This is a genomic window from Bradyrhizobium sp. WSM1253, from assembly GCF_000244935.1.
Lineage (GTDB): Bacteria > Pseudomonadota > Alphaproteobacteria > Rhizobiales > Xanthobacteraceae > Bradyrhizobium > Bradyrhizobium canariense.
The window spans coordinates 7,646,184-7,703,145 of the sequence record NZ_JH600073.1 but is presented as its reverse complement, the minus strand read 5'-3'; the positions used below and the strand labels follow the sequence as shown (position 1 = coordinate 7,703,145).

48 protein-coding genes and 2 pseudogenes (1 of these 50 running past the window's edge) are annotated in these 56,962 nt (G+C 64.9%); 24 read left to right on the top strand and 26 right to left on the bottom strand.

Features of this window, described 5'->3' with window-relative positions:
- Together BRA1253DRAFT_RS37215 and BRA1253DRAFT_RS37210 are read right to left on the bottom strand one after the other, a co-directional pair.
- Positions 1 to 696, bottom strand: partial view of a hypothetical protein gene (locus BRA1253DRAFT_RS37215; protein ID WP_007602869.1) — the 5' portion only. Its footprint begins 90 nt before the window's first position; the window shows 696 of its 786 coding nt (coding positions 1-696); it begins with the start codon at positions 694 to 696; its stop codon lies beyond the left edge, outside the window.
- A gap of 76 nt (positions 697 to 772) precedes the next feature.
- Positions 773 to 1,105 (bottom strand): hypothetical protein, encoded by a 333-nt coding sequence (locus BRA1253DRAFT_RS37210; RefSeq protein ID WP_007602867.1) that lies wholly within the window; start codon positions 1,103 to 1,105, stop codon positions 773 to 775.
- Positions 1,106 to 1,255: 150 nt separating this feature from the next.
- On the opposite strand from BRA1253DRAFT_RS37210, the gene BRA1253DRAFT_RS37205 reads away from it, so the two are divergent.
- A complete protein-coding gene (locus BRA1253DRAFT_RS37205) occupies positions 1,256 to 1,546 on the top strand; it encodes a hypothetical protein (RefSeq protein ID WP_007602865.1) in 291 nt (96 codons plus the stop codon).
- Here the strand turns inward: BRA1253DRAFT_RS37205 and BRA1253DRAFT_RS40645 are convergent.
- Positions 1,492 to 2,037 (bottom strand): hypothetical protein, encoded by a 546-nt coding sequence (locus BRA1253DRAFT_RS40645; RefSeq protein WP_007602863.1) that lies wholly within the window; start codon positions 2,035 to 2,037, stop codon positions 1,492 to 1,494. The two genes, BRA1253DRAFT_RS37205 and BRA1253DRAFT_RS40645, sit on opposite strands and share 55 nt — an antisense overlap.
- A gap of 143 nt (positions 2,038 to 2,180) precedes the next feature.
- On the opposite strand from BRA1253DRAFT_RS40645, the gene BRA1253DRAFT_RS37195 reads away from it, so the two are divergent.
- The 6 genes from BRA1253DRAFT_RS37195 to BRA1253DRAFT_RS37165 all read left to right on the top strand — a co-directional run bounded on the left by BRA1253DRAFT_RS37195 (position 2,181) and on the right by BRA1253DRAFT_RS37165 (position 4,751).
- Positions 2,181 to 2,471: a hypothetical protein gene (locus BRA1253DRAFT_RS37195; protein ID WP_007602861.1), complete on the top strand. Its 291-nt coding sequence runs from the start codon at positions 2,181 to 2,183 to the stop codon at positions 2,469 to 2,471.
- Complete coding sequence (locus BRA1253DRAFT_RS37190; RefSeq protein ID WP_007602859.1) at positions 2,461 to 2,808, top strand: hypothetical protein; 348 nt, start codon at positions 2,461 to 2,463, stop codon at positions 2,806 to 2,808. Before BRA1253DRAFT_RS37195 ends, BRA1253DRAFT_RS37190 begins: the two co-directional genes overlap by 11 nt.
- Entirely contained in the window at positions 2,805 to 3,116 is a 312-nt protein-coding gene (locus BRA1253DRAFT_RS37185) for a hypothetical protein (protein WP_007602857.1), read from the top strand. The genes BRA1253DRAFT_RS37190 and BRA1253DRAFT_RS37185 overlap by 4 nt, the downstream gene beginning before the upstream one ends.
- Entirely contained in the window at positions 3,113 to 3,460 is a 348-nt protein-coding gene (locus BRA1253DRAFT_RS37180; RefSeq protein ID WP_007602855.1) for a hypothetical protein, read from the top strand. The genes BRA1253DRAFT_RS37185 and BRA1253DRAFT_RS37180 overlap by 4 nt, the downstream gene beginning before the upstream one ends.
- 350 nt (positions 3,461 to 3,810) lie before the next feature.
- Positions 3,811 to 4,455, top strand: a complete 645-nt coding sequence (locus tag BRA1253DRAFT_RS43110) for a hypothetical protein (protein WP_007602848.1) — start codon at positions 3,811 to 3,813, stop codon at positions 4,453 to 4,455.
- Positions 4,452 to 4,751 carry a hypothetical protein gene (locus tag BRA1253DRAFT_RS37165; protein ID WP_007602847.1) on the top strand — a complete coding sequence of 100 codons (300 nt, stop codon included), beginning with the start codon at positions 4,452 to 4,454 and terminating at the stop codon, positions 4,749 to 4,751. Before BRA1253DRAFT_RS43110 ends, BRA1253DRAFT_RS37165 begins: the two co-directional genes overlap by 4 nt.
- Positions 4,752 to 5,534: 783 nt before the next feature.
- Here BRA1253DRAFT_RS37165 and BRA1253DRAFT_RS37160 read toward each other — a convergent pair.
- Positions 5,535 to 6,110 carry a DUF2235 domain-containing protein gene (locus BRA1253DRAFT_RS37160; RefSeq protein ID WP_007602846.1) on the bottom strand — a complete coding sequence of 192 codons (576 nt, stop codon included), beginning with the start codon at positions 6,108 to 6,110 and terminating at the stop codon, positions 5,535 to 5,537.
- Between the two features lie 254 nt (positions 6,111 to 6,364).
- Between BRA1253DRAFT_RS37160 and BRA1253DRAFT_RS37155 the strand changes: the two genes are divergently transcribed.
- The 5 genes from BRA1253DRAFT_RS37155 (at position 6,365) to BRA1253DRAFT_RS42475 (ending at position 12,651) form a co-directional block, all read left to right on the top strand.
- Positions 6,365 to 7,510, top strand: coding sequence for a patatin-like phospholipase family protein (locus tag BRA1253DRAFT_RS37155; RefSeq protein ID WP_007602835.1), 1,146 nt, complete (start codon positions 6,365 to 6,367; stop codon positions 7,508 to 7,510).
- A gap of 2 nt (positions 7,511 to 7,512) precedes the next feature.
- On the top strand, positions 7,513 to 8,568 hold the full coding sequence (locus tag BRA1253DRAFT_RS37150; protein WP_007602833.1) for a cyclic GMP-AMP synthase DncV-like nucleotidyltransferase: 1,056 nt from the start codon (positions 7,513 to 7,515) through the stop codon (positions 8,566 to 8,568).
- A gap of 40 nt (positions 8,569 to 8,608) precedes the next feature.
- Positions 8,609 to 10,348, top strand: a complete 1,740-nt coding sequence (locus tag BRA1253DRAFT_RS40640; protein WP_007602831.1) for a ThiF family adenylyltransferase — start codon at positions 8,609 to 8,611, stop codon at positions 10,346 to 10,348.
- On the top strand, positions 10,345 to 10,824 hold the full coding sequence (locus BRA1253DRAFT_RS37140) for a Mov34/MPN/PAD-1 family protein (RefSeq protein WP_007602830.1): 480 nt from the start codon (positions 10,345 to 10,347) through the stop codon (positions 10,822 to 10,824). Before BRA1253DRAFT_RS40640 ends, BRA1253DRAFT_RS37140 begins: the two co-directional genes overlap by 4 nt.
- Before the next feature lie 1,308 nt (positions 10,825 to 12,132).
- The gene (locus BRA1253DRAFT_RS42475) at positions 12,133 to 12,651 is read left to right on the top strand and encodes a very short patch repair endonuclease (protein WP_007602826.1); all 519 of its coding nucleotides are present in this window, start codon (positions 12,133 to 12,135) and stop codon (positions 12,649 to 12,651) included.
- Here the strand turns inward: BRA1253DRAFT_RS42475 and BRA1253DRAFT_RS37130 are convergent.
- The 11 genes and pseudogenes from BRA1253DRAFT_RS37130 to BRA1253DRAFT_RS37080 form a co-directional block, all read right to left on the bottom strand.
- A complete protein-coding gene (locus BRA1253DRAFT_RS37130) occupies positions 12,629 to 18,490 on the bottom strand; it encodes a DEAD/DEAH box helicase (protein ID WP_007602824.1) in 5,862 nt (1,953 codons plus the stop codon). The genes BRA1253DRAFT_RS42475 and BRA1253DRAFT_RS37130 overlap by 23 nt on opposite strands.
- Positions 18,483 to 20,573, bottom strand: coding sequence for a hypothetical protein (locus BRA1253DRAFT_RS37125; protein ID WP_007602822.1), 2,091 nt, complete (start codon positions 20,571 to 20,573; stop codon positions 18,483 to 18,485). Before BRA1253DRAFT_RS37125 ends, BRA1253DRAFT_RS37130 begins: the two co-directional genes overlap by 8 nt.
- Positions 20,570 to 23,128: a hypothetical protein gene (locus tag BRA1253DRAFT_RS37120; RefSeq protein WP_007602819.1), complete on the bottom strand. Its 2,559-nt coding sequence runs from the start codon at positions 23,126 to 23,128 to the stop codon at positions 20,570 to 20,572. Before BRA1253DRAFT_RS37120 ends, BRA1253DRAFT_RS37125 begins: the two co-directional genes overlap by 4 nt.
- A gap of 1 nt (position 23,129) precedes the next feature.
- Complete coding sequence (locus tag BRA1253DRAFT_RS37115; RefSeq protein WP_007602817.1) at positions 23,130 to 24,359, bottom strand: DNA cytosine methyltransferase; 1,230 nt, start codon at positions 24,357 to 24,359, stop codon at positions 23,130 to 23,132.
- 506 nt (positions 24,360 to 24,865) lie between these two features.
- Positions 24,866 to 25,720 carry a DUF3883 domain-containing protein gene (locus BRA1253DRAFT_RS37110; RefSeq protein WP_007602816.1) on the bottom strand — a complete coding sequence of 285 codons (855 nt, stop codon included), beginning with the start codon at positions 25,718 to 25,720 and terminating at the stop codon, positions 24,866 to 24,868.
- Between the two features lie 916 nt (positions 25,721 to 26,636).
- A pseudogene (locus tag BRA1253DRAFT_RS37105) lies at positions 26,637 to 27,821 on the bottom strand (MFS transporter).
- 87 nt (positions 27,822 to 27,908) lie between these two features.
- Positions 27,909 to 28,646 carry an arsenical resistance protein ArsH gene (arsH, locus tag BRA1253DRAFT_RS37100; protein WP_007602814.1) on the bottom strand — a complete coding sequence of 246 codons (738 nt, stop codon included), beginning with the start codon at positions 28,644 to 28,646 and terminating at the stop codon, positions 27,909 to 27,911.
- On the bottom strand, positions 28,636 to 28,989 hold the full coding sequence (locus BRA1253DRAFT_RS37095; RefSeq protein ID WP_007602812.1) for a helix-turn-helix transcriptional regulator: 354 nt from the start codon (positions 28,987 to 28,989) through the stop codon (positions 28,636 to 28,638). Before BRA1253DRAFT_RS37095 ends, arsH begins: the two co-directional genes overlap by 11 nt.
- 51 nt (positions 28,990 to 29,040) lie before the next feature.
- Positions 29,041 to 30,225 carry an MFS transporter gene (locus BRA1253DRAFT_RS37090; protein ID WP_007602810.1) on the bottom strand — a complete coding sequence of 395 codons (1,185 nt, stop codon included), beginning with the start codon at positions 30,223 to 30,225 and terminating at the stop codon, positions 29,041 to 29,043.
- A 1-nt stretch (position 30,226) separates the two neighbouring features.
- Positions 30,227 to 31,597 (bottom strand): NAD(P)-binding domain-containing protein, encoded by a 1,371-nt coding sequence (locus tag BRA1253DRAFT_RS37085; protein ID WP_007602809.1) that lies wholly within the window; start codon positions 31,595 to 31,597, stop codon positions 30,227 to 30,229.
- A gap of 50 nt (positions 31,598 to 31,647) precedes the next feature.
- Positions 31,648 to 31,959 (bottom strand): helix-turn-helix transcriptional regulator, encoded by a 312-nt coding sequence (locus BRA1253DRAFT_RS37080; protein ID WP_007602806.1) that lies wholly within the window; start codon positions 31,957 to 31,959, stop codon positions 31,648 to 31,650.
- A gap of 269 nt (positions 31,960 to 32,228) precedes the next feature.
- On the opposite strand from BRA1253DRAFT_RS37080, the gene BRA1253DRAFT_RS37075 reads away from it, so the two are divergent.
- The 11 genes from BRA1253DRAFT_RS37075 to arsC all read left to right on the top strand — a co-directional run bounded on the left by BRA1253DRAFT_RS37075 (position 32,229) and on the right by arsC (position 40,355).
- Entirely contained in the window at positions 32,229 to 32,453 is a 225-nt protein-coding gene (locus BRA1253DRAFT_RS37075) for a heavy-metal-associated domain-containing protein (RefSeq protein ID WP_007602805.1), read from the top strand.
- A 54-nt stretch (positions 32,454 to 32,507) separates the two neighbouring features.
- A complete protein-coding gene (locus BRA1253DRAFT_RS37070; protein ID WP_007602804.1) occupies positions 32,508 to 34,961 on the top strand; it encodes a cation-translocating P-type ATPase in 2,454 nt (817 codons plus the stop codon).
- Positions 34,962 to 35,024: 63 nt separating this feature from the next.
- Complete coding sequence (locus tag BRA1253DRAFT_RS37065) at positions 35,025 to 36,188, top strand: MFS transporter (RefSeq protein ID WP_083870073.1); 1,164 nt, start codon at positions 35,025 to 35,027, stop codon at positions 36,186 to 36,188.
- A 115-nt stretch (positions 36,189 to 36,303) separates the two neighbouring features.
- Positions 36,304 to 36,729 carry a heavy metal-responsive transcriptional regulator gene (locus tag BRA1253DRAFT_RS37060; RefSeq protein ID WP_007602802.1) on the top strand — a complete coding sequence of 142 codons (426 nt, stop codon included), beginning with the start codon at positions 36,304 to 36,306 and terminating at the stop codon, positions 36,727 to 36,729.
- Entirely contained in the window at positions 36,726 to 36,986 is a 261-nt protein-coding gene (locus BRA1253DRAFT_RS37055; RefSeq protein WP_007602801.1) for a thioredoxin family protein, read from the top strand. The genes BRA1253DRAFT_RS37060 and BRA1253DRAFT_RS37055 overlap by 4 nt, the downstream gene beginning before the upstream one ends.
- A complete protein-coding gene (locus BRA1253DRAFT_RS37050) occupies positions 36,986 to 37,681 on the top strand; it encodes a cytochrome c biogenesis CcdA family protein (RefSeq protein ID WP_007602800.1) in 696 nt (231 codons plus the stop codon). The genes BRA1253DRAFT_RS37055 and BRA1253DRAFT_RS37050 overlap by 1 nt, the downstream gene beginning before the upstream one ends.
- Before the next feature lie 8 nt (positions 37,682 to 37,689).
- A complete protein-coding gene (locus tag BRA1253DRAFT_RS37045; protein ID WP_035994658.1) occupies positions 37,690 to 38,070 on the top strand; it encodes a mercuric transporter MerT family protein in 381 nt (126 codons plus the stop codon).
- Positions 37,959 to 38,366, top strand: coding sequence for a cation transporter (locus BRA1253DRAFT_RS45960; RefSeq protein ID WP_371261380.1), 408 nt, complete (start codon positions 37,959 to 37,961; stop codon positions 38,364 to 38,366). The genes BRA1253DRAFT_RS37045 and BRA1253DRAFT_RS45960 overlap by 112 nt, the downstream gene beginning before the upstream one ends.
- A gap of 347 nt (positions 38,367 to 38,713) precedes the next feature.
- The gene (locus BRA1253DRAFT_RS37035; RefSeq protein WP_007602795.1) at positions 38,714 to 39,241 is read left to right on the top strand and encodes an arsenate reductase ArsC; all 528 of its coding nucleotides are present in this window, start codon (positions 38,714 to 38,716) and stop codon (positions 39,239 to 39,241) included.
- Positions 39,241 to 39,942 (top strand): MIP/aquaporin family protein, encoded by a 702-nt coding sequence (locus BRA1253DRAFT_RS37030; RefSeq protein ID WP_007602794.1) that lies wholly within the window; start codon positions 39,241 to 39,243, stop codon positions 39,940 to 39,942. Before BRA1253DRAFT_RS37035 ends, BRA1253DRAFT_RS37030 begins: the two co-directional genes overlap by 1 nt.
- Positions 39,939 to 40,355, top strand: a complete 417-nt coding sequence (arsC, locus tag BRA1253DRAFT_RS37025; RefSeq protein WP_007602793.1) for an arsenate reductase (glutaredoxin) — start codon at positions 39,939 to 39,941, stop codon at positions 40,353 to 40,355. The genes BRA1253DRAFT_RS37030 and arsC overlap by 4 nt, the downstream gene beginning before the upstream one ends.
- Here the strand turns inward: arsC and glp are convergent.
- The 3 genes from glp to BRA1253DRAFT_RS37010 are packed head-to-tail and all read right to left on the bottom strand — an operon-like array spanning position 40,345 to position 44,798.
- Entirely contained in the window at positions 40,345 to 41,604 is a 1,260-nt protein-coding gene (gene glp / locus BRA1253DRAFT_RS37020) for a gephyrin-like molybdotransferase Glp (protein WP_007602792.1), read from the bottom strand. The two genes, arsC and glp, sit on opposite strands and share 11 nt — an antisense overlap.
- A 42-nt stretch (positions 41,605 to 41,646) precedes the next feature.
- Positions 41,647 to 44,256 (bottom strand): arsenate reductase (azurin) large subunit, encoded by a 2,610-nt coding sequence (locus BRA1253DRAFT_RS37015; RefSeq protein WP_007602791.1) that lies wholly within the window; start codon positions 44,254 to 44,256, stop codon positions 41,647 to 41,649.
- A 14-nt stretch (positions 44,257 to 44,270) separates the two neighbouring features.
- A complete protein-coding gene (locus tag BRA1253DRAFT_RS37010; RefSeq protein ID WP_007602790.1) occupies positions 44,271 to 44,798 on the bottom strand; it encodes an arsenate reductase (azurin) small subunit in 528 nt (175 codons plus the stop codon).
- A gap of 233 nt (positions 44,799 to 45,031) precedes the next feature.
- On the opposite strand from BRA1253DRAFT_RS37010, the gene BRA1253DRAFT_RS37005 reads away from it, so the two are divergent.
- Positions 45,032 to 45,466: a helix-turn-helix transcriptional regulator gene (locus BRA1253DRAFT_RS37005; RefSeq protein WP_007602789.1), complete on the top strand. Its 435-nt coding sequence runs from the start codon at positions 45,032 to 45,034 to the stop codon at positions 45,464 to 45,466.
- 727 nt (positions 45,467 to 46,193) lie between these two features.
- Here BRA1253DRAFT_RS37005 and BRA1253DRAFT_RS37000 read toward each other — a convergent pair.
- From BRA1253DRAFT_RS37000 to BRA1253DRAFT_RS36965, 8 genes and pseudogenes are all read right to left on the bottom strand, one after another.
- A complete protein-coding gene (locus BRA1253DRAFT_RS37000) occupies positions 46,194 to 47,093 on the bottom strand; it encodes a cation diffusion facilitator family transporter (RefSeq protein ID WP_007602785.1) in 900 nt (299 codons plus the stop codon).
- A 41-nt stretch (positions 47,094 to 47,134) separates the two neighbouring features.
- Positions 47,135 to 47,626, bottom strand: coding sequence for a hypothetical protein (locus tag BRA1253DRAFT_RS36995; RefSeq protein WP_007602784.1), 492 nt, complete (start codon positions 47,624 to 47,626; stop codon positions 47,135 to 47,137).
- Positions 47,623 to 49,818, bottom strand: a complete 2,196-nt coding sequence (locus BRA1253DRAFT_RS36990; RefSeq protein WP_035995715.1) for a heavy metal translocating P-type ATPase — start codon at positions 49,816 to 49,818, stop codon at positions 47,623 to 47,625. Before BRA1253DRAFT_RS36990 ends, BRA1253DRAFT_RS36995 begins: the two co-directional genes overlap by 4 nt.
- A 23-nt stretch (positions 49,819 to 49,841) precedes the next feature.
- Positions 49,842 to 53,036: pseudogene (locus BRA1253DRAFT_RS36985) on the bottom strand (efflux RND transporter permease subunit).
- Positions 53,029 to 54,045, bottom strand: coding sequence for a divalent metal ion exporter adaptor subunit IhpB (gene ihpB / locus BRA1253DRAFT_RS36980; RefSeq protein WP_007602781.1), 1,017 nt, complete (start codon positions 54,043 to 54,045; stop codon positions 53,029 to 53,031). Before ihpB ends, BRA1253DRAFT_RS36985 begins: the two are co-directional and overlap by 8 nt.
- Positions 54,042 to 55,313: a divalent metal ion exporter subunit IhpA gene (ihpA, locus tag BRA1253DRAFT_RS36975; protein WP_007602780.1), complete on the bottom strand. Its 1,272-nt coding sequence runs from the start codon at positions 55,311 to 55,313 to the stop codon at positions 54,042 to 54,044. Before ihpA ends, ihpB begins: the two co-directional genes overlap by 4 nt.
- A gap of 54 nt (positions 55,314 to 55,367) precedes the next feature.
- On the bottom strand, positions 55,368 to 55,727 hold the full coding sequence (locus tag BRA1253DRAFT_RS36970) for a hypothetical protein (protein WP_035994654.1): 360 nt from the start codon (positions 55,725 to 55,727) through the stop codon (positions 55,368 to 55,370).
- A gap of 188 nt (positions 55,728 to 55,915) precedes the next feature.
- Positions 55,916 to 56,962: FTR1 family protein (locus BRA1253DRAFT_RS36965; protein ID WP_007602778.1), on the bottom strand; the 1,047-nt coding region annotated here is incomplete at its 5' end.

The window sequence follows — 56,962 nt, the reverse complement described above, 5'->3', positions numbered from 1 at the left end:
GCACTTGCGCGGCTTCATCGCGGACAGATCATTGGGCTCGTTGCCGGAATTCCTCGTGATCGAGAACCGCGACATGGCGGTCTGGATCGCGTTGACGCTCGTGCCGAACTCTCGGGCGATGTCCGCGGTCGGCGTGCGCGGCATGCGCATGGCCATCTCGCGCAGCTTGGCGACGTTGTCGTCGGTCCAGCGCAGGTCGACCATGGGCCAGTCGTGGACGGCGTGCTTCGCCGAGCCCGGACGAGGAATGCCGCCCGCCGGCGCCGACACTCCGAGGCGGCGCCGCTCGACGATGATCCAGGCTTTCGACACGCCGAGCTCTTCCGCGATCGCGGCGCTGTCGCGGCCGTGCTTCTCGATGGCGGCCAGCAGCTGCTCGTCGGTGAACCGGCGCGTCCTGCGGTTTCCGCCGCGGCGCTTCGGCGGCGTGAGTGCCGCCACCAGGGCCTCCGCGGTCGGCTGCGCGACCGGCCGGACGACGGGCGGCGCGACCCGCGCCACCGGCGCCGGCGTGACGTCGATCATCGGCGCGGACGGGGCCTGCAGCCCCGAGGCCATCATCAGACGGAGAAGGTCGACCGCGACGACGCCGCGCTCTGCTTCCGTCATTTGCTCCGACAGCACGGCGGCAGCGCTGGCGGTGATGAACCCGGCCAGCTCGGCGCGCTTGCGTGCGATTTCCTCAGCGACACCCATTCCCAGTCCCTGCCCTCTTGAAGGCCCCCACGATCCGGCGCCGCCCGCCCCCGGCAATGGCGGCGCCGGTAGCTCGCTAGATGATCAGCGCGCCGAGCATGAGCGAGCCGAGAGCGACCGCGTCCGCCTTCGACGGCGGCTCGTCGAGCTTGGCCTCGATCTTGGCGACCTCGGCCTTCGCCTTCTCCTCGAACTCAGCGAGGTGGCTATCGATGCAAAGCAGCACGGCCCTGACGTTGGCGCGCGCGTTCTTCAGCCAGAGGCTTCCCTCCGTCGACATGTGGATGTCTTCGATGTGCGCCAGCAGCTCGGCGGCGGTCGCCTTGATGTCCGACATCGTCGGCGGCGGAACGATCAGGTCGATGCCGGCGGACAGCGCTCCGGCGGCCAGGTTCTCGGTATCCGTCATGGGTGCCTCTCCCGTTCTAGGACTCGAAATCGGCCAGATCCTTAAAAAGCGAGCCGCCGATCTTACCAGCCGTCAACAACCGTCGTGTACTGCGTATGTCAATATGTATTGGACATCGTAGTCCACTAACGGTCAAGAAGGAGACCCCGAATGAGCAAAGGTCACACCGACTTCAACCCCAACAGCTTCGCGTGCGGAGCGCTCGGAGGCGCGTGCATGTTGGCGAGCGCTCTCGGCGCCGGCCTGCGGAACGCCGCCTCCCAACGCGCGTCCCGCTGGGAGGCGTTCCGGCGCGCCGAGCTCGAAGCGATCCTCGAGCTGACCGAGTTCAAGCTCGAGCGCGCCGGTCGCGAGGTCGAGGAGCTCCGCCTCGAGCAGGCGAAGCATCAGGCCGCGCGCCGGCGCGTCTTGATCGGCCGCGGCGGCAACGAGGCGGCGTAGTGCGCGAACCCCGGTGTCGGCTCGACGTAGAGCGGCACCGGGGGCCACGTCTCGGCCTGCAGCGGCTGCACCCGCCGCACGCCCTTGAGCTGGTAGATATTCCTGACGTGCGCGGAAATCGCCGGTTTGTCCGAGGAAATCAGCGTTTCGCACTCGGTCCGCGACAGACCGGGCAGCCACGACTTCACGTCCCGCGGCAGCCAGAGCGGCACCGGCGCCGGCCGATCGGCGAGGATCGAGTCCGCCGCCCAGGTGAGCACCGCGCGCGACACCTTGTCGTGGTTGGTCGCCATGGAAACCTCCGAGGCGATCGCGTCCTTGAGCGCGCGGGCGTTGGGTCCGTCGCCGATCGGCGGGGCCGGCACGCCGCCGCCGATCACACGATCGGCGAGCCTGGCGGGCATCAGCACCAGCTCCCAGAGGAACGCGAACGGACCCCCGAAGAGCCGTCCGAGCGCGGACTTGATGGCGGAAAAGATGGATCGAAGCATCGTGGTCACCTCCGTAGTTGCGCGGGAGACTATGGCCGACGCGGCTGCAAGGCGCAAAACGGCCAAGGATTCGGACCGGATTGACGTATGCGGCTGATTTACGTATGTTGTCCATGAGTGGTGGACGATCGGAGTGCCCGAGAGTGAATAGGAACCCGACCCTTCCCGACCTGCTGACGATGACCGGCGTCGGAGTTTACGGCGCCAACTGGCGCGCGCGCCTGGCGGCAGCGCTCGGCATCTCGCGCATGACGCTCTGGGCGATGCTGCGCGGCGACGGCAAGCGCAGCGCCATCGACATCGACAACCGGCTCGTCGACCTCATCGAGCGCGACGCGGCCGCGGAGCGCGGCGTCATGCTCACGCAGCTCCGCAACCGCGTCGTCGCGTTCGCGGCCAAGGCCAAGCGTGGAGGCACGCGCGATGCAGCTTGAGATGCAGCCGGACCTGTTCTCGTGGCGCCCGGTCGCCCCACCCGCGAGCGGAAGCATGCAGAGGCCCTGGACCGCGCGCGACAAGGAGCGGCTGGCCGCGCTGTATCTCGAGGGCAACATGCCGGACGTCGCCGCCATCGCCCGCGCGCTCGGCCGCAGCTACAGCAACGTCGCGTGCCAAGCCTCCCGGATGGGTCTCGCGTTCACGAAGCGCGGCGTCAACGCCAAGATGCGGCGCTGCATCCGCCAGTGCGGTCGCGATTTTTGGAGCGAGGGCTTCGAGAACCGCGTCTGCCCCACCTGCAAGAGGTCCCGCGAATATCTGGAGTGCGCATGATGGCCGAAATCATCGATCTCGACTCCCGGCGCGATCCCGGCGACGTCGGGTGTAACCTCGTGAAGACCGAGAAGGTCATCACGGTGCTCGGATCTGACTACGTGGTCCGGCCCCTGCGCGGCACGACGGGTCGCGGATGGTTCTCGGTGCGCGACTCCAACGACAAGATGTTGTTCGTGCGGATGATTGGATTTCCCGAGGCGCTGATCCCCGACCTGATCATGACGTGGCTCGATGGGAGGTCCGTCGGACGGCGTGACGCCGCCAACGCGTGGAAGACCCCGGCCACCGGAGGAGACCTGCTGTGAGCAAATTTCGAGAACGGATCGAAGCGGCACTGCGCAAGGCCTTCGGGCCGCGGGGACTGGATCGCGGCGAAAAGCTGTTCGGGCTGAGGCCCGGCGAGCTGCGAATGCTCGACTACGCCGAAGCGGAGGCGGCGGAGTACATCGAAGACCTCGTCCTCGCCAAGCTGCGCGACCGCGCCGACGCTCTGAAAGCCAAGGCCGATGCCGCCGCCGCCGACGTGGCGGCGTTCCAGCTCGCCAGCCGCGAGCGCCTCGCTGAGATCGAGCTGGCGGAGATCGTCGAGCACGATGATCTGGTCGATCGTCTGCTCGAGGTCAGCATGCCCGGACGGGAGGCAGCGTAGTGCATTTCGGATCCATGCCGCCCCGCCCGGCGCCAAAACCCAAGACGCCAGCGGCCCCTGCTCCCGCGTCCCCCGCTCCGGTCGCGCCGGCGACAGCGCAGTCGTGGCGCGACGGACCGAGGGCGACACCGCTCCCCGCACCCGTCGTCCCGCCTCGGCCGGCGCCCCCGCCGAGGCCCGCGGCTCCGACGTCGCTGCCGCGCGCGCCCGTCGTCGCTGCCGCAGCCAAGCCGGTGATCGCGGCCCTCAAGCCGCCGGCTCCCCCGCCGCGGCAGCAGATGCGGCCCCAGGCAAAGCCGACCCAGCCCACGCTGACGGCCGACGACATTCCCTGGTGATGGAGGAGTAGGATGAAGATCAACAGCTATACGTTGGACCCGCGCAACGCGCTCGCCGTCCGCTTCCTGCAGAGCCGTCCGATCCAGATCGGCACGCAGGGATTCCTGATCTCCGTAGCGATGGATCTCTATAATCGCGGCAGCTTGTCGAAGGGCCAGCGGGAGTCGATCGAGAGTATCGCCGCCAAGTCGAACTGGCAGCCGAGTGATCCGCTGCCGCCGACGGTAGACGACCGCGGCGAGCGCCTGTCGGTCTACATCACTCCGGGCTGCAGACCGCCGGACGAATTTTTCGAAGGTCTCATCGAGCGCTACAAGCCGATGGGAAAGACCGGCATGGACTGCATGCACGACCCGGTCTTCATGGCCATGCTCGACCCGATGCCGCTACCGCTCGATGCGCCGTACCGCCTGCTGACCAGTTGCGGCACCTACCGGCTGACCGGAACGGGCTGGGGTGGACGCGCAGGATTTACGCCGCGGCACGCAGAATCCGCCGACACGCTCAACGACGTGGTCTCGCCCGAGTTATCGACGCCGGACACGGTCTATCGCTTCCGCAACCACCTGGTCGACGGCACCAAGCGGGGCGGCGGCCGGACGTGGTGGGTGTTCGGCGAGCGCCGGATGCGCGAAGCTGCCGAGGTCGCTGCTTGACCCCTCGCCTGACGCCCGGGCCCTTGCACCTCCTGGTCTCGATCGCCCGCGGCGCCGTGCTCAGGCGCTACCGTAGCGATTATCCGTTCATTCTGGTCAGGCCGCCGGGCCCAGGCGACGAACTCGATTCCGAGGTGTCAGTTCACGCGCGTGCCGCCAACACGCTGACCAGGCTCGCGCTCGTCGAGCCTATCGACAAATTCGACTGGCGGATTTCCGCCGCCGGTCGGGCTTGGCTGGCTGCGAATGGGATTGCGGCGAAAGTGGAGAAACAGCGGAGTCATTCGCGTCCTTAGGGCGTGAGTAACGTGGGGCGTCGTCAATTTGCCCATCACTGGTGACAGCATCACCGGTGACGCTTCCGATTCAGCGCACGGTGCGACGCGGTGAGATACGGTGAGATACGGTGCGATAGACTCGCAACTAGCCTGCAAGCTGATGCATCGAATGGGAAGCTAAGGGTGAGTTCCCTGCTCGTCGGCCGGGCGCCGAATGTAAGAAAGCCGGGGCATGAATCGATTTGTGCCCCGGCTTTCTTACATCTCGGAGCCCTCGGCAGATCCAATGATGGCAGGTCGACTAGCGTTCGCCGTCGAGCAGCCGCTTGATCTCTCGATCCAAATCCGGCGCCGGCGCATGCGGAGCCGTCAGTGAAAAGCCCTCCGGGATCATCGCCTTCAGCTCGCGGACCAGGAGCGCCGAGAGGCGCAGCAGGACGGCGACGGCCAGGCACGGCGGGATCGTCCACCGGGCGACAGCATCAGCGGCTCACAGGCACGCTTGACCGCGGCGGCAGCGCCCTCACTCGCGGTAAGCTTCGCCCGAGGTCAGGAACCCCTCGGGGCTGGCCGCATTGCTGGACTACGGTCTGATTCGGCCGACAGTCCGCGTGATCGCGAAGGATTCTTCGTCCCGTTTTCCAGCGTGGCCATTCCGTTGCTCCAGATGTCGAACTGGAATGGCTATCGTTTAAAAGTTTTAGCTGATCCGAAATTCGCATAAGAAGCCTTATGCGAACTTCGTGCGCTCGGCGTATGGCCCTTGGTTGCTGAAGCTTCTCTCTTAATCAGAGTCTGTTTTCAGCCATTTTGAGTCTGCCTAGAGACAATCGTCGAGCCGCTGGCCGCGATCGCCACAGCACGGTAGACGCTGGCTTCCGTGGCAAACGCGACTGCAGCCCACCTCCACTCTTCGCGACGCAGCGGCGACCCATAGGGCATCCTGGTCGGCACGCCGCAGAGCCCGATCACCGCCGCCAGGCATCTCACCGTGTAGGCGCCTCGACTGAAGCCGAACAGGAAGATCCGGTCTCCGGGCCTCCACATGCGGATGATGGCTGCGTAGCAATCGACGATGTTCGTCGTGATCCCGAGCCCGGTCGCCTGGCTCGCGACATTGTGGAGCCATCGGTAGGCCCGCGTGGCAAAGATTGCGCCTCCGGGCGGCTGGGAGCCAAGACCGGCATCGTAGAACGCCAACTGGTCCGCAGGGTCGATGTCCGTGTCGGGGCCGCAGCGGCTCGCGCGGTACAGCTTGTAGATGTTGGACCGATTTTCGTCCGGACGCAGGCCGCCAGCCTGGCCCGTGCCATCGGAGAAAATCAAGATATTGCGCCCCCTTAGGGGCGGATTCTCAACCGATACCTCATCGCTCATGGCAAAATCGGCCTACTGCAGGTTGAAGTTGTCTATGAAGCGCGTGCGATTCGTTGGGTGTCAATATCTAGCGGCTCAAAAATTTCGACTATCAACATCTTGAAGAATTGGGGGACCCATCCCACCTGACTGGGATATGTGCCCGAAATACGGGCAGCGGTTTCGGCCTTGGGGGGCCTTATGCGGGTCGCGAACGAAAACTCGCGCGCGCCGGCGCGCCAATTCAGCGGTCCCAAGGACCGGTCGGAGGGCGCATGACCGATGGTCGCCCTTTCCGCGTCCTGAGCCTGGACGGCGGCGGCATGCGCGGCACGTACACGGCGACTTACCTCGATCGCGTCGCGACGGCGTTCGCGCGGCGCAGGAAGCTCGATTCTCTGGATATAGGCAAGGGGTTCGACCTGATCGTCGGCACCAGCACCGGCGCGATCATCGGCTGTGCCCTCGCCGTCGGCAGGCCGCTTTCAGAGGTTGTCGCCCTCTATCGCAAGCACGGTCCGAAAATCTTCTCGAAAAAACTCCCCTCAAGCCTGGTCAGCGTAGCTCCGGACCTGCTTCTGCGGAAAAGGGCTCTCGAGGCCGGGGAGGCCGAGCTGCTCGGCGCGCTCGTCGGCACCATCGGCGAGGAGACCATAGCCGAGGTCTACGAACGGCGCGGCATCGCGCTGGCGTTTTCCGCCGTGGAGATGAGCCAGCATCGAGCATGGGTTTTCAAGACGCCCCATTTCGCCGCCACCAACCATCGCGACGACAACTACCGCCTTGCCGACGTCTGCCTCGCGTCCTCGGCCGCACCGCTCTATCGCTCGCTGGCCGCCATCGATCAGCCGGACGGCGGCGACGGCAACCCGTTCAACGTGTTCGCCGACGGCGGACTGTGGGCCAACAATCCGGTCCTCCTGGGCCTGATCGAAGCCCTCGACGTGGCCGAGGCCGGTCGCGAGATCCAGATATTCTCGCTCGGAACGTGCCCCGTGCCGCAGGGCGAGCAAATACCGAGAGGCGACCGGCACCGCGGCCTCCCGGAATGGAAGTTCGGCGGAAACGCCGCGAGCCTGTCCGTCGACGCGCAAGAGTTCGCATTCGACCACATGGCGCGAAAACTGACCAAGCACGTCAACCGCAAGTGCAGCATCGTGCGCTTCCCGCACGACAAGGTGCCGGCGACGCTGGTGCCCTACCTCTCGCTCGACGACACGCGCGAGGAGGCGATGAACGCGCTGATCACCCAGGCGCGGACCGACGCCGACATGACGAACAGCAAATGCGCCTACCGCGACACCGATCCGGAGGCCGAGCTGATCTGCTCGCTGTTCGAAACCGCCCCTCCCCTTGAAGAGCCGCCGGCCGCTCGGCGATCGAGGGATATCGATGCCGCGGCCGCCAGCCTATCGAGGTGACCATGTACGATTGTTCCGACGACGTTCTCGCATACCACGACGACGAGGTGACGCTCCCGGGCGCGGAGCGCACCGCGATGAGGAAGCGGCGAGACGCCAACCGTGAGCGTTTGACCAAAGGCCTGTCCGAGGCCAAGAAGCCTGCGCCGCTCCAGTTCAAGTCGCAGGGCAGCTACGCCATGAGGACGATGACGCAGCATCCCGACAACGACTACGATATCGACGACGGCGTCTATTTCGCCAAAGAGGATCTGGTGGGCGAGCGCGGCGCCGAGATGATCGCTCTTCAGGCGCGTCAGATGGTGCGCGACGCCGTCGACGATGGGGGCTTCAAGACGCCGCCGGAAGTACGCAACAACTGCGTGCGCGTCTACTATAAGGCGGGATACCACGTCGACCTGCCCGTCTACCGCCGGGTCACGGCCAAGGACGCCTTCGGCAACGAGTCTCACTTCTACGAGCTCGCCAGCACCGACTGGAAGCGGTCGGATGCGCGAGACGTGACCGCGTGGTTCGACAAGGAAAACGACGCGCAGAGCCCGGACACCGAAAACGGCCGTCAGCTTCGGCGCGTCGTGCGCGAGATCAAGAAGTACGCCAGAAGCCGGTCGAGCTGGAAGGCCCAGATCCTGAGCGGCTTCGGCATCACCAAGCTCGTCACCGAGTGCTTTCATGGCGTCGCCGATCGCGAGGACAAGGCGCTGCACGACACCATGAAGGCCATCCGCGACCGTCTGAAGTGGAATCTGGTGGTGCAGCACCCCGTGACACCGGGCGACACCATCACCAAGGGCAACGAGGATCCCAAGGCCAAATTCCTGCGCGAGAAGCTGGACGAGGCCTTGGCGAACCTCGCACCGCTCTTCGACAGCGACTGCGACAGTCAGAAGGCGCTGAAGTGCTGGGACAAGGTATACGCCACTGAGTTCTTCAGCGACTGCTACAAGCCGGTCAGCAAGGCCTCGAGCAGCGTCGCGGCCCCTGCGCTCGCGGGGCTGTTCTCCGGACGGGAGCCGGAGGCGGCCGTCCGGAAGGATGGTGGCGGCCGGTATGCCTGATCGTGTGTCGCGGCCTCCCTCCTTCGAGGATGCGCTCCTCATGGTCGAGGACCGCATCCGGCGGAGGCTGGGCGGCTTCGAGCGACTCGATCGGCGGGCTCTCGGCAAGTACGCGGCCCGGCGGCCGGCGGCCGGATGGCGGCTGACGATACCGACGCCGGAAGGAGACCGGCGCCTCGACGTCATCGTGCCCAGGCAGTTCCCCTTCGCCCTTCCTTGGGTGGCCTTCGTCGGCCCGTCGATGTTCCTGAAGTGGGCCCATTTCGAGAGGGACAGCGTCCTTTGTCTCGATGGCGAGGGATTCGATGTCGAGCGGCCCGGCGCCGTGGTGGCCGACCGCATCGCGTCCGCCTGTCGGCTCATCGGCGAGTGCGAGCGCGGCGAACGGGGCGGCGACTTCGTCGACGAATTTCTCTCCTATTGGGGCCAGGCTTCGAACGACGAGGGCGTTCCGATCTACAGCCTGTTGCCGCCGAACGGCCCGTCGAGGTTGGTGCGGGTCTGGCGCGGCAAGCGGTTTGTGCTCGTCGCGGACGATGACGAGGCGATCGCAGCGTGGTTGAAGAACCGCTTCGGCTCGGTCGACATCAAGACCCAGTCGGGAGCGCTCATCTGGCTGGATCCGCCACCGCTGCCCGCGGCCTTCCCTAACAGCGGCGCCACTGTTCGCCGACTCGCTGCGGAAGCCGGATTTACCGACGAGCAGCTCTGCGAACTGGTGACGCAGGATGCCAGCGGCGCCACCCTGCTGCTGGGGATCGACACGCCCGCCGGGCCCGCCCTCGCCTCGACTTGGGTCCCCCATCCCACCCGGCGCGGGCGGTCGACCCTCGGTGACGGCTTCAGGAACAAAATGGTGCCGGCCCAGATCGCACTCGGGCGCTATTTCGGCGGTAGCCCAATCAAGCGCGCGAGCGTCGATCGGGCCGATGCGTCCTGGATTCACGGACGAGGTGTGAACCCGAGATTCGATCGTTTCCGTGGCGCGAAGGTTGCAATCATCGGATGCGGCTCGGTCGGCGCCGCCATCGCCGTTCTGCTCGCCCAGTCGGGTATCGGCCGTTTCGTGCTCATCGATCCGGAACGACTCGCCTGGGCGAACGTCGGCCGGCATCCGCTGGGCGCTCCCTACGTCGGAACGCACAAATGCATCGGGCTTGCCCGGAAGATCCGGAGCGACTTCCCTCACGTTGCCTCCGTAGATGCGATCGCGCGCGACATCGAGAGCGTCATCATGGACGGGCCCGATCCCCTCGCCGATTGCGATCTCGTCGTCTCGGCGACCGGTTCGTGGGCCACCGAAGCATTCCTCGACGTCTGGCACGTCGGCTCTAAGCTCGAGGGGCCGGTGGTCTACGGCTGGACCGAAGCCCATGCGGCCGCCGGACATGCGGTCGCGATCGCCAAGAACGGCCGGAGGTTCCGGGAAGGCTTCGACGCCTGCGGCAAGCCCCATCTGCAGGTGACGGAGTGGTCCGGACCCACGACGCTGCGTGAACCGGCGTGCGGCGCGGTCTTCCAGCCCTACGGGGCCGTCGAATTGTCCTTCACTGTCGGCATGATTGCTGAGGTGGTTCTTCGCGCTCTCGATTGCCCGGTGACGGCATCTACGCACGGTCTCTGGATCGGTCGGTCCGAACCGTTGAGAGCGGCAGGCGGCGACTGGGACCCACGTTGGCGATCCACCGTAGGCTTCCGCGACGAAGGAGGATTCGTGACCCAACTTCCGTGGGCGGATGGTTCCGCCGCGGTTATGACCGCCGCCGAGGCGGCCGAATGATCGCGTACCCCGTCGGACTTTCTGGTCAGACGCTGGTGTTCACGGATCCGGTCGTCGAAACCTTCTCGAAGAACAGACAACTGCGCTTCTGGCAGCGCGAGGCCGGCGGCCAACTGTTCGGTCGTTTCCACGGCTCGAGGATCGAAGTCGTAGAGGCGACCGGCCCGGGACGGACTGATCGACGAACCAGAACGTCGTACATCCCGGACAGGCGTGCCGAGCAGCGCGAGATCGACGACCGCTTCGGTCGCGGTCTTCATTTCGTCGGAGATTGGCACACCCATCCCGAAAGGATCCCGAGCCCCTCCCATCCCGACGTCTCCAGCCTCGACGATACCGTGCGCAGATCGCTCCACGCCATGCTGGCCTTCGTGCTTGTCGTCGTAGGCCAGTTACCGGCGCCCGAAGGGCTTCACGTCTCCGTCTTTCGCGGCGACGGCATTCCATATGTATTGAGGTCGGACACGGGGGCTTGAGCGCGTCGAAAAGATCGGGGACATGCTGGTCAAGAAGCTACGCTCTTGATCAGTTGAGCCGCCTTTCGAAGGGACCAAACACCGGTTTGCGGCGTTGCCCGCACGGACTGAAGGTCCGCACAGACTCAGAATACCTGAGAAAACTCGCCAGCGAGCTCTAAAATGCGCGTTTTTCGCACTCCGAATTCTCAAGCAGTCGGAATATCCAGCGAAATCAGGCAGTCCTATTCACCTATTCCGAGTCTCAGACCCACGAATTGTGAGTCCACTGTTTTAGAGGCACTCGAACTGTGAGTCCGCGTCTGCTTTGCGGCGACGGGCACAGTTCATCTCCTTCAGCCGAATTCGCTTTTCGCCGCCAACGGCAGACTGATTGCGAACGCTAGTAGAGCCGCTCGGCGCCTCGTTTGCGCGTCGTGGATCGGAACGGGGCCGCCTGCATACTTCGGTGTGCAAGCCGCCGGCTTCGGGACCGGCATTGGGAAGCTAATTTTTCTACAGCCCAGATCGCACGGTTTCCTACCGTGCGATCTGGGCGACATGGTCCAGGGCCCCCTCGGAAGTGGTCGTGGACAAGGGGCGCCGCGGCGCCCTGCCGCGATGTTGTGGCCCCTTTCGCTACGTCCCATCGCCGCCCAGGCGGACGACGCCAGATTCGCATCGTGCCGTTCCCCACCGGCGGCACCGCGGCCCCCCTGAACCTAGGCGTACGTTTTCTGCTGTGGCGCTCACAGGCCCCCAACTCGAGGCGTCTGAGGGGGCCATCTGCCGGTCAAAGCCCGCATTTTGCGATCGCAAATCAAATGGGAAGCTAAGCTTTTTTCGCTGCTGGTCCTGCCCCCGAACGACGACCGGGAAGGCACGGTTCCGGTGCGCCGGGATAACCTGGGGATGGCTCTTCATCCGCGCGAGACCGCAAAGCCGCCCCAGGCCCCCGTTTCCTCCGACGAGAGAGTGCGGGTTATTTCAGCGGCGCTGAAATTTAAGATCGCCCCAAGGCTGGATCCTCCCGTAAGCCTTCAGCCCGCGCTCGTCGTGCTGGGGTCCGAGGGGATCAGGATGGGTAGCGCATTCGAACCATCCCACTGTTCGCTCCCATACTGACGTCGGAACGGCTCTGCCAGCGCAACGCGCTGCGCTAGGAACGCAATGTCCTTGAGCGAGCTGACATGCTGATAGACTTTCTTGACTGCTTCCCGCGTGATCCGTTCGCGTCCTAGGCAAGTAGCATCTGGCTTCGGCCGCTGGCCTAGACGATATAGCCAATCGGTCTCGAAAGCGCCTTTGCCGCTCGTTATACAGACGGGCATGGCAGTCCGCCTTAGACCACCGCGAACACGCGCAAAGCGGCCGACAACTGGCAAGCCGCTCTGCGCGGAGGCGCTGAGCCGGCCGCGGGAGAGGTATCCTTCCCATCGTTCGTGGACCATGGCGCAAGTCGGGTCGAGGAACACCACGCCCGAACTCAACGTGAGGCGCGCCGCGCACAAGCTAGGACTGCGTTTTCGGCTTCATGAAGCCGAACTTGCCGGTAAACCCGATCTCGTTTTCCGACGGTGGAAAACAGCCCTCTTCGTCCACGGATGCTTCTGGCACCGGCATCATTGCCAACGGGCCCGACTGCCGAAGACGAACGTCGATTATTGGGCGAAGAAGCTCCAGCGCAATGCGCTGCGTGACAAGGCGACCCTAAGGCGCCTGAGAAAAGCCGGATGGCGATGTGCCGTAATTTGGGAGTGCCAGGCCAAGGACCCCGCAAAGTTGGACAGAACCTTGCGGCGCCTGTTCGCTACGCCTCCCGGCGCTAGTCGGCCGCGGTCACCCTGAAAACCGGTGCCAGGGCCCTATCCCCCGCCACCTCGAGCGCGCGAAGCGGTCGCCTCTCGAGATCGAAGGTGTCGATCGGTATCGTGCGCGCGCCCTGGTTCGATGCGCCAAGGTCGCTAAGAAGCGTACCATCGGCCCGCCACAGCGGATGAATGACGACCAGCTTCCGGCTCACTCGCTGCTGCCCGTCCGTCTCGACAAGGCACGGCAGTCCCATCGACCCTACCCGCTCCGTCCGCCAGAACCTCGGCCGCATCGAAGCCACCTCCTCGGCGAGGGCGTGCGCTTTTGCGAGCCACCCCCTCAACTCCGGGAAGGAATCGAAGTCGCCGTCGAGGCCGCACTGGAACGATGGGTCGATCATAGACCGCAAGTATGCAAGCCCGAGCCGCCAATCCAGCAACGGGTGGTAGCGCCTGTTCTGGTACTGCTGGATGCACATGTAGCACGAAGTCGAGCATTTGCTTTCGTGCTCCTCGTCCACGAAGTCGAGAAGAGGCCACTTGTCGTACGCCGTCAGAATCTCCTCGATGAGGCGGGCGATGTCGGGACGTCCGTCGGTGCCCGGCTGGCATAGCCGGCGGCACAGTCCGGAGCCGTTGATAAGCGTGTCGGCGATCTGCAGCATGGGCCGGTCATGCCGCAGGCGCGGCTCGAGCGCCTCGAACTCGTCGGGCGCGACGTCGAGCTCGAGCGCCGCCTTCTGCACCAGCAGATGGGTGGCGCTGATTGCGGCGGCACGGGCAGCGATGTGTGTGCGTTCGCCGCTTTTAGCCACGAGGTCGATGTTCAGCCGCTCGTTGAATCGGATCGCTTCGACGAAGACGGCGTCCGTCGCCTTCCGGGCGAACAGGCCGAACTTACCGATACCGTCGCCCGTGCGCTGAAACCGTTTCGCCTTGTCCTTAATGGACACCTCGGTGTCGATGGCTTGATCGGCCAATTGGACGCCCCGAGGGAACGTCGCGACGTCCTGGTCGGTCATCATTTCGACTTCGAACAGTTGCTGCTCGCCGAGATCGTCCGGGCGGCCATCGTTCAGCTGCATGATCGTGGTCCCGGCACCCGCATGGATCCGAATGCTTCCGACGTCTTCCGCCTTGCCCTCTCGCGCCACCGTTGCAACGGTACGGGTCGACATCACGCCGACCTCGTCCAAGTCGCCGTCCTCGGGACGGAAATCGGTTCTGAACGCCGCGGGCGAGATGTAGTGCCGGAATTCCGCGGCCTGCATGTCCGCACGGCAGTCGTCGCATCGAACGCCGCCGCCCGGCCGTTCGCGCTCATGCTTGGCCGCGCCACAGGCGTCGCACCACCCGACGAAGCCGTATTCGCTGATCCAATTGGACATCGGTGGCTGCACCAGAATGTTCTTGCCGCGCCGCTCGGGATCCAGGAGCCTTCCCGTGAAGCCGATCGCCTTGTGCTTCTCCTTGTCCTTGACGAGCAGACTGCCTGGCGCGAATTCGAAGATGGCCATCTCGAGGTCGCGGTCCATGGAGAGCCAAGACAACTCCTCATCCGAGCCGCGTCCCGTCCGGTCCATGCCGAGGTACATGTTGCGCACGCGCGTGGGCATTCCGTACATCGGCAGGAGGCCTTGCTCGGCCAGGAACTGGGCCAGCCCGGCGTTGTCGCGGGGCGCCGCGTCCCGCCTTTCCATGATCTCTCCGAGCAGCATTTCGGGAGCGGACGCCGCGAGCAGACGCGCTTGTTGCTCCTCGTCCAGAACGGCCGAGGCGACGAACGCGTCGCGCACGCTTTGCGTCTGCTTCAGGGCCGCAAGCAACCGGTCGGGCCACGGCGATCCTGTGTCGTAGAAATCGCCGGTCGGCACATATTCCCCGTGCACGTCAGGCGGCATGAGGTCGTCGCCAGGATAGATGTCCCCGCGCCCTATGCATTTGTCCCGCACGACGGCGAAGGCGGAGCGCAGCCACACCTTCCGGAGAAGCCTAAGGGGTATCGGATCGTGGTCGACCGCGAGGAACGGCGGCGGCGGCGCGTCTCCGGTGATGGACTCCGGATGACGGAAGTAGAAGGCGTCATGGCTGCGGCCTCTGCAGAAGGTCGCCACGAACGAGAACGCCTGGCCGCGGCGCCCGGCCCGTCCGACGCGCTGTTGATAGTTGAACCGCTGAGGCGGCATGTTGGCTTGGTACACTGTCTGCAGCGAGCCGATGTCGATGCCGACTTCCATGGTGGTCGTCACGGAGAGCATGTCGATCTCTTCGGCGAGGCGACCGACTTCGTTCGTCTGGCCGACGAAGATGTCCTTGAACCGGCGTAGCCGATCCGAGAAGTCCTCGGTCTGTCCGCTCAATTCCTCGCATTTGAGGCGGAAGCGCTTGATACCCTGATCGTGCCCGCGGACGATGCGCCGTCCGAGGAAATTCCGGCTCCAAAGCTCCTCGACGACGCCGGTCGGGTTGTCGGGCAGTGGATTGTAGCAGCGGGTGCAGATTTGCTCGCCGCGGTGCAGATGGACGCGCTCGCAGGACTCGCACCGCCAATAATGATCGCCCGCCTCGGCGACGCGCAGGTGCAGTTTGCCCACCTCGACCACGCCCCCGTTGTGACCAATCACCGCGAGCGCATCGAGAACGCCTTTCAAGCCGTTGTCCACGCCCGCCCCGAACGCCTTGTCGGCGAACCTGCGCACCCGGTTGTTTCTCGGCACCGCCTGGGGCCGGTCCCACGTCACGAAGTTATTGCGGTCGAAATACTTGCCCTCTCTCACTCTTGACGCGCTGGCGAACACGCGCAGCCAAGCATCCAGCTTGCGGATTTCGTCGGTCGCGTCGGCCGAGAGTGACGGATAGGCCAACCCCGTTTCCTCGAGGGCGAAGAACGTGTTGGCGAAGATCACGTCCTCGACCAGTTCGTACTGGTTGGTCATGATCCGGCGCTCGAGGTCTAGCTGCCGGTCTGCCGGCAACTGCGGAGAGAATTGGTTCACGCCTTGCGTCCGGACGAATGCGTCCCACCAGGGTTTGTCGTCGAACTTGGCTCGCCCCACTTCGTCGTAAGGATGGATGCCGAGGCCGACGAACTCGGAGGTGATCCGGGACAGCGCGCGGCCACTGCTGCCGTATTGAAGAAGGTAGTCGAGACGGATCTTCTTCGATTCGATGTCGATTCCCTTCAACTCGCCGTCCATCTTGTTCCAAGCGGTGACCTGCGCAACGACGGCGTTCATGTCGCCACCCAAGCCGGCAAGTATTCGCGCCCGCTCTTCCTGGCTGAGGTGCCTCGCCTGCGCATCCGCGAGGCATTCCCTCGCCGCGGTGACGAGGATTTCGCGGCGGAGGTCCCTTAGATGGAGTCTTTCGATCTCCAGCGATTGGTTCGCAGCGTCTTGCCGGCTGTCTGAAAAGACGATGCTCTTGGCCTGCGCGCCGATGGCATGCAGCAGTTCGAAGAGCTCGGTCGCGACCATCTGGGACGCCTTGCCGACGCCGGTGCGGAACGCGCGGATCGGGGAGCTCGCCCGGCCTGTCCGCGGCCGGAACGAATAGTCCGTCCCGCACTTCGGGCAGCAGAACGGTTGCGCCATCCTTAGGCGCACTTGCTGTCCCCTTTGGTTTTGTATCGCATCGTCCGTCTGAAAGTATAGGTGGCCGCCGATGTGGCCTGCGGGCACCTCGTCGCGCTCGGTGACGGCGCCGGTGGTTGGATCGAGCGAGGACTTCGTCCATCGGTCGTAGTTGCGCTCTGACATGCGGGGCGCGGCCGACCTGGGCCAGAAGACGGCGAACTGCTGCCAGGTCATCTTGTCGTAATATTCCGACCCGGCTTTTTCCGGAATCCCCTCGAGGTCCGCTGCCGATGGCAGAAGCTCGGTCACGTTGGTAGTGCCAGCACCGGATCCGCGCTGCCCGCCGAGCAGGATCTCCCCGCAGGCCTCGCAGTACAGGAGCTCGAAGAGCCGCCGTCCGCGTGCGGAATCGCCCGTGCGTTTTCCATGGGAGGTGCCGCGCTCGATGGTAAGATCGCCGATTCTGATGCCGTCATTGCCGACGTCGACCGAGCCGAAAAGACCCTCGACGTTCCGGATGAAGCCATGGAAGCGGAACGAAGGCAGCCCCTGCGGCGTGGACGCCTTGTGGCCTGCGCTTTCCGGAAGCGCGCGGGCGAGCATCAAGCCCCTCAGCGCTCGGGTAGCGTCGGCGCTACCGAAGATGACCTGGGCGAGCCTATCGATAGAGGTAGCCCTCACGTTCTCGCCGTCGAAGCAGGCGGTCGTCAGCACCTCGGCCGCTCGACGCGAAAGGCTTTGGACGAAGGCGGCGTCCTGCGGATTCAGTCCGAAGGCGACGGCGATTTTCCCGAGCGCGAGTTCGACGGGCTTCGATTTCGGCACGTCGCGAACGAGCCCTTCCCCCTTCGGATCTGCCGCCGCTACTAAGTCGGTGAACGGTTCGGTCGGGAGTTTGCTCAGTGCGACCCGATCAAGATGGGGCGTCCCCGGCACGACGCAATCGCGCCAGAAATCCAGCTTTTTGGTGCCGGGATCGTTCGGTCCTTCGCTCGTCCCGTAGGGCGCGAATAGATCGCGCAGATATCGCAGGCTGTGCTCTTCGTTCTCGCCGTCGAGAGGAAGCGACGCGCTCGATGCTAGTATCCGCAGCTTGTGGATCAACTCGGGCTTGTCGAGCCCCAGGCGCTGCAGTAGCGACTTGATCAGGAAAGACACTTCGGTGCCGGCCGAGCCGCGGACAAGATGCAATTCATCGATGATGAGAAACAGATAGGATTCCGGATCACTCGCCAGCCAATCCCGCGTGGATTCGAAGACCTTGTCCTCCACCTCGCGCGACAGCATGGTCCCGAGCATCGATGCGTTGGTGACGAGGATGTCCGGTGGCGCGCGGTGCATGTCCCAACGGCTGACCATCTCGCCGCCATCGACCGACGGGAAAATGAACCTCGTCGGCTCGGCCTTCTCACCGGCGGCGGCCGCAGCCTGGCGCGCCGCTGCGTCGTGCTGGCGCGCCGCGTCCTGGTCGCTTTCGAACCTCCGCATCTCCTCGCGAAGAACGTTGCCGCGGCGGGTTCTCCGGGACCGCTCGCCCTTGTCCTTGGACCGGCGGGGATGGATTTCGTATCCCGTGACCGGCGTCGAGCTCGTGTACTGTCCGAAGAATATCCGGTTGCCGGAGAAGCGCTCGTCCATGACTGCGCGCGCCTCTTCCGAGTCCAGCGTTCTGCGGAGCCGGACCATCTGGTCGTCAACCAGCGCGTTCATCGGATAGAGGATGATTGCCCTCAACGCCTTCGGGCGGCCCGGATCCTCATGGCGGCGCATATGGACGAACGGGTCGCCACCGGCCCACCAGTTGTCCTGCAGGAATCCGGTGCGCGGGGCGGGCCAGTTCACGGCCTCGTTCGCAAGCGCCGCGAGCACTGGCAGCATGAAGCTTTCGGTCTTGCCGGAGCCGGTGCCCGACGTGACGATGCCGGGCTTTCCGCGGCGCGCGCCGCGAAACAGCATCTCGACTTGATGGGTGTACGGGTTGTAAGCCGACTTCCGCTTGATCGATCCTTGGGCCGGCTCACCGTCGAACAGTCCGGAAAGCGCCAGCTCGACAAAGGCGCTCCGGCCGTCTTCCGACAAGTGGCTCAACCGCGCGTCGGAAACGAGCTTCTCCAGCGGGTCCTTGTACTGCTGGTATCGCAGCACAGGCTCGATGAACGGGGCAGTCGCGAGAGCGCCGTCGGTTTCCAAGAGTTCGCGGCGGCCGTTCGCCGTCTCCTCGTTCGAGATGCGGAACGCCGTCTCGACGTACGAAATGAAGAAGTCCTTGATGCGTTCGAAGCCGCCGATCGGATCAAGCACGCGACGGTCCTCCGTTGTCGATCAGCTTTAGGTTCGGCTTCGCGTCTCCAGAGATAGAATCAAGGACTTCCTTCGAGAACCCGCCCGCCTCGCCCTTCAGAACCGCTTTCGCCGTCGGAGCGAACGTGGCCAGCCAGCGGGCGTCGGTGATTGGCAACCGAGCGGAGCCGATCAACGCCAAGGCCGCAGCGGGGTCCGATCCGACGCTCGATAATTCGACGACGCGCTGCAACGTGTCGTTGCCGATCGACGCCAAGGCTGCGACGCCCGCTGTGCGTTCGATCCACCCCTCAGCGCGGAACGTCGATGGAGAGCTCGTCGCCTCGCCGTCCCCTTCGCCGCCGCGCGTGACGCACAGCAGGAATTCTCTCGGCAGGGACCGTTGCTTGCCTGCGCGCGCCAACGTATCGATCCAGAACTGCGAGGGCGCGAGGTCGGCGCGGCGGATCGCGCAAAGTCGGACGATGGATCTGTCCTGCACGTCGGCCAAAGCCAGCCCAAGCGCCGTCGGCTCGCCGTGCCCGGGGCGGCGCCACAGATCGTCGTAGCTGATAATCGTCGGGTCGCAGTCGAGCGTGGTGATGGCGCCGCCGGCCAGCATCGACGACAGAACGTCGAGCACGTCGTCCGCCTCAGGACCTTCGATGATCGGCACGCCGCCGCTCAGGACAAGGGTGGCCACCCGCGCCACGCCCCGTCGGCCCGCTTCGGTGAGCAATTGGGAGGCCTTCAGCCAATCGGAGATCTCGCCGATTGGCAGCGGGCTTGCAGAAGGCGACGGGTTCGCGAGCGGCATCAGCGGGCTTGCCTGGGAAGTCTTGGCGCGGTCGCCGGCGTCTTGCAGCACCTGCTCCATGCCAAGCAGGCGATCGACGTCGGCTTTCCGGTCGACGGCCTCCAACGAAAGCCGCGTGATGTCGGCGTCAAGCGCCTCGATTTCGCCGGCCTTGGCGCGATTGCTTTCTTTCAGCGCGTCACGCGACTTCTGCAGTTCTTCGACGGCCTTCTCGAGACCCGACTTCCTGACCTCGATTGCCGATAGGGCCGCATTCTCCTCGGCGTCCAACTTCGCCTGAAGATCCTGCAGGCTCGACGTTTCGAGGTCGTCCAGCTCCGCCTTGAGTTTCTCGCCGCGTGCACGCCTCACCGTGGCGAACTCCGCCTCCATGGAAGTCGTCAATTCTGCGGTGAGCGCAGCACGCTTCGCCTCGACGGCGTCTGCTGTCAGCCGCGCGATCTCCTGCTCGATGCGCGCTGCAATGGCCGGGTCGCGCCGCAGCGCCTGCATGAAGTCCGTGACCAGCGCCGGTCGCGACGTCACGATCTCGCCGAGGCGCCGTGACCGTGAAATTTCTTGGGCTATGTTCAGATCCGGCTCGCCTGCGCCGGAAAGCAGGCCCTCAAGCCTGCCTGCGTGCGCGAGAAGCGTCGCGGCCATCGCCGCTCTTGCCTTCTGTTCGTCATCTTCGCCCGCCAGCGCCGCCCGAACAATCTGCTCGACGTATTTCGCATCGCTCGTCCAGTTCGCGAGCTTAATCTCGGGGGACTGATGGTTCTTTTCCATCAGCGAGATCGAGCCGCCCGGCGTGGGGATGGCAAGGATCTTCGTGGCGTCGAAGCTGAATACGGGCAGCCGCGCCATGTCGGCCGCCGTCGCGCGGCTCCTGCCGTCCTCGGATTTAGCCATTTTGACAACGATCATTTCGTCGAGGCCGATGCGACAAACCTTTTCGCCGACGTAGGTGTCCTGCAGCCCGGTTTCGACCAGAAGCCTGCGCGCCGCTTCCGATCCGGACAGGCCGCTGAGATCCTCGAAAGGGAGCAGTTTCTTGGCAGTCGGCGAAACCCAGCGCTGGCGCCGAGGCGGCCCGTCCAGAACGGGCTTCGCGATTGCCCAATCGTCCTGCTTCAGAAAAGCGCGCGCGCCGCGAAGCTCGATCTCGCCCTCCGGCGGGAACTCCGTTTGCGATGTATGGGTCAGGTCCCGCATCACGCCGTCGACGGACTGGGCGCGCGCCTTCATGAAAACTGAGTCTTTCACGCGCGTGCATTGACCGATTACGAATGTATTGATCGCACTCATGAGTTGCTCCGCTGCGTCGCGTCGAGAGGCGCCCTGCCTGAAACAATGCGCCCGCCGGTGAAGACCAATCGTTCGGCAAACCCGCTGCGCCGCGCGGACGCGACGGCGTCCCAGGAAGCGCGAAGCGTCACGCCAGCCTCTATCGCGCGAGGCAGCAGCCTCGCGACGGTCGTCGCCTGATCTCGACTCGCCTGATACCCGTAACCACCGGACGGCAGAAGTTGCGGGTTGGCCAAGTTTTCATATCGAAGCCAATGTGCGATGCGATCGGGCAGGAAGCCGTCACGGCCTATCCGAACCAGACGATCCGCCTCAAATCGATACATCGCCCTGCCCGCCTGCATGTGCGCCTCGGCGATCGCGCTGCATCGCGACACGAACATCCGCTCCGGGCCGGCCCCGGAAACGACGTAGACGTCGTGATCGCGCTCACCCAGATGAATCCAACGGGTGAGGCAAACGCGCGACGGGGAACCGTCGAACGTGAAGCGCCCCGCGTCCCACGACCAGACGTATTCCCGCCGGTAGGCTTCCAATCGGCGCTGCGGGTCATCGTCGAATGCCGCAGCGCGGCGTCCCGGTATCGTAGGCGATTTTGTCAACCATCCGAGCCGTTCCTGCAGCTTCTCAATCGCCACGCCCGTGGCGCCCGTCAAAGGAACGCTCCATGGCAACGCCAGTCGCCTGAACGCGCTCCCGCCAAGCGCCTTGACTGCTTGCTCGAAGTCGCGGCGCTGAAGCGCGGGAACGGACCCGTCGACCAATATGAGATCCTGAGCGCGCGACCGCAGCGGCACCAGCGCGACGTGGCCCAATATCCACGTACGTCCGCGGTGACGCGCTCTCAGAAGTGGCGTCAGCACGGTCGCATCCTGCAGGCTGCGTAGGAAGTCCCAAGGGCTGATCTCTCCGGGAAGGACCCTCTCCAGCAGCGGGATCAGATCGGCCTCACTCCAGCCCCGGCGCCCGCCTGCGTAGATCGCTTCGAGAAGGTCGTCCAGCGCCTCCGGGACGGCATCCCAACCCTGCGGAGGCTCGGCCGTCCGCGAAAGCATCCTAACGGTATCGTTCCACTCCGGCGCGTCGACTAGGTTGGCCGGCCTCTGTCCGTCGCGGACGAACGCATCGGCGACGAAATGAAGCCTCGCCCCGGTGCTCGCGGAGCTCCTGAGTTCGAATACCCCGGCCACCGGACGTCGCGACCTGATCGCGTACAGGTTCGGCTCGATCTCCTTGCAGCCAAGAGCCGGGGCGTGATTGTCCCCCTCGGCGACGATCGTCGGCAATCCGAGATCGGTCTCGATCCTGGGAAGAACCGACCGTCGCCCGAGCCAATGGTGGTCCGTCCGGACGCCACCCGTCACCGTCACGCCGGAGATGGTCAGCGTGGGTTCTCCCTTCGCGAGCAGCCGGCGCAACGCGTCCTCGGCCCGCGCAATCGAGACCGGATCGTTTGTCAGACTCCAGTCGCCGCTGAGCCGAAGCCTTCCGAGCTTCGTGCCGACCGCCGCCGTCAGTCGGTTGCTCAGCCCGACCTTGACCTCGCCGCGACAATCGGAAAATCGAGGCACTGCGGACCAACGGGACGTGCCGACGCGCTTGAAGACGATGTATCCCGCCTCCGTCACCTTTCGCAGGTTCGAGGGGCCAAGCCTGCCGACTGCCGCGACGGCAGACTGCAGTGTGGAGTGCACGCTCGCGCGGTCCGATTTGTTGGCGACGTCGATCTTGAAGTGAAGGAGCCCGTCTTCGTCGGGGTAAACCTCAAGCGCGACATCCGACGACATCTCGACGTTTCGCGCCTCGGCGACCGACAGCACGAACTTCCAGAACCGGTGTTCGGCGAGCGCGCGCTGCTCGCTCTGATAAGCGGCATAGAATTCGTCGAAGGCGTCATGCAGGCCTTTCGACGCGTTCGACCGGTCGACAAGGTTGCGCAGCGTCGCGAGCAGCGTTTTTTCGTCGGACGCAATTCCCGCATGCTGGTCGAAAAAATGTCCGAGGAACGTGCGGTCACGCCGGGAGGGAAACGACAGCCGCACGGTGTGGCCGATCTGGTTCCAGCCGTCGTCATCGGGCAGGACGAGCCTGCGGAACGGCTTCCCTGCCTTCGCCTGGCGCAAGAGCCAGTCCCGCAACGACCTCCACATGGTCGCGATGCCTGCCAGCTTCGAGAAGGATCTGTCTACGCCGAGGAACGAGGCGAGCTTCGGCCTGAACTGGTCGGAGGCGCCATCGCCGTCCCGCTGGCTGTCGACAAAAATCGTCAGCGCGAGGTAAGCGAAGCAGCCGGGGCAATCGGGAGCAAGCTTTCTATTGAAGCTTCCATCCTCCAGGGCGGAGTAGAGCGTCCACTTGTTCGTCAGCAGCGCTTTTTTGAACGACGAAACCGCTTGAGCTCCCGCGAAGGCGTCCGATCCTGCCGCCATCGCAAGCGTTTCGGGACTGATATCGAAGGACCTGATCGGACCGACGCCCTCGCCCGCTGCCGTCAGGAAACGCCGCGTCAGCGCTTCTTCCCACTGGGGCAAGTTGGTCGGCAATTCGGCGCGCATCTCACATCCTGAGTTCGAGCTGGCCGCGCCGGCTCCTTTCGGCGGATCCGCCTGCGGAGCGCTTGGGCCTCGATGCAGCGGTCCCGCGTGATTTCTTGATCGACCGCAGCAGCGGCGTCAGAAGCTTTCCGCGCAGGAACGAGACGACGGGCACCGCGACTCCGTCGCCGATCACTCTGAAGGCGAATTCGTACACCTCCGGGAGCTTGTAGCTGGCCTTCAGCCCCATGAGCGAGGCAGCCTCGGCCGGCGAAAGAAGGCGCGTCCGGACGTCCGAGCCGTTCACGACGATGATGCGCGGCCTCGACCCTCCCCCTTTTGGGGTCCGAAGACACCCAGCGAGGCCACGGAAGCAGATCTCGGTCCGCTGCACCGTCTTTCCGTTCGATGGCCGCATGCGTAGGGACAGCGTGCCTACGATACGCTTGCCAGATTTCTTGGCTTCAGAGAGCTTCTGCTTGTGAATGGCGGACATCATGCCGATCAGACGTCTGGTCTCGGCGGGCGTGTGCCAATCGACGCCTACCGGCTTATCCTTCACGATTTTGTTCAGCGTCTTCTTCAGTTCCGGAGCGGCGCCGAGATTGAACCACATCCATTGCTCGCGGCACTGTGGCGACAGCTTTTCAACAGCCTTCACCAGCGGATCTGGATGCCAGGTAGTATGCGGCTCCTCGCGAATAAGCTCGGTCGCGATCTTGGCCGACTTCGAAACGGCAACGATGAAGACGCGCTGCCTCGACTGCGGAACGAAATGGCGCGCGTCGACCACGACCGCGCCGGCGCGCATGCCTAGCCGGTCGAGCGCCGCGACGACTGCCTTGAATTCCTCGCCGCCGTTGATGGTCAGAAGGCCGACGACGTTCTCCAGCACGACGATCCGCGGCAGGCGGCCTTTCGCCTTCAGATCCTTCATCAGGTCGATGAACGCCCAAAACGTCCCGGATCGCGTTCGGTTGGATCCGCTCGACTGGCCGATCCCGAGCCCGTTGCCCGCGGTGGACAGATCCTGGCAAGGGAAAGAGGCCCAGGCAAGGTCGGCACGCTTCCCGAGATCCTCCGCCTCCAGCTTGTGGATGTCGTCCTCCAGGATTTCCTCTTCGCCCCAGTTTTCCGCGTACACCTGGACCTTCAGCGGATCGAAATCGTTCGCGAAATGGCACTTCCACCGGCCGCCGAGGCCAGCGCGCACCATCCCACCGCCCGCGAAAAATTCGAGATAGCTCGGCACTTCAGATGGCCCTCCCGGCAAAGGCGGCCATCGTCGATCCCGACGCAGCAACACGCCCGATAGGCGCGCGCGGCTCCAACCCGTCGGGTGTCTCTGACGTTTCCATACCCTGCCCCAGCCTACGGCCGGCCACCGCTCTTCGAACTCCTCCGCAGAAAAGCTGCGGGGAAGCGTGATGTCTTCCCTGTCAGTCAGCCCGAAGCGGGTGACTGGGAGATGTTATCGAAGGCTGGCACCGACCCGCATTGATTGCTCCCGCGGCGAAACTCTAACCGAGTCGTGCCTACGAAAGCCGCAGAATCGTCGCATGGGTTGAACCGCCTCGCAAGTTCAATCGGCTAATTCTTTAGTTGGCCGAAAGCCTAACCATTCCCATCGGTTATCGGCGGGGAAGTGCGTTCGATCGCTCCCACTTCGAGTCGGATTCTGGACGGTGGGACCGGGGCTCCTCCGCCCCATGCGCATTCCAGACCGCCTGTGAGACACCCCGCCCCGCCTGAACCGCGTCACCTGGGCACGGCCACGTACTTTTCCGGGATGAGCCGCAGGCCGGCGTCGAGCGGCGGCTTAATGTCGAACATCTCGGCACCGTTCTGGAAGTGGAAGACCCTCCGGACGCGGTAGGTCGACGGACTTCTAGCGGCGACTTCGTACTGGGTGCGGGACAGCCAGAACGGGGTCCGTGCGTGCCCATTGGTGGTCTTGATCTCGAGGAGCCTCTCCTCGCCGTCCGACTCGAAGGACCGAACGTCATAGCCCATATGGTCTTCGCCGCGATCGGCAGGCCAATCCATCGCCTTAGCCAGGTCGCGGCGCCCGGCTTGGCAGAGCCGATCGAATTCGAACCTGAACACCATCTCCTCGCCGGCGTGCCCCAGGAACCGATTGAGCTCGTCCCTGGCAGCCGGATCGTACTTGCCGACCAGCCGCCGCAGCGCCGGCTGGCGGTCCTGCGGGTCCGAGTTCAAAAACGCAGGCGGAGGCACCAGCACCGGTCCTCCCGCCGACGTGAATTGCGGTCTCACCGACACCGGGTCGATCAGGACCTTCGGATGCAATCCCAACTGGGCTTCGACCGCCTCGACCAAGCTGTCCTGGTAGTTGTGGGCCGGCAGCAGCCCCGGGATCCAGGCGATCCCGAGCTCCTCGAGCACCGCCGACACGTTGCGGAGCTTCCACTCGATCGACTTCTCGGAGCGTCCCAGCTCCGTTGCGAGGCGCCGGTAGAAGCCTGCCTTGTTGACCTTGTCGCCAGCGCGCTCCCGCCCGAGCATCTGGAAATAGTTTGCGACCACAATGGCGGCCTGCTCTGCCGTCCAGTCGGTCCCCTTAGCCCCCGGCGCTGCGCCCTCGACGTCCACCTGATTGCGTCCCCTGCTCCCGCCGGGAATCCTACCAGGCCGCGGTCGGTCCGCAAAATTCAACGATGGATACGTCCCGCGCCGACGGGGCGGCTTTCGATCTAAGTGCGATTATCGTTTCGGGACCGGCTCGGTGCATCATGTTTGTCGACAAGCCCATCGGCCCTCCGTCGATCGCCATCTGGAGAGCGACCTGGGAGTTTTTGGAAGCTAAGCCGAATTAGCTTCCTTAAGGCCGCCTCATCCAAGCCCCTCAGAGCGCCGCTCATGGGCCGCCTTCGAGATGGTCGGCGGCTTTCGCCGCACCCTAACCGGTGACAGTTACGAAGCTCGGTGATGCGAGCTAAGTACCTGTATTTCTAGCTAAATTATAGAACCTGCAGCTTGATGGTGAAGATCGAGGATAAAGATGCTTTCGCGTCCGGAGACCCCTCGGCGGCCGATCTCTTTGGTGGGACATGATGCTGCGGCCGTCCCGACGTCGTCATCCCTCCTGCGGTAGCTGGAAACCACCCCGCGCTGACCACGACTGGCGAGATCGTCGCCAGATCGGTAAGATTGCCGGGGCTCCGCGGTCCGCAGTCATTTCGGCCGCGACTGGGCTGTCTGGAGTGCCGCCGTAAGCTGCTGCAGACGGCCTACACCCGTCTCGATTACCAGCGGCGGGTTTGCCTTGCCGGACAAGAGCGGCATGCACCGCGGAGGCCTTTTCGACGTTGGAAGTCGGCACCTTCACATGTTCGCCAGCCGAGGATCCGCAGCGACATAGCTCAGCCGGTCATTTTGGCCTCTCCAGGGAGGATTCGGCGCCCCAGACAGCCCTGTGTCACATTTTGGCTCCGGCGCGATCCTGGCCGGCCCAGACCACGGCAGCCCACACCACCTCACGAAGTGGGCGGTGCAGGCCTCGTGCTCTTCATTCAGCGGGTCTGGTCAATCTCGCCTCGCCTGCACGGGCCCACATGAGCGCCAGCGGCCCCATCGAGATCCCGACTGCGAGTACGATGAAGACCAGCAGCCATCCTGCCGGGCTTTGTGGCCCGCCGGCAGAATCGAGAGCGACCCCCGTCCCCCATGCGCCGGTGGCCGACAGTCCAAAACCGACGGTGGAGTGAAGCGCGAGCGTTGCGCCCCGGTGTTCGCGCGTGGCGGCCGCCGACATTCCGGACGTGAGCGCTCCGGAATCGGCAGGGACGGTGACACCATAGACGAGAAGCAGGACGGCGAGCGCCTATGCAGGCGCGCTCACGTTCAAGCCGATGATCACCGCCACTGCGGCCGAGGCGATCATCGCGACCGTGATGGCGCGGTGGCGGCCGAACTTAATGGCGGCTTCATTGCCCAGAATGCTGGCGGGCATAGAAACAATGGCGAACACGAAGCTCACGACTACGGGCGAGAGCCAGCCGGGAGAACCCTGATGCGCGATGACGTAGGTCCAGAACCCGACCAGCCAAGTCCTGATCCCATAGAGCTCGAAGCAGTGAGCGCCATATCCAAGGATGTAGCCGAGCGCCTCGCGGTTCGCGAACACCGGCTTGAAATCGAGTAGCGGCCCGGCTCGGTGCTCGGGTCTCCGGCGGTCCATCAAAAAACATACGATAGCCATCACCACGGGCCCGATGCCGGTGAGCACGAACGCAGCTCTCCAGCCCCATCGATCCGCGACGACCTGGGCGACCAGGAAGGAAATCCCCACGCCCAGCGAGAAGCTCGATGTGTAAAGCGTGACCGCGCGCGAGGTGTCCCCGGTCGGCAACCGATCCGTCAAGGCCTTCAGGCCCGGCATATACGCGCCGGCGAAGCCGAGACCAGCCAGCGACCAGATCGCCGCTCCCGACCAGAAGCCGTCCGCGAACACGCCGAACGCGATCGTGGCCAGGCCGCTGACGATGGAGCCGAAGAGCAGCACCACGCGGGCATCGATGCGATCCGTCAGCGTGGTCAGGACCGGCACGGCCAGCATGTAGCCGAAGGCGTAGCCGCTCGCCAAAAGCCCGCCCTCCGCGGCACTCAATCCCCAAGCCGGCATGAGATGCTGGGCGAGGTTGGCGGACAGAACGACGTGAGGCAGCAGGTTGCCGATCTGCCCGACGCACATCGCCGCGATCAGCGATTTTCCGTCCAGCTTCCGAATGCTCCCCTCCCGTCCTCCGGCCGCGCCGTGGCGCCGGACAATCAAAACGGTTCAGATCGCCTTGTCCAGCCGCATGCGTTGCGCGAGCTTTTCGGCGGCTTCTTTCCGTTCGCTGTAGCGGTCCGTCAGGTAGGACGACGCGCCACGCGTCAACAAAGTGAACTTCACCAACTCTTCCATCACGTCGACGATGCGGTCGTAGTACGCCGACGGCTTCATCCGTCCGTGCTCGTCGAACTGTTCGTAGGCCTTCGCGACCGACGACTGATTCGGGATGGTGAGCATGCGCATCCAGCGGCCGAGCACGCGCAGCTGGTTCACCGCGTTGAACGACTGCGAGCCCCCGCTGACCTGCATCACCGCCAGGGCCTTGCCTTGCGTGGGGCGGACGGCACCGATCGAGAGCGGGATCCAATCGATCTGAGCCTTCATGATGCCGGTCATGGCGCCGTGACGTTCGGGGCTGCACCAAACCTGGCCTTCCGACCAGGCCGACAGGTCGCGAAGCTCCCGCACCTTCGGATGGTCGGACGGCTGGTCATCCGGCAACGGCAGGCCCGAAGGATTGAAGATCTTGGTCTCCGCTCCGAATGCCCTCAGCAGACGCGCCGCCTCTTCCGTCGCGAACCGACTGAACGAGCGCTCGCGGAGCGAGCCGTAGAGCAGCAGAATTCGCGGCCGATGCGCCACGGCCTTGACCTGCGAGAGTGCCGCGAGATCCGGGGTCCGGAACAGATCGGAATCCACGTTGGGAATGTCCGATGTGATCTGATGCGTATTATCTTCCAAGAGACTTCCTTTTGTTTCGCGTGGGCGGGGCTTCGAAAAGGCTCGCCTTGAAGTGATCGTTGTTACCGCAGCAATCCTGGACCAAAAACAGCGTCAGGGTCCGGAAGGTTTCTAGATCGGCACGGTAGATGATGGAGCGGCTCCGACGCTCACTGACGACGAGACCGGCTCGCGCGAGGACCGAGAGATGCGCCGACAGCGTGTTCTGGGGCACATTCAAGGAACGCGCCAATTCGCCCGCGGGCAGCCCTTCCGGCTCGGACTTCACCAGGAGTCTGAAAGCCTCCAGGCGCGTGTCCTGTCCCAAAGCACCCAAGGCCGAGATCGCGTCAGATTTTTCCATCTATCCAGACATATGGATAATTGGTGGGGAGACAAGGCGCTCCATGGTTTATCAACCGGCTTCTGCTGCCGCACTCTCGGCCTTTGCGTGTGATCGTGCCGGACGCAGCATCAACGCTCCGAGGGCGGCGAGACTGAGGAGCGAGGAAACGATCAAGACGCTGCCTCCGATCGGCTCGATCAGCAGCCCGAACGCGACCGGCGCCAGCGCTTGGCAGATCCGCGAAGGCGCGCCGATCAAGCCCAGGCGATAGGCGTAGTTCTCCGGCCCGAAGATCGCGAGCGGCAGCGTTCCGCGCGCGATGGTCAGGATGCCGTTGCCGGCCCCGTGCAGCAGTGCGAAGGCGGCCGCTGCGCCTCCGCCGAACAGGCCGATGACGCAGGCCCCGATCGGATGCGTGATGCAGGCGAGCCTGGTCGAGAACAGCGGGTGGAAGCGACTGAGCGTGCTGGCCTCGAGGACGCGGGCCGCGACCTGAGCCGGGCCGATCATCATGCCGGCGAAGACGGCCTGGGCGGGAGTGGCGCCGAACGCCTCCACGATACGCGGCAGATGCGCAGCCATGGCCGAAGTCACCGTCCAGGCGGCCGCGAACGCGAACGACAACAGGACCATCGTCCGGTCGATCGGAATGTGCGGTTTGATCACCGGACCGGAGGTCTGGCGCGCCGGCACGGTCTTCGGCAGGAAAAACATGTTCAGAGGCAGACCGAGCAGCACATGGGCTGCGGCCCAGGCGAAACACGTGCCTCGCCAGCCGATCGCGTCGATCCCGAACGAACTGAGCGGCCAGCCGACGGTGCTGGCGAAACCGGCGATCAGCGTGATGCCGGTGATCGCTTTCCTCGCATTGTCGCCGTAGATGCGGCCCAGCGCCCCGAACGCCGCATCGTAGAGGCCAAGTCCCATCCCGACGCCAAGAAGCAGCCATGCGCCGATCAACGTCGACACCGACGTGGTCGCTCCGAGCAGAGCGAGACCCGCCGCGAGGATGACGTTGGACGCCGCGAGCACCTGCCTGCCGCGGACGCGGTCGATCTGACGTCCCACCCGAGGTCCGAGCAATCCGGATATCACCAGCGATCCCGAGAACGCGGCGAAGAACCAGTTGCTGGAGATGCCCAGATCTCGGGCAATCGGATCGGCGAAGATGGCCGGAAGGTAGTAGCTCGAAGCCCAGGCGAGGGTCTGCGTCGTCCCCAAGGAAAGGACGACGCGGAGCTGATCGGATCTCACCTCAGGAACACCCGCAGCCGGTCTTGCCGACCGCCTTGGCTTCGGCATCCTGCGCGCAGCAGGCGTCGACCGCGGCAGGCGCCGGACCTCCGCAGCATCCGCCTGCGGCCGCGCCTGCTTCGACGCCGCCGCGCGTGCAGACGCCCGTCTCCGGAAGCTCAAGCTCGACGCGCTCGGCCGCCTCGCGATCGCCTGCGATGTCGGCGGCGATCGACCGGACCTGTTCGTAACCCGTGATCATGAGGAAGGTCGGCGCGCGTCCGTAGCTCTTGATGCCTGCGAGGTACAGGCCGCGATCGTCCTGGGCGAGCTCTCGGGCGCCATGCGGACGCACCGTGCCGCAACTGTGCTCGTTCGGGTCGATCAGGGGAGCCAACGCGACCGGCGCCTCGATGGCGGGATCGAGACGGAGGCGAACTTCGCTGAGGAAGGACAGATCGGGTCGGAAGCCGGTCGCCACGATGAGCTCGTCGACGAGCACATGCCGTCCACAGCATGCCGATCCGCTGGCGACCCGGAGTCGCTCGCCCGCTATAGTCACGTGCGACACGGGGAAGCCCGCTTCCACCCTGACGAGGCCCGAGGCGACGAGCGATGCGAAGTGCGCGCCGAGCTCGCCGCGGGCGACGAGCTTGTCGTTCGCTCCGCCACCGAAGGCCTTGGCCGGGTCGTTGCCGCGCAAAAGCCAGATCACTTCCGTTCCCGGTGCCTGGCCGGCCAGCCTCGTCAGGTCCGTCAGCGTGCCGATGGCGGAGTGCCCTGCCCCTAGCACGGCGACCGTCTTGCCCGCGTAGCGGGCGCGATCCCTGCCGAGAACGTCGGGCATCGCGTACGCGATTTTCGACTGCGCCTCACGCTCGCCGATCGCCGGAAGTCCGTTGGCGCCGGCCGGATTGGGCGAGTGCCATGTGCCGGACGCGTCGATCACCGCGTCGGCGCGCAGCGACTCCGGCCCCTTGCCGTTTTGATAGCGGATCTCGAACGGAGCCGCCTCGCGGCCGCGGCTCTTCGCCTTGTCGAACCCGAGGCGGCTTACGGCGGTCACCCGGCTGGACGTCCGGATCACGTCCTTCAAGGGAGTCCTGGATGCGAGCGGATCCAGATAGCGTTCGAGCAGCTCGGCGCCGGTCGGATAGACTTGCGGGTCGGGTGAATTCCACCCTGTCGGCGCCAGCAGGCTCTCCGCCGCCTTGTCGACGTTGTACTCCCAGGGGGAGAACAACTGCACATGCTGCCACTGCCGCACCGAGTGGGCCGGCTCGGGTCCTGCCTCCAGAACGACCGGCGTCATGCCGCGCTCCAGGATGTGGGCCGCTGCGGCAAGTCCGACCGGGCCGGCTCCGATGATCGCCACCGTCTTCGCTTCGCTCATGCTTCTTCTCCCATCAAACTAGAAATATCGAAATTCCGAGCGCGGAAAGCCTACGCGGCCGCGCTGGTATCCTTGCATTCGTCGGCGCAGCACTCGGCCACCAGAAAATCCACCAGGCCGCGCATGACGTCGTAGTTGGCATGGCAGATTAGCGTTGTGGCTTCTCGCACTTGGCTGACCAAACCTGCCGTCACCAAGGTCTTGATGTGATGCGAAAGGGTTGAAGGAGCGATCTTCAATTTGTCCTGCAGACGCCCCACGGGCAATCCGGCGGCACCAGCCCGCACAAGCGCCCGGTATATCTTGAGACGGGTGGGATTTCCGAGTGCTTCGAGATGGGCGGCGGCGTCATCTAGTTTCATGATCGAAGGGTGCCACTCTTCGCGGCGTCCGTCAATCGTTAGTTCTAGCATAAGCGAAATACCGTCTCGACGATTGGGTAAGCGACAGCATTGTCGGACACGGCCGAACTTGCTGCTGGCTCGACCCCGTCGAGAATGACCCATTTGCGACTTTTGCGCGGTTTCGCCCGCACAACCGCTTGACCCTGGAGCTACCTCCAGGGGTTAGCGTTGGTTCGGCTTCAATCCCGAAAAATCACGGCTGCGACCGTCCGCGAAACGGGCATCAAATGAAAACCACCGTATTCAAGATCGAAGGCATGAACTGCGACGCCTGCGCCAACACGATCAAGACCCTCGTTGAAAAGGAGCCGGGAGTGCAAATGGCGGCTGTCTCATACAGCGACCGGCAAGCCCGCGTACTCTTCGATCCGAAATCGATCGAGGAAGAGCACCTTGTCAACGCGATTCAAAAGCCCGGCTTTCGGGTCGTAGGGCGCGAAGAGCTGAAGTGACCGGCTCACGTCACTCTCTTTGCATAACGTAGGCTACAGCTTCCGGAGATTCCGATGACCACTTCAACAGCAACTGTTTCAACATTCGGCCTTTGGAGCGAAGAGCCCTCTGCGAGACCCGATCGCCGGAAGATCCGCGCCCGGATCGGGGGACTTCATTGCTCGCTCTGCACCGGTACCATCGAGAAGGCGCTCGGCCGAATGCCCGGCGTCGACAAGGTCGCGGTGAGCCTGACGCACGAACAGGCGCTGGTCGAATATGATCCGGCCGTCGCGCGTCCGGAGCAGTTACTGCAAACCTTGCGCGACATCGGCTATACGATCTCCGACCCCCGCAAGCTCAGGGCCTTCGAAGAGGAAGAGCGCGACCTGGTGCACGAAGCCCGGCGCTTCGTGCTCGCCGTCGTCCTCAGCGTTGCTTCCATCCCGATCATCGCCGATCCCCAGGTCGGCTGGATCGGCTTCCTGCCGGCATTGGTATGCTTAAGCCTGGGCGGGTTCGTCTTCCTGGTCCTGCGCTCGACCGGATTCTGGGTGGCCATGGGCGCCTTCTGCGGCCTCGTCGTCATGGCGCTCTCGCTGCTCTACCTCAATCTGGCAGGATATCTGGCGGGTGTCGCGCCATGGCTCGCGGGCGCGCTGGCGTTTGTTCTCGTCTTCGGAGTTGGAGGGCACATTCTGCTCATGGCCTTTCAGGCGCTGCGGCGGGGCATCCTCAACCAGCATGTCCTGCTCGAGATCGGAGCGTTCGCGGGCATCGTCGGCGGGATCATTGGACTCATCCTCAATCGGCCCGGCTATCCGACCGCGGCCTTCTTCGCCGTGGCGGTGATGGTCGGCACCTATCACATTTTTTCGGAGTGGCTGTCGCTCATCGTCAAGACGCGGAGCTCCCAAGCCGTCAAGCGGCTCCTGGACCTGCAACCGGAGACCGCGCGCGTCCTTCGCGGCTCACAGGAACTGGAATTGCCAATCGAACAGGTGAAGCCCGGCGATCTCGTGCGGATACGCCCCGGCGAGCGGATTCCCGCCGATGGCACGGTGATCGAGGGCCACTCGGGTGTCGATCAATCCCTGGTGACCGGAGAGTCGTTTCCTGTCGAGAGGGCGGTAGGTGATTCAGTCATCGGAGGCTCGATCAATACGACGGGCACGCTCCTGGTGAAGATCACCGCGATTGGAGAAGGCAGCTTCCTCAACCAGGTGATCCGCCACGTCGAGGACGCCCGCGCACTGAAGCCTGGTATCCTCCATTTGGTCGACCGCGTGCTTCGCGTTTACACGCCGACCGTTCTCGGGATCGCCGCGCCTGCTGTGGTCGGCTGGCTCGTCGGTTCCTGGCTCGCCACCGGCCATGTCGATGTCGAACGCGCTGTTTTCGCCGGTTTGAGCGTATTGGTCATGGGCTATCCCTGCGCGGTCGGCATCTCTGCACCGCTTTCGATCGTCCGCGGAGCCGGCCAGGCCGCTGAACATGGCATTCTGATGCGCACCGGTGAAGCCTTCCAGGGCTTCCGCACCGTGAAACAGATCGTCCTCGACAAGACGGGCACACTCACTGAAGGCCGACCGGTGGTGCGTGAAATCGACACCCTCGACGTGAGCGAGCAGGAGCTTCTCGCGATTGCCGCCGCCGCCGAAGCATCCTCAGAGCATCCGCTCGCCCAGGCCGTGGTCAAGGCCGCCTTCGAGCGCCGCGCAACGCCTCCGGATGTCCAGTCATTCGAGGCGTTTCCCGGAAAGGGCGTCGTCGCTCGCATCACCACTGGTGAGGTTCTGGTCGGCAGCCCGCGATTTTTTGCCGAGCGGAAGATCGATCTCGCGCGCCTTCGCGACCGTGTCGATGGGCTCGAAGCGGCGGGGCGCACCGTGATCACCGTCGCGCGCGAGGGGCGGGCGCTGGGTCTGGTCGCCTTGGGCGATACGCTCCGATCGGATGCCATTTCGGCCATCGTCGCGCTGCGCAAAGCCGGTCTCAAGACGATCCTCGTCACCGGTGATAACGAGCCTGCGGCGCGGCGCGTCGCCGGCGATCTCGGGATCGACGAGGTGCATGCCGGCGTCTTGCCGCGGGACAAGGCTGCGATCATTCGCGATCTTCAGGCCGGTGCTCGGGTCGCCATGGTCGGCGACGGCATCAACGACGCGCCCGCTCTCATGCAGGCCGATATAGGAATTGCGATGGGCGGCGGCACGGATATCGCGATCGAAGCGGCGGACATCATTATCCTGTCGAACCGTTTGAGCGCCCTCCTCATTGCCCGCGACATCAGCCGTCGGAGCTACGCGAAGATGGTTCAGAACGTTGTTCTTGCCTTTCTCTTCAACGGCTTGGGAATTCCGCTGGCTGCGACCGGGCTCATTCACCCGGTTTGGGCGATGGTTGCGATGGCGGTGAGCGTCACGGCGATCTTCATCAACTCGCTGTGGGGCAGCCCGCGGCTGTTTTTCGACGCCATCCGCAGCGTGGGTCAGCCCATTCCCGCGACGTCCACACGAGCTATTTGAACGCAAAGGCCTGAACACGTGCAACAAGAAATCAGCGAAAGCCGGCGCGAGCGTCTCCTCAAGATGCTTGCCGCCGCGACCTTCATCATCTTCTTCCAAGGCTATATGGTGGCGCCGATCATTCCGACGCTGTCGAGCATCTTTGGGAGCTCTGCCCAAACTGTCGGCCTTATCGTGCCGGCGTACCTTATCCCTTACGGGATCGCGACCCTCGCATACGGCATTCTGGCGGACCGGATCGGCATCCATCGCATAATGTTCGCGTCTTTGGCGGCCTTCTCGGCCCTCACTGTTCTAACGGCGACCGCGCAGTCGGTCGAACAACTCGCGCTGTGGCGGATGGCGACGGGGATCGGCGCAAGCGGCGTTGTTCCGCTCGCGTTGGCGCTAGTGGGCCGGCTGTATCCCTACGAACAGCGGGGACGCCCGCTCGGCTGGCTGTTCGGCGCGATGGCCGGCGGTATGGCCTTCGGTTCGCCGCTAGGCGCGATGATCGTGCCCCTCGTCGGCTGGCAAGGCCTCTTCGTTGTCGTCGGTGTGGCCGGCGCTGCACTCCTTCTCGTCCTTCTGCCCTATCGCGCCGTTATCGCCGCCACCGTTCAGCCGGTGACAGGCACGCTTCGTGATCTGCTGCGAGGCTATGCGGACCTGCTCGGAAGCCCACGCGGGCAGCGCACGTACGGTTTTGTGCTCGTCAATTCGATGTTTCATTCGGGCGTGTTTACGTGGCTCGGGGTGTATTTCGAGCAAAAATACCACTTGGGAGCCGTCGGCATCGGTCTGGCACTTCTTGGTTACGGCGTGCCGGGCTTTGCGTTCGGGCCGGTGATCGGCCGGACCGCAGATCGCTGGGGCCGAGCGAGACTGATCCCCCTCGGACTGTTCCTTGGCGCTTTAGCGGCGGCAGCTCTGCTGTTGGACTTCCCAATGCTCCTCGCCCCCGTCGTCGCGATGGTGTTGTCGTTGGGTTACGACATGACCCAACCGCTTTTCGCGGGGATTGTGACCTCACTGGGCGGAAAACGTGCCGGACAGGCGATGGGGTTGAACGTGTTCACGCTCTTCGTCGGCTTTGGACTTGGAAGCCTTGTCTTCGGCGAACTGCTTCGCTTCAGCTTCGGAGTGGCCTTGGGCCTGTTCGTGGGGGTCGAATTGATCCTGGCGTTGCTCTCCTTGTGGCTGTTTCGTTCGGAGGTTCCCGCGCCAGCAAATACCGGCAGCCGGTAACGAAGCCGTGTTCTGACGGCCTGGCGCCGGGGCCGCGGCAGGCGGCCCATCCCTCACGATCAGCTTGACCTTGGAGTATACTCCAGGGGTTAGAACGCGGGCTGGAGACGACTTGATGTTCACCATCGGCAAATTGGCTTCTCTCACAAGCGTCAGCAACGACACGCTGCGCTACTATGAGCAGGAGGGCCTCATTGAGCCTGCGGGCAAAAGCCCTGCCGGCTATCGCTTGTACGACGCGGATTCGGCGCGGCGCATCCGCTTCGTCAGACATGCCCAGAACTGCGGCTTCACGCTCGCCGAGATCCGCGAACTGCTGGCTTTGCGGGGGCGCCACAAAGCGTGCTGCGGCGACGTTCGCACCCGCGCCGTCGAGAAGAAGCTGCAGATCGAAGGCAAGATCCGCGCGATGAAGACGATGTCGAAAGCGCTCGATCAGTTGATCGCGGAGTGCGCGAACGAAACGCAGCCCGTGAACGAGTGCACCATTATAGCGGCCCTGGAACAGGCGGCCGCTCCGACGCGGGCGCAGCGACCATGAAGGTCGAGATCTTCTATACCCCGGGCTGCTCCGAATGCAGTGCTGCGCACGCAAAGCTCCGAAGGGCCGCGCAGGAAACGGTGACGAATCTGGAATGGCGCGAACTGAACGTGCTCGACGACGTCGACTATGCGGTCGAACTTGGCGTTCTGACGCTGCCGTCGATTGCCGTCGATGGAGAACTTGTTTTCACGTCGATGCCGACGGTTATGCAACTCCGCGAAGCTTTGCTGAACCGGACCGGAGCGAGGGCGTGATGGATGCAGACGCGCTTCGGCAAGCCGTCGAACATGCCGGGTTCGCCGCTGCGGGCGTCGCATTTTTGACCGGACTTCTCTTCAGCTTCAATCCGGTTGCCCTGGCTTCCATCCCGGTTTCGCTCGCCTACGTCACCAGAGGGCGCGACAAGGGCCAGGCGCTGCTCTTCGGCGCGATGTTCATCGCCGGCATGATCGCGGCACACGTCGTTCTCGGCCTGATTGCGGGATTGGGCGGAAAATGGGCCGCGGATCTTGCCGGAAGAGGCTGGGGACTTTTTCTCGGACCGCTGTTGATCATCCTGGGTCTCATGTGGGCCGGCTGGCTGCGGATACCGCTGCCGTCGTTTGGCTTCCGCGCGAGCCGACCGGCCGCCGCATGGGGCGCATTCCTGCTCGGCATTCCGTTCGCAATAGCGGTATGTCCGGTGTGTACGCCGACCTTGGTGGTGTTGCTCGGCGTCACGGCCGGCATAGGATCGGTTTGGCTCGGGGTGGTTCTGCTTCTTGCGTTCGCGCTCGGCCGCGCCGTGCCGGTCGCGCTCGGCGCCTTTACCGTCGGTTGGCTTGAAAACCTCAAGCACTTCGCCCGATACCGACAAGGTTTCGAGATTGGCGGCGGGCTTCTCCTGATCGCGATGGGCTTCTACATGTTGAATGCGGTGTTCATTTGGATTCCCGAACTTGCGGTCTGACAGCTGACATGATGGTTAGTAGAAACGCCGATAATCCTTCCGACGGGTCGCGCTTGCAAAATGCCGCCGCGGCCGGCGGTCTCTTAAGCGCAGTCGCGGCGTCGTCATGCTGCATGCTGCCGCTGCTTCTGTTTGCCCTAGGAGCCAGTGGTCCATGGATCGGGACGCTGGTGCGGCTCGCCCCTTATCAGCCCTACATCATTGCAGTCGCTGTCGCGTGCCTAGGATGCGGGTACTGGCTGTCGCATCGTTCATCGAACCAGCAATGCGCGGCGGCATGCTCGACCAGGTCGGCGAGCAAATTCGTAAATCCCGCGCTCGTCGTCGGGACGTTGTTTGTCGTCGCTGCAATCGCGTTCAACCTCCTTTGGCCGTTGCTCACTTCATGATGGAGAGATCGATGACGAGGTTTTCCACTTTACTGGCGCTCGGGGTGCTTATCATTCCCTCCGGCGGAGCCACGGCTGCGGAGCGAACCGTTACCTTGGCGGTTGAGAACATGTACTGCGAAGCCTGTCCATACATGGTGAAAAAAACCATCGAGAAGGTCTCCGGCGTCTCGAAAGTTACGGTTTCGTTCAAGGAGAAAACGGCAGTCGTCGTGTTCGACAACGCGCGGGCAGAGGTCAAGGATCTGACGAATGCGACCACCAGCGCGGGATTTCCGTCAAAGCCGAAGAGCTGAACGAGCGACCGCACCGTTCGCAAAATCTAGAAACTGAATTGCCACAGCGGAATGCGTCTGGCCTCGGATGGCCGCTCAAGGCCCGTGCCAACGTGACAGCTATCCCTGATCAGTGGCCGGACGTCCCGGGGCTCCCACTACGGACCAGCGATGGATCTTGAGCCGGGTCGGCTTGCCCAAACCTTCCAGACCGCCGCAGCATCGGGTTTCATGTCAGTGTCATGACGGTTTTGTTACAAACCGTCATACTGTAATTCCGGAATCTTCGAATTACAGGCGCCGATTTCGTTGACCGTCGGAAAATAGTTCGATAAGTCTGGACAGGTCGAAGCAATGTGGGAAGCGCCATGACCGACCGCATCTACAACGTCCTTTTCCTCTGCACCGGCAACACCGCCCGGTCGATCCTCGCCGAATCCATCATGCGCAAGGACGGCCAAGGCCGCTTCCGCGCCTTCTCGGCCGGTAGCCAGCCGAAAGGACGAGTGAACCCGTTCGCGCTCAAGGTGCTCGAAAGCCTGAACTACCCGACGGACGGTATGCGCTCCAAGAGCTGGCAGGAATTCGCCGCTGCGGATGCGCCGGTGATGGATTTCGTGTTCACCGTCTGCGACAGCGCCGCCGGCGAGAGCTGTCCGGTGTGGCCCGGCCAGCCGATGACGGCTCACTGGGGCATCGAGGACCCGGCCGCCGTCGAAGGGACCGACATCGAGAAGGAGGCGGCTTTCGTTGCGGCCTTCCGCTACCTGAAGAACCGCATCGCCGTTTTCACCAGCCTCCCGCTGCGCGGCATCGACAAGCTGTCCCTGGGGACTAAACTGCGCGAGATCGGGCGCCTCGACGGCGCCACCACCCCTCACCCCAAGGCCGGCTGATGGATAGCTTCGACCTCTCGCGGCGCCTCGCCGCGGAAGCACTGGGGACCGGCATCCTGGTCGCCACGGTCGTCGGCTCGGGCATCATGGCGGAGACGCTGACCAAGGACGTCGCCCTCGCCCTGCTCTGCAACACGCTGCCGACGGGCGCCATCCTCGTCGTGCTGATCACTGTGCTCGGGCCCATCTCGGGCGCGCACTTCAACCCCGCGGTGACGCTGGTCTTCACCGGCAAGCGCGAGCTGCCGCCGCAGGAAGCGCTGCTCTACGTCATCGCGCAGATCGCAGGCGGTATCGCCGGCACCATGGCCGCCCATCTGATGTTCGGGCTTCCGCTGGTCGACTTCTCGATGAAGGTCCGCACCGGCGGCGCGCAGTGGTTCGCGGAAGCCGTCGCAGCGTTCGGCCTGGTCGCCACGATCCTGGCCGGCATCCGCTTCCAGCGCAGCGCCGTTCCCTGGCTGGTCGGGCTCTACATCACGGCGGCCTACTGGTTTACGGCCTCCACCTCCTTCGCCAATCCGGCGGTCGCCATCGCGCGTTCGCTGACGAACACTTTCGCGGGCATCCGTCCCATAGACCTGCCCGGCTTTATCGTCGCGGAGCTCTGCGGGGCATTGCTCGGCATGTTGTTGATGAACTGGCTGCTTGGGCGCCCGGAAGTGCGCGGGCCGGTACCGATCGCGGAGACATCTCGATGAGCGTCACGATCTATCACAATCCCGACTGCGGCACGTCCCGCAACACGCTCGCCATGATCCGGCAGAGCGGCGAGGAGCCCACGGTGATCGAATACCTGAAGACGCCGCCGAGCCGCGAGCGACTGAAGGAGCTGATCGCCGCCATGGGCATCCCAGTCCGCGCCCTTCTGCGCGAGAAAGGCACGCCCTACAAGGAGCTCGGTCTCTACGACCCGAAGTGGACGGACGAACAGCTCATCGATCAGATGCTGGCGCATCCGATCCTGATCAATCGTCCGATCGTGGTGACCCCGAAGGGCGTCAAGCTCTGCCGGCCCTCCGAAGCGGTGCTCGCGATCCTGCCGAACCCCGCGATCGGGCGCTTCGTGAAGGAAGACGGCGAGATCGTCGAGCCTCCCGCCCTCAAAGCCTGAACGCTGCGTCGAACGGGAAGTAGTCGATCGGCGCGTCCGGAGGAAGGTCGTCCGAGCCGGACGGGATGCACGCCAATCCGTCGGCCAGGATGAGCGGCAGCAGGCGGGCCGAGCCGCCGCGGCCGAGTTTCTCCAGCAGCGGGGCCCCACGCTCGTCACGCGCTGCGACCCGCACCGGGACGAACTCCATGCGGCCCCTTCGATGAGCGAAGGTCTCGGCGGTTCGGGCCGCCAGCGGCGGGCGTCGGCCCTGATAGCTGCCGGCGAGCGTCTGCAGCATGGGACGGGCGAACAGGAGTGCGCCTACCAGCGAGGCGAACGGGTTGCCCGGCAGCGCGAGGACCGCCATAGGGCCGATTGCGCCGACGGCAAGCGGCTTCCCGGGCTTCAGGGCCAATGCCAGCTTGGCGCAGGCGCCTCCGGCGTCATGGACCGCCGCGACCATGTGGTCCGCGTCGCTTCCGGAGACCCCTCCGGAGCAGACGAGCAGGTCGTAGGAGCGCGCCATCTGCGTCAGCCGCCGGGCGAGCCGTCCCCGGTCGTCCCTGCAACGGCCTAGCGGCGTCACGCGCAACGCCGGCCCGGCGAGCAAAGCGGCGAGCATCGGGCCGTTGCTGTCGTGGATCTGATGCTGTCCGAGCGGACGGCTCGCGGGGACGAGTTCGCTGCCCGTCGAGAGGATGCCGACCTCGATCCGGCGGCGGACCTTGATGTTCGAAACGCCGCTGGCGGCGAGGATCGCGACGTGACGCGCATCGATCACGGTACCCGCAGCCAGGATCGTGGAGCCGGCGCCGACGTCTTCTCCGCGCCGACGGATGTTCATGCCGGGCTCCGGAGGCCGGGAGAAGGCGACCCGCCCGCCGGCGATCCGAACCTTTTCCTCCATCACCACCGCGTCGATGTCGGCCGGCACAGGAGCTCCGGTGAGCAACCGCACGACCTCTCCGCGCTCCGGATGCACAGACCACGGTGCACCGGCGAACGTGACGCCGGCCTGGCGGAAGGCTGTGTCCGGAGCAGCGTCGAGATCGTCGCTGCGGATGCCGTACCCGTCGACGGCGCTCTGGTCGAACGGTGGCAGCGGAATGGAGGCGGCGACGTCGCCGGCGGCGATGCGGCCGGCGCTGCGGCCGCTCCGCACCGTTTCGACATCAGCCACCGGCCTCACGGCGGCCAGCGCCGCCATGAGGGCTTCGTCGATGCCCAGCAGATCGGGGCCCGAGCAGATGTCCTGTTTTGCCAGCATGTGATGACGCGGGCCCCGGATGATCCCGGAGCCCGCTGCGCCTTAGCCGGTGTACTCGATGGACTTGAAGCTGAGATGCTTCACCCCTTCCGGAGCGTCGGCGATCTTCCGGATCGCCCCCCAAGTCTGCTTGTAGTTGGGGATGACGAACTCGTTGACGCCTCCGGAGACGACGTTGCCCTGCACGCCGGTCGGATAGGCGAACAGCATGAAGGTCTGCTTCGGCTTCGCCGTCGGCGTCGGATAGGCCATCGCCTGAGTCGAGCCGTTGTCGTTGTAGACCTCGACCAGATCGCCCTGCTTCAGCTTGAGCTCGTCCATGTCCTTCGGATTCATCTGGATGAACGGATAGGGGAAACGGTCCATGACGAACTCGTTGTCCTGATCGAGGTATGCGCTCTGCCAGACGACGTTGGTGCGGCCGTTGTTGATCAGGAACGGCCACTTCTTGGATTCCTCCTCCTTGCCGGCCGCCTGCAGGCCGCGCCACTGCGTCTCCATGAACTTGGCCTTGCCGTCCTTGCTGTTGAACTTGCCATCGGCGTAGAGGCGCTTGGTGCCGATGATCCGCTCCGCTCCTCCACTCGCGGGCGACACCGCCGCGGATTCGGCGGCTCCGGTCTTCAGGACCGGCTCCTTGCCACGCGCACCTTCGATGGCCGGCCCTTTGAGCACCTCACCCGGTCCGCCGGTGGACGTGCCTGCCGCCACGGCGCCGATGGATTCGAGGCCCACGGCCGGCTCCTGGAAGCCGTTCGTCCCCATCGCCCGCAAGCGAGCATAGGTGACGAATTCGCCGCCCTTTTCATGCTGGTGATAGCCGTCCATGAAGGCGTCTTCCTCGGTCTTCCAGTCGAAGCCCTTGAACTTGTCGGCGTAGTCGTTCTTGCCCTGCTCGCGCAGCACCCGCTCCATGTTGTTGGCGATCCGCGCGGCGATCAGGCAGTCCGGCATCGCCTGGCCGGGCGGATCCATGTACTTCTCGGTGAGGCGCATCCGGCGCTCGCCGTTCATCGAGGTGAGGTTGGCCTCTCCCGACGTCGCCGCCGGCAGCCAGACGTGACAGGCCTCGCCGATCTTGGTCGGCACGATGTCGACGTCGACGGCGAACAGGCCACCCTTCTTGATCGCGTAGACGATAGCCTTGACCATGGCATCGCGGTCGCCGTAGGGCGCGGTCATCATCGCGTCCTTCACGATGTCGGTCCGCTTCTTGTAGTTCTGCTTGAACTTGAACGCATTCAGCGTCGTCTTGTAGTGGTCGCAGCCCCAGATGTGGTGCACGCCGCCCTTGCCTTCCATCAGCAGCTTGTCGACGTACGCCGCCGGCTTGCCCACGTGGGCGTCCGACGGGCGCGAGTAACCTTCCTGATGGCCGCCCATCCGGACGCAGCCGCCGCCGGGCCGGCCGATGTTGCCGGTGGCGAGCGCGACGTTCACCAGCGCGGCGTTGGTGCGGTAGTTGTCGTTGCCCCAGATCAGGCCCTTCTCATAGGCGAACATCGTGCGCCGGCGCGCGTTGCCGGACTTCGGCTGCGCGATCCATTCCGCCGACTTCCGGATCTGATCCACGGACAAACCGGTGATCTTGGCCGCGTCTTCGAGCGAGACCTTGTTGGCGGCTCGCATCTTGTCGAAGTCGCTGGTCGAGGCGTCGATGAACGGCTTGTCGAGCCAGCCCTTGTCCGCGATGTAGGTCATCCAGGCGTTGAACAGGACGAGATCGGTCCCGGAGTTCAGCGCCAGATGCATCACGTTGTCCTTGCCGGCCTCGACCTCGCAGGCGTTGACCGTCACGGTACGGCGCGGATCGACGACGATGACACGTCCCTTGTCCACGGCCTCTGAGCCGAACTGCGCCTTCTTCTTGTCGAGCGACGAGCCGCGCAGGTTCGGGACCCAGTGGTTGAGGAAATAGTTGGTCTGGGTCTCGAGCGCGTTGGTGCCGACCGCGACGATGGTGTCGGCGAGTTCGGCGTCTTCGTAGCAGTTGTTGAGCTCGCCCACGCCCATGTCGCGCGTGGCGTGGACCTCGGAGTTGTAGGCGGGCCGGTTGTGGATCCGGATGTTCTTGACCTTCATGGCGCCGAAGTAGAGCTTGCCGGTGCCCCAGGTGTTTTCGTAGCCGCCGCCGGCACCGCCGTGATCGAACGCCGAAACGAACAGCCCGTCCTCGCCCATGTCGTTGATGACGGCCACCGTGACGCGCGCGACCAGGTCGAGAGCATCGGCCCAGCTCGTCGGCTGCATCTGTCCGTAGCGCCAGACCATCGGATCGGTGAGGCGCTGCAACTCGGTGTTGCGCTGCTGCGAGTAGCTCATCTCGGCCATGCGGGCGCCGCGGACCGAACCGAGTCCGGAGTTCACGACGCAATCGCGGTCCGGCTTGATGACGATATGCACGTCCTGCCCGTTCTGGCTGACGATGTTGTACATCGAGGGCGCGTACCAAGCGTCGGTCTCGGCCGGCTGCTGCTTGGAGAGGTCGGCGTTGAACTTGTTCTCGGCAGGCGCGGTACCACCCTGCTTGTTGGCGGCCCACGTGTAGGCCTTGTAGCCGCAACCGACGATGCAGTAGTGGCAGGTGACGTTGAATTCCTTGGCGTCCTTCGGAATGATCGGCAGGCGATCGATCTGGCGCTTGTAGGTCATGGTGTTCTCCCCCCTTACAGTACGTTCGACAGACGGCCGTAGAGCAGTTCGTCCACGCCTTCGGCGTAGATGTCTCCCTTGGCGTCGACGCGCAGCGCGTACTGCGGAAGGTTCTGTGTGGCCTGGCCCCACACCTGCTGCCCACCGGCCTCGCAGTCGAACCGCGAGTAGTGGCCGGGGCAGTTCATGGTCCGGTCCCCGGAGTTGTAGGTCAGCGGGAAGCCCTTGTGGGGACAGGTGGTCGAGAAGCCCACCACGTCGCCATCGGCGCCGACGCCGCCCGGGACCTTCTTGCCCAACTTCAGCAGCACACCAGGTGCATCACCGTCGGGGTAGCTTACGTTCATGGGCTCGTTGACCTTGAGGTCGGCGATGTTGGCGAGCCGGTTGGCCGGAAAGTTGACCCGAGCCGCTGCGGGAGCGGCCTTGGCTTCTGGGGTGGTGACGACTGCGGTGACTGCGACACCGGCGGCGGCCATGCCGGCTCCGCTCATGAATTTTCGGCGGCCGACATCGACCATACGATCGCAACGCTGCGACATGGCAAACACTCCTAGGTGCGCCGGTACGCCTACCGACGCCTGGTTTCCTCGGATGGGCGGCCGGTACGCCTACGGGCCGGAGCGCTCGATCGTTGTCATTCAATCTTCAAAGTATGTCTGTACGATATGTCGAGACGTCTCGACATAACCAATAGTCGAATCGATCTGGCTTGTCATCAGCCGTTTGGGCTAGAAAGGCGCGCGACTCGATGCTGCAATCCGGGGACCTTTCTATGCCGAAATCCACGCTCGCGGCGGCCAGCCACGCGAACGCAGTGCCAGCCGGCGCTTTGAGCGAGGCGCACGCGATTTCGGCCCTCGCAGCGCTCGCCCAGCCGACCCGGCTTGCGATCTTCCGCCTGCTGGTGAAGCACGAACCGGTCGGCATTACCGCCGGCGTGATCGCCGAGACGATCGGCGCACCGCACAATACGCTGTCCTCGCATCTGGCCATTTTGGTGCGCGCCGGGCTGCTTCGTTCGTCCCGCGAGGGCCGTACCATCATCTATCGGTCCGACGTCGAAGGCATGCGGTCCGTGATCGCTTTCCTGGTCAACGACTGCTGCGACGGACATCCGGAGCTCTGCAACCTGGTTGCCGAGGACGCGGTAGCCTGCTGCGCACCGAAGGCGAAGTCTGCAAAGAAGGCCGCCAAGCGGAAGAGCTGAGCGAGCTTAAAAGCTGGGTCCTGCCGAGATCGCTGTTTCGGCACTGTTGGCTACTGCCGTATCGCCATCGCCGGGGGATACCCACCTCCCGTCGACGGCGAGCACCCGATGCTAGTGCCCGTCTGTGGCAGGTAAATCGCAGCACGCGAAAAGGCCGCCCCGCTGGGGGCGGCCCGCTCCACTTTTCGTTTCCGTGCCGAAGCCCCAAAGGCTCCCGACCAGGAATCGAAACAATCGGACGGATGTGATTGGGGAGGACAACCGCCCGGCTGGGAAGCTGTTCGCGATCAGTGCATGTGGTGCCTTCGCTTGATAACGACGGCCGGACGATGATTATGATGCGACCTCATGCCGTGATGCATTCCCATGCCGTGTCCATGGCCCATCTCGGCGCGCGCGCCCCTCTCATGCCCGCCGTGTCCTCTCTTGACGACGACCGTCTCGGCGGCGGCAGGCACCGCAAACGCAACAGCCAAACCTGCGACCAACAAACAAACTTTCTTCATAGTGCTCCCTTTCTCCAGTCCGGATACAAGCCTTGAGCAGCCTTCGCGTTCCGCGCAGAGCGACTGTTGGCGCGGGCTGCGATGTGGCGCGATGACGCGGGAGGGTTCCGACACCGCGCTGGCATTTGCGAATCCTTGACACGCAGTGTGGATGGTTCGGACTGCGGGATCGCCGACTGTCTTCGTTCTTCAGCACATGGGTGCGGCGCGCTCCCCGCTGCTCAGACATGCAGCGTCACCTCTTCCGACCTCAACGCTTCGTCCTCGACCTGAATGGTGACGTGGTCGATGCCGAAATCCTTCTTCAGCAGCGCTCGAGCCTGACGCAGACGGCTCGGACCTTGCGAGAGATCGTCGACGACGAGATGACAGCTCATGGCGTCCATGCCGGAGGTGATGGTCCAGACGTGAAGGTCGTGCACGGCGCTGACACCGGGAATCGCGAGCAGGCGTCGCTGCATGTCGTCGACGTCGATGTGTTCGGGCGTGCCCTCCATCAGGATGTTGGCGACCTGCTTGAGGAGGATGAAGGTACGCGGAATGATGAAGATGCCGATGCCGGCGCCGATGATCGGATCGGCCAGCCGCCAGCCCTTCCACATGATCAGAACCGCCGCGACGATCACGCCCAGCGATCCCAGCATGTCGCTCAGCACTTCGAAGTAGGCGCCCTTGACGTTGAGACTTTCCGACGAGCCGCCGGCGAGCAGCCGCATGCTGATGAGATTGACGACGAGCCCGACCACCGCAACGGCGAGCATCGGTCCGCTCACGACCTCCGGAGGATCGACGAGCCGCAGGTACGCTTCGTAGATGATGTAGATCGTGAGAAGGAGCAGCACCACCGCGTTGGTCAGAGCGGCGAGGACCTCCATCCGGAGATAGCCGTAGGTGAGCCTGGACGTCGCCTCGCGGGCGGCGAAGCGGATCGCGACGAGCGCGAGCGCGAGCCCCGCGACGTCCGTCAGCATGTGCGCGGCGTCGGCGAGCAGCGCCAGGCTGCCGGTGACGAGACCACCGACGACCTCGGCAAGCATGTAGGTCGCGGTCAGGCCGAGGGCCCAGGCCAGCCTGCCGGAGTGCTGCGCCGCTGCCGTGCCGTACGTTCCGCCTCCATGCATTCTAGATCTCCTGGGTGGACGACGAGCGTCCGGAACGAAGCTTACCGTGCCCGACCAGGACCCAATGGAGCAAAGCGCCGCCCGTTCCACTGGAAGGCTTTGATGCCCCCGGCCTCGACCACCTCGATGCCCGCAACGCCGCCGTCGTTGGTCAGCTTGAGGTCGCGAGCGTAGACGCCGAAGACGAGCCGCTGGCGGCGCCCGTCGTCGACGAAGACTTCATGCAGGCAACCCTCGGGGCGGCACACCGCGGAGCGTCTCGCGCAGGCGAAGTCCTCGAAGTGCTGCGCGCGAAATCGCAGTCCGGATGCTTCGATCGACACCGAAAAATAGTGAGCCGCTGCGGGCGCATTGCCGCAGGCCTTCGCGTGCCCTTCTATGTCGCGCCGGATGTCGTCCGGCAGTCCCTCGACGTGCTCGGCTGCCCACGGTCGTTCGGTGGCCGAGCTGCCGCGGGACCGCACCTCTGCGCTGGTCAGCGCCGCCAGCAGCAGGGCTGCAGTGAGGCTTGCCAGGATGCGCGGCCGTGTCATGGCGCTTCTCCCCTCGGCTTGAGGAGGCGCAGCGCGTTCAGGGTGACGAGGACGGTCGCACCCGTGTCGGCGAGGATGGCAGGCCAGAGGCCGGTGATGCCGGCCACGGTGGTGACGAGGAAGAGCGCCTTCAGCCCGAGCGCCACGGCGATGTTCTGCCGGATGTTGGTCATGGTGCGCTTGGACAGGTCGATCATCGCGGCGATGTCCGACACGCGGCCGTGCAGCACGGCGGCATCGGCGGTCTCGAGCGCCACATCCGTGCCGCCGCCCATGGCGATGCCCACGTCGGCCGCGGCAAGCGCCGGCGCATCGTTGATGCCGTCGCCGACCTTCGCGACCACGAAGCCCTGCTTCTGCAGCTCCGTGACGATGCGCTGCTTGTCTTCCGGAAGAAGCTCGGCTTCGACCTCGATGCCGAGACTGTTGCCTATCGCGTCGGCGGTCCGCCGGTTGTCGCCGGTCAGCATCACGGTACGGATGCCGGCATCGGACAGCAGCTCCAGACCCCTTTCCGCGTCCGGACGCGGCTCGTCGCGCATGGCAAGCGCACCGGCGAGCTTGTCGTCCAGGACCAGCAGGGACACCGTCTTGCCCTCGTCGTTGAGAGCCGCAATCCTTCCTCGCTGCGCGTCCGTGACCGCCGCCAATTCGGCCGCGGCCTTGGGCGATCCGAGGAATACCTTCATTCCTTCCACCGTGGCCCGGACGCCCTTGCCGCCGATGGCCGAAGCCTCGGAGGCCGGCGGAATCGTCATCTGTCGCTCGGTTGCCTTGGACAGAATTGCGGCGGCGAGCGGATGGCTCGAGCCGGACTCGAGCGCGGCTGCGAAGCGCAGCACCTCGTCCTCGCTGCGGCCGAAGCCGATGATGTCCGTGACCTGGGGCTTGCCGGAGGTGAGCGTGCCGGTCTTGTCGAGGGCGACCGCCGTGACCCTACCGATCTTCTCGAGCACCGCGCCCCCTTTCAGGAGCAGCCCCCGTCGGGCGCCGGCGGCGAGACTGGCGGCGATGGCCGCCGGCGTCGAGATGACGAGAGCGCACGGGCAGCCGATCAGCAGGATGGCGAGCCCCTTGTAGATCCAGCCGCTCCAGTCGCCGCCGAACAGCAGCGGCGGGACGAGCGCCACCAGCGCGGCGACCACGACCACACCAGGCGTGTAGTACCGGGAGAAACGGTCGATGAAGCGCTCGGTCGGCGCCTTGGATTCCTGCGCCTCTTCGACCAGCTTCACCACGCGGGCGATGGTGTTGTCGGCCGCAGCGGCCTTCACGCGAACCCTGATGAGGCCGTCCCCGTTCACGGTGCCGGCGAAAACGGTGTCGTCCCGCTCCTTCCGGACGGGAATGCTTTCGCCGGTCACGGGCGCCTCGTCGACCGAACTGTCTCCGGAGACGACCACCCCGTCCGCCGGGACGCGGTCTCCGGGACGAACCTGGATCAGGTCGCCGACCGCCAGTGCGCCGGCCTCGACCTCGCGCACTTGACCATCGCCCTTCTCGAGCCGCGCGGTCTTGGGCACAAGCTTCGTCAGGTTCTGGATGCTGGCGCGCGCCCGGCTGGCCGCCACACCTTCGAGCAGTTCGCCGATCAGAAACAGCAGGACCACCGTCGCCGCCTCTTCGGTCGCGCCGATCAAGACGGCACCGACGGCCGCGATCGTCATCAGCATCTCGATGGAGAACGGCGTGCCCGCCACGGCGGCGGAAAGGGCCCGCCTGGCTATCGGGACGAGGCCGACCAGCATCGCCAGCAGAAACGCCCACCGCTCGGCTCCAGGGGCGCTTTTGCCGACCGCGAAGGCCACCGCCAGCGCCAGGCCGGACGCGATCGTCAGCCGGGCCTTGCCGGTCTGCCACCATCGCGTGCCGGCATCGGGCTGGGCGTGGACGTGGGAGTGGCCGGCGTGGTCTTCGCCCGTCCGGGTGCGATCGGCCTCGGCCTTTTCTTCGTCAGCGACCGTGTATCCGAGAGCCGAGATCCTGCTCGCCATCTCACTTCGCTCTGCCTGGTCGTGCCGGACCGTGACCGAGCCGCGTGCGACGGAAACGTCGACGGTCCGCACGCCCGGCATCCGGGTGAGCGCGTTCTCGACCTTGAGCGCGCAGCCTGCGCAGTCCATTCCCTGAACCTGAAGGCGCGTGGTGACCGCCGTCGCCCCGTCATGATCAGTCCCATCCCTGTCCTTCATCACGCTATCCTTCATGGGGCCGATCATGCCGCCTCCTCCGTCGTCGGCGCCGGCGGGGAATCCTTCCGAAACAGCACGTACAGGGCCGGCAGCACCAGCAGCGTGAGGATCGTCGAGGAGATGATGCCGCCGATCACGACGGTGGCCAGCGGACGCTGCACCTCGGCGCCGGCGCCGGTCGCGATCGCCATCGGGACGAAGCCGAGCGAGGCGACCAATGCGGTCATCAATACGGGCCGCAGTCTCGTCACCGCACCTTCGTGTACGGCCTCGAGCACGGGCTTGCCTTCCTGCCTGAGCCGCTCGATGAAGGCGATGATGACCAGGCCGTTGAGCACCGCGACGCCCGAGAGCGCGATAAAGCCGACGCCTGCGCTGATCGACAGCGGAATCCCGCGAAGGATCAGCGCCGCCACACCGCCGGTGAGCGCCAGAGGCACGCCGCTGAACACCAGAAGCGCGTCGGCTACCGATCCCAAGCTCATGAAGAGCAGCAGCAGCACCAGCAGCAGCGCCACCGGCACCACGATGGTGAGCCGCTTGGTCGCCGAGACCAGTTGCTCGAACTGGCCTCCCCATCCGATCCAGTAGCCGGCCGGGAGCTTGACCTTCTGCGCGACGGCGTCCTGCGCTTCGGACACGAACGAGCCGAGATCCCGCTCGCGCACGTTCGCCGTCACCACGATGCGGCGTTTGCCGTTCTCGCGGCTGATCTGGTTCGGGCCCGGCGCGGAATCCACCGTCGCCACCGACGAGAGCGGCACGTAGCGCGGCTGCGCCGCGAGCGTTCCGGACCATGCGGTCTTCGTGACCGGGGAGGCGCCGGGCTCCTCCGCCGGCAGCGGAATCGGGATCGCCCGGATCGCTTCGATGTTGCCGCGCAGCCGCTCCGGAAGGCGCACGACGATGTCGAACCGCCGATCGCCCTCGAACAGCTTGCCGACGCTCTTTCAGCCCACGGCGATCTCGACGATGTTCTGGACGTCGCCGACGCTCAGGCCGTAGCGCGAGAGCGCCCGGCGGTCGAGTTTGACCGTGAGGATCGGCAGGCCGGCGACCTGCTCGGTCTTGACGTCCGTCGCCCCCCGGATCCCCTGGACCACGGATTGCACCTGCTTGGCGGCGCCCTGCAGGACGTCGAGATCGTCTCCGAAGATCTTGACGCCCACGTCACTGCGCACGCCCGAGATCAGCTCGTTGACGCGCAACTGGATCGGCTGGGAGACTTCGTAGTTGCTGCCCGGAACGTCGTTGGCCGCCTTCTCGATCTCCTCGACCAGCTCCGATTTCGGTTTCTCAGGGTCAGGCCACTCGCTGCGGGGCTTGAGCATGATGTAGCCGTCGGAAATCGACGGGGGCATCGGATCGGTGGCGACTTCGGCGGTGCCCGTACGTGCGAAGAACTCCTTCACCTCGGGCAGTTGCTGAAGCCGTTTCTCGAGCGCCATCTGCAGGTCGAGCGACTGGGTCAGGCTCGTTCCTGGAATCCGGATGGCGGCCAGAGCGACGTCGCCCTCGTCCAGGCTCGGGATGAACTCGCCGCCCATGCGGCTCGCCGCGAACACGCTGGCGCCCACGATGACGACCGCCCCGACCGCCACGACGCCGCGGAAGGCGATCGCCCGGTCGAGAAGCGGCAGGTAGACGCGCTTGGCGGCGCGCATGAAGAGGTTCTCCTTTTCCGAGACCTTGCCGGTGACGACGATGGCGACGGCCGCAGGCACGAACGTGATCGAGAACAGTGCCGCAGCGGCGAGCGCCATCAGCACGGTGAGCGCCATCGGCGTGAACATCTTGCCTTCCACGCCCGTGAGCGTCAGCACCGGCAGGTACACCACCGCGATGATGAGCGTTCCGAACAGGCTGGGTTTGATGACCTCGGCGGAGCCGCGGCGGATCGTGTCCAGGCGCTCCTTCAAGGTCAGCAGCCGGCCCTTGCCGTGCTGCGCTTCGGCCAGAAGGCGCAGACAGTTCTCGACGATGATGACCGCGCCATCCACGATGATGCCGAAGTCGATCGCACCTAGGCTCATCAGGTTGGCGCTGACCTTGGTCTCGACCATCCCGGTGACGGTCATCGCCATGGACAGAGGGATGACGCAGGCGGTGACCAGGGCCGCGCGGAAGTTGCCGAGAATCAGGAACAGCACGACGATGACGAGGATCGCGCCCTCGACCAGATTCTTCTCCACCGTCTTGACCGTCGCCTCGACCAGGTGCGTGCGGTCGTACACCGTGCGGGCGGCCACGCCTTCGGGAAGCGACTTGGCGATGTCATGCAGCTTGGCCGAGACCCGTTGGGCCACCGCGCGGCTGTTCTCGCCGATCAGCAGCATGGCGGTCCCGAGCACCGTCTCCTTGCCGCCGAGCGTCGCGGCGCCGGTGCGCAGATCCTTGCCCTCGGCAACCTGCGCGACGTCCCTGATCCGGACCGGCACGCCGCCGCGCGAACCGATCACGATGTCCTCGATCTCGGCGATGTTTGCCACCTGGCCCGGGGTGCGGACCAGATATTGCTCGCCGTTCTTTTCGATGTAGCCGGCGCCGACATTGGCGTTGTTGGCAGCCAAAGCCATCATGACGTCGCGGAAAGCGAGCTTGTAGGCCATCAGTTTGCCGGGATCCGGCAGCACGTGGAATTGCCGCTCGAAACCGCCGATCGTGTTGACCTCGATCACGCCCGGCACGTTGCGGAGCTGCGGCTTGATGATCCAGTCCTGAACCGTTCGCAGATCGCTTGCGCTGTACTCCTTGCCGCCGGGCGCCTTGGCTCCCTCCTTGGCTTCGACCGTGTACAGGAAGATTTCGCCAAGCCCGGTAGCGATCGGACCCATGGCGATCTCGACGCCGGGGGGAAGCTGGTCCTTGACCTGCTGGATGCGCTCGTTGACGAGCTGCCGGGCGAAATAGATGTCGGTGCCGTCGTGGAAGACGACCGTGACCTGGCTGAGGCCGTAGCGCGACAGCGACCGGGTGTATTCGAGCTTCGGCAGCCCGCCCATCGCGGTCTCGACCGGGAACGTGATGCGCTGCTCGGTCTCGAGGGGCGAATAGCCCGGCGCCTGCGTGTTGATCTGCACCTGGACGTTCGTGATATCAGGCACGGCGTCGATCGGAAGGCGGGTGAAATTCCAACCGCCGAACGCCGTGAGCCCGAGCACGAACAGCAACACCAGCCAGCGCTGGCGGATCGAGAATGCGATGAGCCGCTCAATCATGCTCGGCCTCCCCTTTGCCCATCTCCGCCTTCACGACGAACGAGTTCTCGGCGACGTACTTCTCTCCCGCCGAGATTCCGGCGCGGATCTCGATGAACTTCTGGTCCGAGTCCCCGAGCTCGACCGGCCGCGCTTCCAGCTTGTCCTCGCCCTCGCGGACGAACACGACCGTCTTGTTCTCGAATGTCTGAATCGCGCCTGCATGCACCGCGACCGCCACCTTCCGCTCCGCCAGGATCAGGCGCGCGGTCACGAACAGCCCCGGTCGCAGCCTGCCATCGGGATTCTTCAGGATCACCCGCGCGATCGCGGTCTGCGTCTCGCTCGCGCCGACCGGCGCCAGATAGGAGATCGAACCCTTGATGTCGCCGGCGCCGTCGTCCGGATCGATCAGAACCTCGTCGCCGATCCGCACGCGCCTGAGATCCTGCCGGTAGATCGACAGATCGACCCAGATCGTCGACAGGTCCGCCACGACGAAGGCCGGCTTCTGCTCGGAGACGTACTCGCCAAGCGAGATCTGACGATCGATGATGGTCCCGGCGATCGGCGCCTTCAGATCGTAGACCGTGAGGCTCTGATTGCTTTCGATGGCCGCCAGAACCTCGTCCTTACCGACGACGTCGCCGATCCGCTTCTTGATCCCGCGCGCGATGCCCGGAAAACGCGGGGTGACCTGGATCACCGTCTCCTGGTTGGCGCGCAGCGCGCCGTTGAACGACAGCGTCTCGGTCAGGGTCGCCGGGCCGGCCTCGGCGAAGGTCGCGCCGGCGGCCGCCAGCTTGACGTCGCTGATCCTGATCCTGTCGGCACCGTGTTCATCCTGTTCGACGTGCTCGTTGCCGGCCTTTTCCTCCTTGCTCCCCTTCTCCTCCTTGCCGCCGTGTTCGCCGTGCTTCTCGGCGGTCGCGGTCGCTGCGGGCGCGCTCATCGGCGCCAGCCAACGATAGCCGAAAGCGCCGGCGGAGGCCGCGACCAGTGCGAGGACGATTGCGCTCGACGTTCTCATCGTGCGCCCTCCCGTGCCAGGGAGAACGGATTGCCGACCAGCCCTTCGATCGTCGCCACGGCGACGTGGTAGTTCTGCAGCGCCTCCTGCTCGCGCAGACGCGCCTGGGTGACGTTGGCCTGCGCGTCCAGGACTTCGAGAAGGCTGAAGCGGCCGGCGCCGTAACCCTGTTCGATCTCGCTCGCCGCAGCCTGCGCTTTCGGGATTGCGGACTCCCGCAGGATTGCGAGTTCGCGCAAGGACCCTTGGACATTGTCGTAGGCACGTCCAGCGACGACCAGCAAGGTGTTGCGGTTGGCCTCACGCTCGGCTCGCGTCTTGGCGAGGCTTTCCTGGGCCGACAGGATGTTGCCCTGGTTCTGATCGAACACTGGGATCGGCACCGATAGGCTGAGCCGCACCGCATCGTCGTTGGTCTCGTTGAAGTGGCGCCAGCCGGCGGCCAGGCGAACGTCCGGGTACGGCTTCAGGCGCGCCAGCAGGAGCTCGGCATTCCGCTGCGCGTAGACCGCATTCCACCGCACCAGTTGCGGGTTCGCGTCGATGGCGGCGATCACGGCCTGGAATGATGGCGGCCGACTGGTTACGTCGAGCCGTCCGGAGACGCTCGCGAACTTAGGAGACGTGTCTCCCAACAGCACCGCCAACTCGCGGCGCCCACTCGACTGATTGGCCTTGGTGCGCTCGCGATCGGCCTTCACCAGCGCGGCCGCGACTTCGGCGCGGCCGGTCTCAGCGGGCGACGAGGCGCCGGCCTCGACCCTGCGCTGGAGCAAGGGCGTCAGACGCTCGATGGCCGCGACCTGCTCATCAAGGATCTGGATCCGCCGCTGCAGCCCGAGCACGTTGAGAAAGGCGATTGCGGTCTCGGACAAGATCTGCAGGCGCACCGCCTTGCGTTCGATCGATGCTCCCTGCACGCCGGCTTGGCCGGCGGCGATCCGCGCCTCGCGCTTGCCGAAGAGCTCGAAGAGCTGGCTGATCTGCAGCGTCGTCTCCGCCGACCTTGTGCCGCGGTAGCTGCCGGACCCGAAGGAATTGTCCTGTTCGTAGGACAGTTCCGGATTGAGCAGCGCGCCGGCCTGGATGCGCTGGCCGGTGGCGATCCCGATGTCGCGCTCGGCTGCGGTCAAGCGCGGGCTGGCGGCGAGAGCGCGCTGCAGCGCGCTTCCCAGCGTGAGGGTCTGCGAATGCGACGCTCCGGTCAGCCACGGGCTGATGAGCAATGCCGTCGCGCACGCGAGGCGCGAGGCGGATTTCGAAAACATGATGAAAACCTGACGAGAGACGGATTCAGGACGCGAAGCGCCCAGCGATCATCTTCAGGTCAGAGACTTCGGCGGCGGGGGATCGATTCCCGGCGGCAGTCCGCGGCGTGCGACTTCCACAAGGGCCACGACCTCGACCGCGGGCATGATGGCAACCGCGAAGACAGCGGGTGACGGCACGGACACGGAAAAGCAGCCATGACAGTGATGATCCGCAACAGAGCCCTTCTCGGAGTGGCCGGTGCTCTTGCCGTCCATGGAGATGAGCACGTTCGATGACGGATTAGTGACGTCCAGATCGCAGACGCCGTGCAGCACGCCGGCGACCAGGTACATCCCGACCACGAGCATGGCCATTGCGCGGCGCAGGGCGCGCGGCAATTTGTGGCCAAATCTGAAGGTCGAGAAGGTCACTCGGTCTTCCGCTCCGTGCATCGTCCACCGAGTACCACGCCCCCCGTCGACATGTCGACCAGCAACAATGTTACAGGCCTCCAAGTTCCATCCGGATGTGGAAAGCTTGTGCCTCGCGGGCACTATCGTGTGGGGCATGCGGTAGAGAGCTAACTCTGCCGCTAGTGGGTCACCGGTTCGCCGAGTCGCTAGGCCCGCCGCCGGTTGAGCGCAAAGCCGACGGCGAGGGCCGCGAGCATGATCAATTGCGCCGCAATGGTCTGAGCGGTCGGGAATAGGCCAAGCACCGAGAAGCGGGGCACCGACGGCATTGGCGCAATGCCGATGATACCGGCCTCCTGCAGAGCGGAGATCCCTTTTCCGGCCAGCACTACCGTCAACACCGCCATCAGCCACGAACTGTAGGCGAAGAACTTGCCGATCGGGAGCGAGCGGCTGAAGCGCAGCATCGCCCACGCGATCACCGCCAGCGCCACGCACGCGCTGAGGCCACCGGCCACGATGGGCCACCCGTTACCTTGATTCCAGAGTGCGGCGTAGAACAGAATGGTCTCGAACACCTCCCGATAGACGACGATGAACGCGAGCCCGAACAGAAACCAGGCCGATCGACCGGACAAAGCCTTCGACATCTTCGCGCGGATGTAGCGCTGCCACTCATCGGCTTGCGCCTTGCCGTGCATCCAGATGCCCACCGAAAGCAGCACCACGGCGGCGAACACCGAGCCGAATCCTTCCGTCAGCTCCCGGCTGGCGCCGCTGATGCCGATCACCCACGTCGCGAGCGCCCAGGTAATCAGGCCGGCGGCAAGCGCGGCAAACCACCCTGCATGAACGTAGGGCATGACCTCCATCCGCTCCGATTTGCGAACGAACGCGATCATGGCCACCACGATCAACAGTGCTTCCAAGCCTTCGCGCAGCAGAATGGTCGCGGCGCCGAGGAAGGTCGTGGCGGCGCTGCCGGCGTTCGGCGAAAGCGCGGCCTCGGCATCGTCGAGAACCTCGCCGATGACCTGCACGCGAGCGGACAGCCGTTCGGCACCCTCGCCACCCTGCACGGCCGCGCGATACTCGCCCATCAACCCCTCGATGCGCTCCAGCAGCGTGCGGTCCCTGATGCCCAGGGCAGGTTCGATCGGCTCGAACCCATCGAGGTAGGCCGACAACGCCAACGCGCCGGCGCGCCCGCGGTCGCCTGCTCGGACCGCATCGACGCTTTGTGAGAGGTGGCT

Coding starts and splice junctions, on each gene's coding strand:
- BRA1253DRAFT_RS42475 (WP_007602826.1), top strand. CDS start 12,133: ATGGCAGTCCGCCTTAGACCACCGCGAACACGCGCAAAGCGGCCGACA.
- BRA1253DRAFT_RS37060 (WP_007602802.1), top strand. CDS start 36,304: ATGTTCACCATCGGCAAATTGGCTTCTCTCACAAGCGTCAGCAACGAC.
- BRA1253DRAFT_RS37120 (WP_007602819.1), bottom strand. CDS start 23,128: ATGCGCGCCGAATTGCCGACCAACTTGCCCCAGTGGGAAGAAGCGCTG.
- ihpB (WP_007602781.1), bottom strand. CDS start 54,045: ATGAGAACGTCGAGCGCAATCGTCCTCGCACTGGTCGCGGCCTCCGCC.
- BRA1253DRAFT_RS36990 (WP_035995715.1), bottom strand. CDS start 49,818: ATGAAGGACAGGGATGGGACTGATCATGACGGGGCGACGGCGGTCACC.
- BRA1253DRAFT_RS43110 (WP_007602848.1), top strand. CDS start 3,811: ATGAAGATCAACAGCTATACGTTGGACCCGCGCAACGCGCTCGCCGTC.
- BRA1253DRAFT_RS37080 (WP_007602806.1), bottom strand. CDS start 31,959: ATGAAACTAGATGACGCCGCCGCCCATCTCGAAGCACTCGGAAATCCC.
- BRA1253DRAFT_RS40645 (WP_007602863.1), bottom strand. CDS start 2,037: ATGCTTCGATCCATCTTTTCCGCCATCAAGTCCGCGCTCGGACGGCTC.
- BRA1253DRAFT_RS45960 (WP_371261380.1), top strand. CDS start 37,959: ATGCTCGACCAGGTCGGCGAGCAAATTCGTAAATCCCGCGCTCGTCGT.
- arsC (WP_007602793.1), top strand. CDS start 39,939: ATGAGCGTCACGATCTATCACAATCCCGACTGCGGCACGTCCCGCAAC.
- BRA1253DRAFT_RS37075 (WP_007602805.1), top strand. CDS start 32,229: ATGAAAACCACCGTATTCAAGATCGAAGGCATGAACTGCGACGCCTGC.
- BRA1253DRAFT_RS37015 (WP_007602791.1), bottom strand. CDS start 44,256: ATGACCTACAAGCGCCAGATCGATCGCCTGCCGATCATTCCGAAGGAC.
- BRA1253DRAFT_RS37000 (WP_007602785.1), bottom strand. CDS start 47,093: ATGCATGGAGGCGGAACGTACGGCACGGCAGCGGCGCAGCACTCCGGC.
- BRA1253DRAFT_RS37205 (WP_007602865.1), top strand. CDS start 1,256: ATGAGCAAAGGTCACACCGACTTCAACCCCAACAGCTTCGCGTGCGGA.
- BRA1253DRAFT_RS37085 (WP_007602809.1), bottom strand. CDS start 31,597: ATGAGCGAAGCGAAGACGGTGGCGATCATCGGAGCCGGCCCGGTCGGA.
- BRA1253DRAFT_RS37045 (WP_035994658.1), top strand. CDS start 37,690: ATGATGGTTAGTAGAAACGCCGATAATCCTTCCGACGGGTCGCGCTTG.
- BRA1253DRAFT_RS37095 (WP_007602812.1), bottom strand. CDS start 28,989: ATGGAAAAATCTGACGCGATCTCGGCCTTGGGTGCTTTGGGACAGGAC.
- ihpA (WP_007602780.1), bottom strand. CDS start 55,313: ATGTTTTCGAAATCCGCCTCGCGCCTCGCGTGCGCGACGGCATTGCTC.
- BRA1253DRAFT_RS37005 (WP_007602789.1), top strand. CDS start 45,032: ATGCCGAAATCCACGCTCGCGGCGGCCAGCCACGCGAACGCAGTGCCA.
- BRA1253DRAFT_RS37150 (WP_007602833.1), top strand. CDS start 7,513: ATGTACGATTGTTCCGACGACGTTCTCGCATACCACGACGACGAGGTG.
- BRA1253DRAFT_RS37050 (WP_007602800.1), top strand. CDS start 36,986: ATGGATGCAGACGCGCTTCGGCAAGCCGTCGAACATGCCGGGTTCGCC.
- BRA1253DRAFT_RS37055 (WP_007602801.1), top strand. CDS start 36,726: ATGAAGGTCGAGATCTTCTATACCCCGGGCTGCTCCGAATGCAGTGCT.
- BRA1253DRAFT_RS37160 (WP_007602846.1), bottom strand. CDS start 6,110: ATGAGCGATGAGGTATCGGTTGAGAATCCGCCCCTAAGGGGGCGCAAT.
- BRA1253DRAFT_RS37030 (WP_007602794.1), top strand. CDS start 39,241: ATGGATAGCTTCGACCTCTCGCGGCGCCTCGCCGCGGAAGCACTGGGG.
- BRA1253DRAFT_RS37035 (WP_007602795.1), top strand. CDS start 38,714: ATGACCGACCGCATCTACAACGTCCTTTTCCTCTGCACCGGCAACACC.
- BRA1253DRAFT_RS37065 (WP_083870073.1), top strand. CDS start 35,025: ATGCTTGCCGCCGCGACCTTCATCATCTTCTTCCAAGGCTATATGGTG.
- BRA1253DRAFT_RS37140 (WP_007602830.1), top strand. CDS start 10,345: ATGATCGCGTACCCCGTCGGACTTTCTGGTCAGACGCTGGTGTTCACG.
- BRA1253DRAFT_RS37010 (WP_007602790.1), bottom strand. CDS start 44,798: ATGTCGCAGCGTTGCGATCGTATGGTCGATGTCGGCCGCCGAAAATTC.
- glp (WP_007602792.1), bottom strand. CDS start 41,604: ATGCTGGCAAAACAGGACATCTGCTCGGGCCCCGATCTGCTGGGCATC.
- BRA1253DRAFT_RS37185 (WP_007602857.1), top strand. CDS start 2,805: ATGATGGCCGAAATCATCGATCTCGACTCCCGGCGCGATCCCGGCGAC.
- BRA1253DRAFT_RS37210 (WP_007602867.1), bottom strand. CDS start 1,105: ATGACGGATACCGAGAACCTGGCCGCCGGAGCGCTGTCCGCCGGCATC.
- BRA1253DRAFT_RS40640 (WP_007602831.1), top strand. CDS start 8,609: ATGGTCGAGGACCGCATCCGGCGGAGGCTGGGCGGCTTCGAGCGACTC.
- BRA1253DRAFT_RS37125 (WP_007602822.1), bottom strand. CDS start 20,573: ATGAGTGCGATCAATACATTCGTAATCGGTCAATGCACGCGCGTGAAA.
- BRA1253DRAFT_RS37190 (WP_007602859.1), top strand. CDS start 2,461: ATGCAGCTTGAGATGCAGCCGGACCTGTTCTCGTGGCGCCCGGTCGCC.
- BRA1253DRAFT_RS36995 (WP_007602784.1), bottom strand. CDS start 47,626: ATGACACGGCCGCGCATCCTGGCAAGCCTCACTGCAGCCCTGCTGCTG.
- BRA1253DRAFT_RS37155 (WP_007602835.1), top strand. CDS start 6,365: ATGACCGATGGTCGCCCTTTCCGCGTCCTGAGCCTGGACGGCGGCGGC.
- BRA1253DRAFT_RS37070 (WP_007602804.1), top strand. CDS start 32,508: ATGACCACTTCAACAGCAACTGTTTCAACATTCGGCCTTTGGAGCGAA.